The 55,215-nt window shown below is 62.8% G+C and carries 53 protein-coding genes and 2 pseudogenes (1 of these 55 cut by a window edge); 32 read left to right on the top strand and 23 right to left on the bottom strand.

All coding sequences use genetic code 11. The features are described 5' to 3' along the window. Positions 1–125 precede the first annotated feature (125 nt). The 4 genes from AC07VG_RS28460 to AC07VG_RS28445 all read left to right on the top strand — a co-directional run bounded on the left by AC07VG_RS28460 (position 126) and on the right by AC07VG_RS28445 (position 4,517). Positions 126–2,042, top strand: a complete 1,917-nt coding sequence (locus tag AC07VG_RS28460) for a sigma-54-dependent Fis family transcriptional regulator (protein WP_495004142.1) — start codon at positions 126–128, stop codon at positions 2,040–2,042. A gap of 216 nt (positions 2,043–2,258) precedes the next feature. Then, positions 2,259–3,608 carry a UDP-N-acetylmuramate:L-alanyl-gamma-D-glutamyl-meso-diaminopimelate ligase gene (gene mpl, locus AC07VG_RS28455; RefSeq protein WP_495022279.1) on the top strand — a complete coding sequence of 450 codons (1,350 nt, stop codon included), beginning with the start codon at positions 2,259–2,261 and terminating at the stop codon, positions 3,606–3,608. Beyond that, on the top strand, positions 3,605–4,237 hold the full coding sequence (ubiX, locus tag AC07VG_RS28450) for a flavin prenyltransferase UbiX (protein WP_495004144.1): 633 nt from the start codon (positions 3,605–3,607) through the stop codon (positions 4,235–4,237). Before mpl ends, ubiX begins: the two co-directional genes overlap by 4 nt. Beyond that, positions 4,230–4,517 (top strand): YceK/YidQ family lipoprotein, encoded by a 288-nt coding sequence (locus tag AC07VG_RS28445; protein WP_495004145.1) that lies wholly within the window; start codon positions 4,230–4,232, stop codon positions 4,515–4,517. Before ubiX ends, AC07VG_RS28445 begins: the two co-directional genes overlap by 8 nt. A 130-nt stretch (positions 4,518–4,647) precedes the next feature. On the opposite strand, the gene AC07VG_RS28440 is transcribed toward AC07VG_RS28445, so the two are convergent. The 3 genes from AC07VG_RS28440 to AC07VG_RS28430 form a co-directional block, all read right to left on the bottom strand. Beyond that, positions 4,648–5,289 carry an NAD(P)H-binding protein gene (locus tag AC07VG_RS28440; protein ID WP_218225870.1) on the bottom strand — a complete coding sequence of 214 codons (642 nt, stop codon included), beginning with the start codon at positions 5,287–5,289 and terminating at the stop codon, positions 4,648–4,650. 27 nt (positions 5,290–5,316) lie between these two features. Further along, positions 5,317–7,035, bottom strand: coding sequence for a C13 family peptidase (locus AC07VG_RS28435; protein ID WP_495004146.1), 1,719 nt, complete (start codon positions 7,033–7,035; stop codon positions 5,317–5,319). Positions 7,036–7,137: 102 nt separating this feature from the next. Next, positions 7,138–7,593 carry a MaoC family dehydratase gene (locus AC07VG_RS28430; RefSeq protein ID WP_248799365.1) on the bottom strand — a complete coding sequence of 152 codons (456 nt, stop codon included), beginning with the start codon at positions 7,591–7,593 and terminating at the stop codon, positions 7,138–7,140. A gap of 163 nt (positions 7,594–7,756) precedes the next feature. Between AC07VG_RS28430 and AC07VG_RS28425 the strand changes: the two genes are divergently transcribed. The 5 genes from AC07VG_RS28425 to AC07VG_RS28405 all read left to right on the top strand — a co-directional run bounded on the left by AC07VG_RS28425 (position 7,757) and on the right by AC07VG_RS28405 (position 10,163). Continuing rightward, positions 7,757–8,119, top strand: a complete 363-nt coding sequence (locus tag AC07VG_RS28425) for a CidA/LrgA family protein (protein WP_495004147.1) — start codon at positions 7,757–7,759, stop codon at positions 8,117–8,119. After that, complete coding sequence (locus tag AC07VG_RS28420) at positions 8,116–8,832, top strand: LrgB family protein (RefSeq protein ID WP_495004148.1); 717 nt, start codon at positions 8,116–8,118, stop codon at positions 8,830–8,832. The genes AC07VG_RS28425 and AC07VG_RS28420 overlap by 4 nt, the downstream gene beginning before the upstream one ends. A 10-nt stretch (positions 8,833–8,842) precedes the next feature. Then, entirely contained in the window at positions 8,843–9,433 is a 591-nt protein-coding gene (locus tag AC07VG_RS28415; protein ID WP_495004149.1) for an LON peptidase substrate-binding domain-containing protein, read from the top strand. A 182-nt stretch (positions 9,434–9,615) separates the two neighbouring features. Next, positions 9,616–9,828: a transcription antiterminator/RNA stability regulator CspE gene (gene cspE, locus AC07VG_RS28410; protein WP_495004150.1), complete on the top strand. Its 213-nt coding sequence runs from the start codon at positions 9,616–9,618 to the stop codon at positions 9,826–9,828. A 101-nt stretch (positions 9,829–9,929) separates the two neighbouring features. Beyond that, positions 9,930–10,163 carry a cold shock domain-containing protein gene (locus AC07VG_RS28405; protein ID WP_495022278.1) on the top strand — a complete coding sequence of 78 codons (234 nt, stop codon included), beginning with the start codon at positions 9,930–9,932 and terminating at the stop codon, positions 10,161–10,163. Here AC07VG_RS28405 and AC07VG_RS28400 read toward each other — a convergent pair. Together AC07VG_RS28400 and AC07VG_RS28395 are read right to left on the bottom strand one after the other, a co-directional pair. Continuing rightward, positions 10,160–11,476, bottom strand: coding sequence for a bifunctional DedA family/phosphatase PAP2 family protein (locus AC07VG_RS28400; protein ID WP_495004152.1), 1,317 nt, complete (start codon positions 11,474–11,476; stop codon positions 10,160–10,162). The genes AC07VG_RS28405 and AC07VG_RS28400 overlap by 4 nt on opposite strands. A 152-nt stretch (positions 11,477–11,628) precedes the next feature. Beyond that, the gene (locus AC07VG_RS28395) at positions 11,629–12,315 is read right to left on the bottom strand and encodes a DNA-3-methyladenine glycosylase (protein WP_495004153.1); all 687 of its coding nucleotides are present in this window, start codon (positions 12,313–12,315) and stop codon (positions 11,629–11,631) included. Between the two features lie 181 nt (positions 12,316–12,496). Between AC07VG_RS28395 and AC07VG_RS28390 the strand changes: the two genes are divergently transcribed. The 13 genes from AC07VG_RS28390 (at position 12,497) to AC07VG_RS28330 (ending at position 24,940) form a co-directional block, all read left to right on the top strand. Continuing rightward, positions 12,497–13,768 (top strand): glutamate-5-semialdehyde dehydrogenase, encoded by a 1,272-nt coding sequence (locus AC07VG_RS28390; RefSeq protein ID WP_495022277.1) that lies wholly within the window; start codon positions 12,497–12,499, stop codon positions 13,766–13,768. Between the two features lie 16 nt (positions 13,769–13,784). After that, positions 13,785–14,459, top strand: coding sequence for a nicotinate-nucleotide adenylyltransferase (nadD, locus tag AC07VG_RS28385; RefSeq protein ID WP_495004189.1), 675 nt, complete (start codon positions 13,785–13,787; stop codon positions 14,457–14,459). 70 nt (positions 14,460–14,529) lie between these two features. Next, a complete protein-coding gene (gene rsfS, locus AC07VG_RS28380; RefSeq protein ID WP_495004155.1) occupies positions 14,530–15,024 on the top strand; it encodes a ribosome silencing factor in 495 nt (164 codons plus the stop codon). Between the two features lie 9 nt (positions 15,025–15,033). Continuing rightward, positions 15,034–15,501 (top strand): 23S rRNA (pseudouridine(1915)-N(3))-methyltransferase RlmH, encoded by a 468-nt coding sequence (rlmH, locus tag AC07VG_RS28375; protein WP_040071182.1) that lies wholly within the window; start codon positions 15,034–15,036, stop codon positions 15,499–15,501. Between the two features lie 9 nt (positions 15,502–15,510). Further along, complete coding sequence (mrdA, locus tag AC07VG_RS28370; RefSeq protein WP_495004156.1) at positions 15,511–17,397, top strand: penicillin-binding protein 2; 1,887 nt, start codon at positions 15,511–15,513, stop codon at positions 17,395–17,397. Between the two features lie 38 nt (positions 17,398–17,435). Further along, on the top strand, positions 17,436–18,539 hold the full coding sequence (rodA, locus tag AC07VG_RS28365) for a rod shape-determining protein RodA (RefSeq protein WP_248806382.1): 1,104 nt from the start codon (positions 17,436–17,438) through the stop codon (positions 18,537–18,539). 17 nt (positions 18,540–18,556) lie between these two features. After that, positions 18,557–19,567 (top strand): lytic murein transglycosylase B, encoded by a 1,011-nt coding sequence (gene mltB, locus AC07VG_RS28360; protein WP_495004157.1) that lies wholly within the window; start codon positions 18,557–18,559, stop codon positions 19,565–19,567. Then, positions 19,567–20,583, top strand: a complete 1,017-nt coding sequence (locus AC07VG_RS28355; RefSeq protein ID WP_495004158.1) for a septal ring lytic transglycosylase RlpA family protein — start codon at positions 19,567–19,569, stop codon at positions 20,581–20,583. The genes mltB and AC07VG_RS28355 overlap by 1 nt, the downstream gene beginning before the upstream one ends. Positions 20,584–20,764: 181 nt before the next feature. Next, positions 20,765–21,928 (top strand): D-alanyl-D-alanine carboxypeptidase family protein, encoded by a 1,164-nt coding sequence (locus AC07VG_RS28350; RefSeq protein ID WP_218225856.1) that lies wholly within the window; start codon positions 20,765–20,767, stop codon positions 21,926–21,928. A gap of 99 nt (positions 21,929–22,027) precedes the next feature. Beyond that, the gene (locus AC07VG_RS28345; RefSeq protein ID WP_100941582.1) at positions 22,028–22,303 is read left to right on the top strand and encodes a DUF493 domain-containing protein; all 276 of its coding nucleotides are present in this window, start codon (positions 22,028–22,030) and stop codon (positions 22,301–22,303) included. After that, positions 22,303–22,953 carry a lipoyl(octanoyl) transferase LipB gene (lipB, locus tag AC07VG_RS28340; protein ID WP_495004159.1) on the top strand — a complete coding sequence of 217 codons (651 nt, stop codon included), beginning with the start codon at positions 22,303–22,305 and terminating at the stop codon, positions 22,951–22,953. Before AC07VG_RS28345 ends, lipB begins: the two co-directional genes overlap by 1 nt. A 1-nt stretch (position 22,954) precedes the next feature. Next, positions 22,955–23,980 (top strand): lipoyl synthase, encoded by a 1,026-nt coding sequence (gene lipA / locus AC07VG_RS28335; RefSeq protein WP_495004160.1) that lies wholly within the window; start codon positions 22,955–22,957, stop codon positions 23,978–23,980. Positions 23,981–23,983: 3 nt separating this feature from the next. Continuing rightward, on the top strand, positions 23,984–24,940 hold the full coding sequence (locus AC07VG_RS28330) for a S66 peptidase family protein (protein ID WP_495022276.1): 957 nt from the start codon (positions 23,984–23,986) through the stop codon (positions 24,938–24,940). 138 nt (positions 24,941–25,078) lie between these two features. On the opposite strand, the gene AC07VG_RS28325 is transcribed toward AC07VG_RS28330, so the two are convergent. From AC07VG_RS28325 to leuS, 5 genes are all read right to left on the bottom strand, one after another. Further along, a complete protein-coding gene (locus AC07VG_RS28325) occupies positions 25,079–26,389 on the bottom strand; it encodes a lytic murein transglycosylase (RefSeq protein WP_495022275.1) in 1,311 nt (436 codons plus the stop codon). A gap of 79 nt (positions 26,390–26,468) precedes the next feature. Continuing rightward, a complete protein-coding gene (gene arfA, locus AC07VG_RS28320) occupies positions 26,469–26,630 on the bottom strand; it encodes an alternative ribosome rescue factor ArfA (RefSeq protein WP_100941520.1) in 162 nt (53 codons plus the stop codon). A gap of 202 nt (positions 26,631–26,832) precedes the next feature. After that, positions 26,833–27,870 (bottom strand): DNA polymerase III subunit delta, encoded by a 1,038-nt coding sequence (holA, locus tag AC07VG_RS28315; protein WP_495004163.1) that lies wholly within the window; start codon positions 27,868–27,870, stop codon positions 26,833–26,835. Between the two features lie 40 nt (positions 27,871–27,910). Further along, entirely contained in the window at positions 27,911–28,516 is a 606-nt protein-coding gene (locus AC07VG_RS28310; protein ID WP_495004164.1) for an LPS-assembly lipoprotein LptE, read from the bottom strand. Positions 28,517–28,604: 88 nt separating this feature from the next. Then, positions 28,605–31,211, bottom strand: coding sequence for a leucine--tRNA ligase (gene leuS / locus AC07VG_RS28305; RefSeq protein ID WP_495022274.1), 2,607 nt, complete (start codon positions 31,209–31,211; stop codon positions 28,605–28,607). Positions 31,212–31,434: 223 nt separating this feature from the next. Here leuS and AC07VG_RS28300 point away from each other — a divergent pair. Continuing rightward, positions 31,435–31,614: pseudogene (locus AC07VG_RS28300) on the top strand (hypothetical protein); the annotation flags it as partial. Positions 31,615–31,874: 260 nt separating this feature from the next. After that, entirely contained in the window at positions 31,875–32,636 is a 762-nt protein-coding gene (locus tag AC07VG_RS28295) for a YdcF family protein (RefSeq protein WP_495004166.1), read from the top strand. Positions 32,637–32,770: 134 nt separating this feature from the next. Here the strand turns inward: AC07VG_RS28295 and lnt are convergent, their stop codons facing one another. From lnt to miaB, 5 genes are all read right to left on the bottom strand, one after another. Next, positions 32,771–34,294, bottom strand: coding sequence for an apolipoprotein N-acyltransferase (gene lnt, locus AC07VG_RS28290; RefSeq protein ID WP_495004167.1), 1,524 nt, complete (start codon positions 34,292–34,294; stop codon positions 32,771–32,773). An 8-nt stretch (positions 34,295–34,302) separates the two neighbouring features. Then, positions 34,303–35,142 carry a CorC family transporter gene (locus AC07VG_RS28285; RefSeq protein WP_495004168.1) on the bottom strand — a complete coding sequence of 280 codons (840 nt, stop codon included), beginning with the start codon at positions 35,140–35,142 and terminating at the stop codon, positions 34,303–34,305. 34 nt (positions 35,143–35,176) lie between these two features. After that, positions 35,177–35,635 (bottom strand): rRNA maturation RNase YbeY, encoded by a 459-nt coding sequence (gene ybeY, locus AC07VG_RS28280; protein ID WP_495022273.1) that lies wholly within the window; start codon positions 35,633–35,635, stop codon positions 35,177–35,179. After that, a complete protein-coding gene (locus tag AC07VG_RS28275; protein WP_495004169.1) occupies positions 35,628–36,626 on the bottom strand; it encodes a PhoH family protein in 999 nt (332 codons plus the stop codon). Before AC07VG_RS28275 ends, ybeY begins: the two co-directional genes overlap by 8 nt. 73 nt (positions 36,627–36,699) lie before the next feature. Next, positions 36,700–38,028 carry a tRNA (N6-isopentenyl adenosine(37)-C2)-methylthiotransferase MiaB gene (gene miaB / locus AC07VG_RS28270; protein ID WP_495004170.1) on the bottom strand — a complete coding sequence of 443 codons (1,329 nt, stop codon included), beginning with the start codon at positions 38,026–38,028 and terminating at the stop codon, positions 36,700–36,702. Between the two features lie 133 nt (positions 38,029–38,161). Here miaB and AC07VG_RS28265 point away from each other — a divergent pair, with 133 nt between their 5' ends. Further along, entirely contained in the window at positions 38,162–38,488 is a 327-nt protein-coding gene (locus AC07VG_RS28265; RefSeq protein ID WP_103495828.1) for a DUF1820 family protein, read from the top strand. Positions 38,489–38,645: 157 nt separating this feature from the next. Here AC07VG_RS28265 and AC07VG_RS28260 read toward each other — a convergent pair whose 3' ends face one another. The 4 genes from AC07VG_RS28260 to AC07VG_RS28245 all read right to left on the bottom strand — a co-directional run bounded on the left by AC07VG_RS28260 (position 38,646) and on the right by AC07VG_RS28245 (position 42,177). Beyond that, positions 38,646–39,194, bottom strand: coding sequence for a tetratricopeptide repeat protein (locus AC07VG_RS28260; RefSeq protein ID WP_495004171.1), 549 nt, complete (start codon positions 39,192–39,194; stop codon positions 38,646–38,648). Positions 39,195–39,419: 225 nt separating this feature from the next. Then, entirely contained in the window at positions 39,420–40,703 is a 1,284-nt protein-coding gene (gene hemL, locus AC07VG_RS28255; RefSeq protein WP_495022272.1) for a glutamate-1-semialdehyde 2,1-aminomutase, read from the bottom strand. A 17-nt stretch (positions 40,704–40,720) separates the two neighbouring features. Continuing rightward, positions 40,721–41,344 carry a thiamine phosphate synthase gene (gene thiE / locus AC07VG_RS28250; RefSeq protein WP_495022271.1) on the bottom strand — a complete coding sequence of 208 codons (624 nt, stop codon included), beginning with the start codon at positions 41,342–41,344 and terminating at the stop codon, positions 40,721–40,723. Positions 41,345–41,379: 35 nt separating this feature from the next. After that, a complete protein-coding gene (locus AC07VG_RS28245) occupies positions 41,380–42,177 on the bottom strand; it encodes a hydroxymethylpyrimidine/phosphomethylpyrimidine kinase (RefSeq protein ID WP_495004174.1) in 798 nt (265 codons plus the stop codon). Positions 42,178–42,463: 286 nt separating this feature from the next. On the opposite strand from AC07VG_RS28245, the gene AC07VG_RS28240 reads away from it, so the two are divergent. The 4 genes from AC07VG_RS28240 to AC07VG_RS28225 all read left to right on the top strand — a co-directional run bounded on the left by AC07VG_RS28240 (position 42,464) and on the right by AC07VG_RS28225 (position 49,197). Next, entirely contained in the window at positions 42,464–44,848 is a 2,385-nt protein-coding gene (locus AC07VG_RS28240; protein ID WP_495004175.1) for a hybrid sensor histidine kinase/response regulator, read from the top strand. Positions 44,849–44,938: 90 nt separating this feature from the next. Further along, the gene (locus AC07VG_RS28235; RefSeq protein WP_495004176.1) at positions 44,939–46,588 is read left to right on the top strand and encodes an acyl-CoA dehydrogenase family protein; all 1,650 of its coding nucleotides are present in this window, start codon (positions 44,939–44,941) and stop codon (positions 46,586–46,588) included. A gap of 264 nt (positions 46,589–46,852) precedes the next feature. Continuing rightward, on the top strand, positions 46,853–48,325 hold the full coding sequence (gene amn, locus AC07VG_RS28230; RefSeq protein WP_495004177.1) for an AMP nucleosidase: 1,473 nt from the start codon (positions 46,853–46,855) through the stop codon (positions 48,323–48,325). Between the two features lie 305 nt (positions 48,326–48,630). Beyond that, entirely contained in the window at positions 48,631–49,197 is a 567-nt protein-coding gene (locus AC07VG_RS28225; RefSeq protein ID WP_495022282.1) for a pseudouridine synthase, read from the top strand. A 12-nt stretch (positions 49,198–49,209) separates the two neighbouring features. On the opposite strand, the gene AC07VG_RS28220 is transcribed toward AC07VG_RS28225, so the two are convergent. Together AC07VG_RS28220 and AC07VG_RS28215 are read right to left on the bottom strand one after the other, a co-directional pair. Then, a complete protein-coding gene (locus tag AC07VG_RS28220) occupies positions 49,210–49,419 on the bottom strand; it encodes a DUF2788 domain-containing protein (RefSeq protein ID WP_495004178.1) in 210 nt (69 codons plus the stop codon). Positions 49,420–49,679: 260 nt separating this feature from the next. Next, positions 49,680–50,159: an Lrp/AsnC family transcriptional regulator gene (locus AC07VG_RS28215; RefSeq protein ID WP_486084012.1), complete on the bottom strand. Its 480-nt coding sequence runs from the start codon at positions 50,157–50,159 to the stop codon at positions 49,680–49,682. Between the two features lie 456 nt (positions 50,160–50,615). On the opposite strand from AC07VG_RS28215, the gene AC07VG_RS28210 reads away from it, so the two are divergent. After that, positions 50,616–51,809, top strand: coding sequence for a DUF6515 family protein (locus AC07VG_RS28210; protein ID WP_495004179.1), 1,194 nt, complete (start codon positions 50,616–50,618; stop codon positions 51,807–51,809). A 4-nt stretch (positions 51,810–51,813) separates the two neighbouring features. Here AC07VG_RS28210 and AC07VG_RS28205 read toward each other — a convergent pair whose 3' ends face one another. Together AC07VG_RS28205 and pmcY are read right to left on the bottom strand one after the other, a co-directional pair. Next, a complete protein-coding gene (locus AC07VG_RS28205) occupies positions 51,814–52,704 on the bottom strand; it encodes a cation diffusion facilitator family transporter (RefSeq protein ID WP_495004180.1) in 891 nt (296 codons plus the stop codon). Positions 52,705–52,737: 33 nt separating this feature from the next. Further along, a complete protein-coding gene (gene pmcY, locus AC07VG_RS28200) occupies positions 52,738–53,157 on the bottom strand; it encodes a periplasmic Zn2+ metallochaperone PmcY (RefSeq protein ID WP_495004181.1) in 420 nt (139 codons plus the stop codon). A gap of 395 nt (positions 53,158–53,552) precedes the next feature. Between pmcY and AC07VG_RS28195 the strand changes: the two are divergent. Both AC07VG_RS28195 and AC07VG_RS28190 read left to right on the top strand, forming a co-directional pair. Further along, positions 53,553–54,680: pseudogene (locus AC07VG_RS28195) on the top strand (HAMP domain-containing protein); the annotation flags it as partial. Then, a protein-coding gene (locus tag AC07VG_RS28190; RefSeq protein ID WP_495022281.1) for a methyl-accepting chemotaxis protein crosses the window boundary here: on the top strand, positions 54,681–55,215 show its 5' portion. The gene runs 329 nt beyond the window's last position; the window shows 535 of its 864 coding nt (coding positions 1–535); the start codon lies at positions 54,681–54,683; its stop codon lies beyond the right edge, outside the window.

Below are 55,215 nucleotides of genomic sequence, written 5' to 3'. Positions count from 1 at the left end.
CTGTAGGAGCGAGCTTGCTCGCGATGGACGTCAACGATGACGCGGGCGCCCTGACACCCCTCAGTGGCTGGACCATCATCGCGAGCAAGCTCGCTCCTACAGGGGTGGGGGGAGAATAATAAGAAATGCAGAACAACCATCTGAGTCGCCACGCCCAGCAGGTATTGACCGTGACCCAGGGCAAGGCCCACCCGGGCGGCCCCGGCAGTGACCCGTCCATCGCCCGCTCCTGGCTGCGTTGCCTGGAGGACTATCACCTCGACCCGTCGCTGAGCATCGCCCCCACTGTGCTCGAACACGGGCGCCTGCTGGAAAGCCGCGAGCACCTGCGCCAAGTCCTGCAGATCGCCGGCAATGAAATGACCAGCCTGCACCAGCAGCTCTCCGGCGCCGGTCACGCGGTGCTGCTCACCGATGCCCGCGGGGTGATCCTCAATTGCGTCACCGCCCCCGCCGAACGCAAAATCTTCGAGCGCGCCGGCCTCTGGCTTGGCGCCGACTGGAGCGAGGCCTGCGAAGGCACCAACGGTATCGGAACCTGCCTGGTCGAGCGCCAGTCCCTGACCATCCACCAGGACGAACACTTCCGTGGTCGCCACACCGGCCTGACCTGCTCCGCCAGCCCGGTCTTCGATCCTCATGGCGAATTGATGGCGGTGCTCGATGTGTCCTCGGCCCGCCCGGACGTGTCGCGCCAGAGCCAGTTTCACACCATGGCGCTGGTCAACCTCTCGGCGAAGATGATCGAGAGCTGCTATTTCCTCCGGCATTACGACAACCACTGGCTGCTGCGCTTCCACTTGCAGGCCGAGTCGGTGGGGCTGTTCAGCGAGGGCTTGCTCGCATTCGACGGCGAAGGACGGATCAGTGCGGTCAACCAGAGTGCCCTGAACCTGCTGGGGCAGGGGCGTAGCGCTTTGCTCGGCCAGCCGGTGGAGGCATTCTTCGATTGCCCGCTGGATGAACTGCTCGGCCGCGCCAGTGCCCAGGCCAGCGCCAGCTGGCCATTGCGGGCCCGCGACGGCCGCGCCCTGTTCGCGGTGTTGCGCGGCCAGCCGCGTAGCGTGCCCAAGGGGTTGGCCCCGACACCCGCACCGCTGGAGCGAGCGAAGCTGTCCAATATCTGCCTCGGCGATCTGGCCTTGCAGACGGATTTTCGTCGAGCGCTACGGGTCTTCGAACGTGATGTGCCGTTACTGATCAATGGCGAAACCGGTTCGGGCAAGGAGGCGTTCGCCAAGGCGGTGCACCAGTCCAGCCAGCGCGCCGAGAAAGCCTTTGTCGCCCTCAACTGCGCGGCGATTCCCGAGAGCCTGATCGAAAGCGAGCTGTTTGGTTATCGCGGCGGCAGCTTTACCGGTGCGCGCAAGGAAGGCATGCGCGGCAAGCTGCAACAGGCCGATGGCGGCACGCTGTTTCTCGATGAAATCGGCGATATGCCACTGGCCTTGCAGACCCGCTTGCTGCGGGTGCTGGAGGATCGCCAGGTGGTGCCTATCGGCGGCGAGCCGGAGGCAGTCAATGTGCGGATTATCAGCGCCACGCACCGCAATCTGATGGAGCGGGTCGGCGACGGCAGTTTCCGCGAGGATCTGTATTACCGGCTCAATGGGCTGGAGGTCGGTCTGCCGGCTTTGCGAGAGCGCAGCGACAAGTCGCAGTTGCTGGATTTCCTGCTGGCGGAGGAGGCTGGCGAGCAGCCCGTGCTGATCGATGCGGCCGCGCGCCAGGCGCTGTTGGCGTTCGAGTGGCCGGGCAATGTGCGGCAGATGCGTACGGTGTTGCGCACACTGGCGGCGTTGTGCGAGGACGGCCGGATCGGACTTGAGGATCTGCCGGCGCTGATCCGCCAGGCGCGGCCGGGCCTGGTCGCGGTGGCCGTTGATGAACCGTCCGGACATCCCCTCGAAGACGCCGAGCGCCTGGCTCTGCTCAATGCCTTGGAGCAGCAGCGCTGGCATATGACCCACACGGCCGAGCAGCTGGGGGTCAGCCGCAATACCTTGTATCGCAAGCTGCGCAAGCACGGCATCGCCCGCTAGACCATCGATGTCCCCCCTGTAGGAGCGAGCTTGCTCGCGATGGGTGTCAACGATGACGCGGGCATCCTGACACCCTGCGGTGCCTGGACCACCATCGCGAGCAATCGAGCGTCGACCGGCTGCTCCTACAAAGGGGGCGTCCTCGGGTCGGTGAAACACCAGGTGCGATTTCCCACGCCCTGGGCTAACCTGCGACCACGTTTTACGAGGTCGACTATGCACATTCATATTCTGGGTATCTGCGGTACGTTCATGGGTTCGATGGCTGTGCTGGCCAAGGAACTGGGCCATCACGTTACCGGTTCCGATGCCAACGTCTATCCACCGATGAGCACCCAGCTCCAGGCCCAGGGCATCGAGCTGACCCAGGGCTACGATCCGGCGCAACTCGATCCGGCCCCAGACCTGGTGGTGATCGGCAATGCCATGTCCCGTGGCAATCCGGCGGTCGAGTACGTGTTGAACAAGGGCCTGCCCTATGTGTCTGGCCCGCAGTGGCTGGCCGACCATGTGCTGCAGGGCCGCTGGGTCCTGGCCGTGGCCGGTACCCACGGCAAGACCACCACCAGCAGCATGCTCGCCTGGGTGCTGGAACATGCGGGCATGAGCCCGGGTTTTCTGATCGGCGGCGTGCCGCAGAATTTCTCGGTGTCGGCCCGTCTGGGCAGAACACCGTTCTTCGTGATCGAAGCCGATGAGTACGACAGCGCCTTTTTCGACAAGCGCTCGAAGTTCGTCCACTACCGTCCGCGCACCGCGATCCTGAACAACCTGGAATTCGATCATGCGGATATTTTCGCGGATCTGGCGGCGATCGAGCGGCAATTCCACCATCTGGTGCGGACCATTCCCAGCGAGGGGCTGGTGATCCATCCGACCACCGAGCCGGCTTTGCAGCGGGTGATCGAAATGGGTTGCTGGACCCCGGTGCAGACCACTGGCACCGGCGGCCAGTGGCAGGTCAAGTTGCTGAGCGAAGACGGCTCGCGTTTTGAAGTGATGTTCGAAGGCGTGGCCCAAGGCATGGTCGAGTGGGACCTGACTGGCCAGCACAACGTCGCCAATGCCCTGGCCACCCTGGCGGCGGCGCGGCATGTCGGCGTGGTGCCGGCTATGGGCATTGCTGCCCTCAGTGCTTTCAAGAGCGTGAAGCGGCGGATGGAGAAAGTCGCCGAAGTTCACGGCGTGACGATCTACGATGACTTCGCCCACCACCCGACGGCGATTGCCACCACCCTTGATGGCCTGCGCAAGAAAATCGGCGATGCGCCGCTGATCGCCATTATCGAGCCGCGCTCCAACTCCATGAAGCTCGGCGCCCACCGCGACGGTCTGCCGGACAGTGTGGTCCAGGCCGATCAGGTGATCTGGTATGCGCCAGCCAATCTTGGTTGGGACCTGGGCGCCACGGCGGCATTGTGTTCGGTGCCGTCGATCGTCAGCGATTCCCTCGATGGCATCATTGAGCGGGTGAAAAGCCAGGCCAAACCCGGGACCCATGTGGTGATCATGAGCAACGGCGGCTTCGGCGGCCTGCACGGCAAACTGGCCGAGGCGCTGCAATGAACAACGGGCCGGAACGCATCACCCTGGCGATGACCGGCGCTTCCGGCGCGCCCTATGGCCTGCGCCTGCTCGACTGCCTGGTGCGCGAGGACCGCGAGGTGCATTTCCTGATCTCCAAGGCCGCGCAGCTGGTGATGGCCACCGAGACCGACGTGGCGCTGCCGACCAAGCCGCAGATGATGCAGGCTTTCCTCACCGAATACACAGGTGCGGCGGCCGGGCAGATCCGGGTGTATGGCAAGGAGGACTGGATGTCGCCGGTGGCCTCGGGTTCCGGCGCGCCGGCGGCGATGGTGGTGGTGCCTTGTTCCACCGGAACCTTGTCGGCCATTGCCACGGGCGCCTGTAACAACCTGATCGAGCGGGCGGCGGATGTCACCCTCAAGGAGCGCCGCCAGTTGATCCTGGTGCCGCGCGAGGCGCCGTATTCGAGCATTCATCTGGAGCACATGCTCAAGCTGTCGAATATGGGCGTGACCATCCTGCCGGCGTCGCCGGGCTTTTATCACCAGCCGCAGACCATCGATGACCTGGTGGATTTTGTCGTGGCGCGGATTCTCAATCTGTTGAATATCCCCCAGGATATGCTGCCACGTTGGGGTGAACATCATTTGAGCAGCGATGAGTAGGTCACTGCTGTACCTGCTGCTGGTGCTGCAACTGGCTGGTTGTGCGACGGTGCGGACCTTGGACGCCGGCAAGGCCGGGGCGCCCGTGGTGTATTCGGGGACGCGCCTGGATCTGTATGCGTTGCAGGGTGGTTGTTGCGCTTATGACCGCTTTGGGGCGCAGGCGCCGAGCTATCCCGGGGTGGATCTGCCGGCCAGTGCGTTGCTGGATACGCTGCTGTTGCCGCTTTCGGTGTTGACGGTATTGGGCGTGGGGTATCAGGCGACGGGCGGGTTGTAGCTCCGAGTGACAACCTAACCTGTGGGAGCGGTGCTTGCCCGCGAAGCTTTTAGTGGCCTCACCGCCTTCTTCGCGGGCAAGCACCGCTCCCACAGGGTATGCATTCCATTGCTCTTCACGCAGGGTGGTGCTATTTGCCCAGCCGGCGCAATTCATCCGACTCGACAATCCGCACCCCATCCTGCTCTTCCAGCGCCAGGCGCCACAGCGCCCGCGCCAGTTGGCAGGCCTCGATGCCGCGATACTTCCCGGGAATCAGTTTCGATAGCGGTGCCGCCAACTGTTCCGCCAGGCGCGGTTCGATCCGCTCGCCCAGCAGCAACGAAGGCCTGGCGATGGTCAGCTGCGGCCAGTTCTGCGCCCGCAGCGACTGTTCCATCTCGCCCTTGACCCGGCTATAGAACACCTTGGATTTCGGATCGGCATCGATGGCACTGACCACGATCAGATGCCGCGCGCCCATTTCCCGCGCGCGCTTGCCGAAGGCCACGACCATGTCGTGGTCCACGGCGCGGAACGCTTCTTCGGAACCCGCCAGCTTGATGGTGGTGCCCAGGCAGCAGATTGCCAGGTCGACACGGCCGCTCAATTGCGGCAGGAAAATCGCCGGATCGCCCACCGGATTTTCCAGGTGCGGATGTTCGGCCAGTGGTCGTCGTGAGGGGGCCAGTACGCGGGTGACAGTCGGCTCGTTGAGCAGGCGGTCGAGTAGATGTTCACCGGTCAGACCGGTGGCTCCAGCGAGCAGGATATGCTGAGGCGTCAAGTACATAAAATACCTCCCTTGATACAGTTCAGCTTAGTTGCTCTTGGCAGTCTTGCTGTCCAGCGAAGCGCTTTGCAACGCTTTTCGCGCTTGTTGTTTGCGCAGCAACTGCCAATGTGCCAGCACGCCTTTGGGCGCCCAGATCTGCGGTTCAGACGCTTCGAAATTGTCCGCCTGCTCACGCTCGGCGACATGCGCCTTGGCCAGGGTGAAGGCTTGCTGCAGATCGTCGGTCTGGTTCAGCGCCTGGGCGAACAGGGCGTCGCCGAAATAGGTGAAATCCGCCTCCTCGGAGCAACCGAAGGAGACCCGGTCCGCGCGGGACGCGGTCATGATCAGGGTTTTTTCATCCTTGAGCGCCGGGATGAAGCCGCCGGAGTAACAGGCGGAAATCACAATGACCTTGTCGCGATTTTTCAGCGGTGCCAGCGCCGAGGCCAGTTCGTCGGCTGGCAGGTCGGCCAGCTCCAGGCGTGGCTGATCCAGCACAAACTCATGTTCATGGGTGCCGTGGCTGGTCAGGTAGATGAAGATCAGGTCTTCCGGTCCGCTGCGTTCGGCCAGGGTCTGGGCGGCGCGGAGCAGGTTCTCGCGGGTTGCCATCGGCCGATCGCCGAGGTGGTCGCGATGGTTCACCAGGCTGATCTGGCCATAGGCACCGAAGCGGCTGGCGAGCATCTGGTTGACGTAATCGGCCTCGCGCATAAACACGCTTTGCTTGCCGTCGCCGGCCAGCACCAGGCTGTAGAGTTCGATCGCCGGGGTCGAGGCCGGCACGGCGGCCAGGGCTTTTTCCAGCAGTGGGCCCTGGGCCAGCAGGCCGAGTTCCAGCAGATCGGGCAGCAGCTTGCCGTCGGCATCGCGGACTCGCTGGCCGTTGCTCCAAATGCCGCTTTGCACGCTGCCGTCGGCCAGCGCCAGGCTGCCACGACCGTTGTAGGTGTCACTGGCGAACTCGCCGATATAGACGCTGCCATCACCCAGGCTCAAATGGCCCTGGCCGTTGAAGCGCCACTCGCTGAACTCGCCGCGATAGTGGCTGCCGTCGACGCCGATCAGTTGGCCCTTGCCGTTGAGCACGCCGTCCTTGAATTCACCGATCCAGACATCGCCATCGGCGTTTTCGTAGCGGCCCTTGCCATTCAACTGGTTACGCTTGAAGCCGCCGGCATACTGGTCGCCGTCGGCGCTGTTGAAGGTGCCGACCCCTTCCAGTTGACCATTGACGAAGTGGCCGGTGAACAGGTTGCCGTTGGCATCGCTGCGCTGGCCCTCGCCGTTGGGCTTGCCGTGGGCGAATTCACCCTGGTATTGGCTGCCGTCTTCCAGTTCCAGATGGCCGAGGCCTGAGTACTGGTCGTCCTTGAATTCGCCACGGTAGGTCATGCCGGCTTCTTTGAGCGTGCCTTCGCCGTCGCGCCGGCCCTGCTTGAAGCCGCCGGTGTAGTTGCTGTCGTGCACGGTCAAGGTGCCCTGGCCGTGGAACAGGCCCTGTTGGAACTGGCCTTTGTAGACCTCGCCATTGCTGCCATGCCACTCGCCGTCGCCCTGCCACTGACCGTGGTCGAACTGGCCGGCGTACCAACTGCCACTGGGGTAGTCGATGCGGCCCTGGCCTTGCAGCAGCCCATTGACCACTTCGCCGCGATAGCGACCGCCGTCCGGCAGGCGCGCGTCCGGCGGCAATAGCGATTCGCCATCACCGCAGGCGGTGAGCAGCAGGGTCAAAACCAGGGGGACAAGTGGGCGCATAACGGGATCCGGATAATTAGGGGACCGAGTATGCCGTAGCAATATGGCGTGTCCAGTGTCCTGCACGAAACAGAGTGCACTCTGTTTCGTGAGTACGGGCAATCAGACGAAGCAGAGTGACAGGGGTTCAGCGATATAGGCGGGTTTTTCCTGGCCTTCGATTTCCAGCGTGGCGGTGGCCTTGAGCAGCCATTGGCCGGGTTTCTTCTCGGTGACCTCGGTCAGTTCGACCTTGAGGCGCACCCGTGAGTCGACCTTCACCGGCTGGATAAAGCGCACGCTGTCCAGGCCGTAGTTGACGGCCATCTTCAGGCCTTCGGGCATGATGAAGATATCTTCCATCAGTTTCGGGATCAGCGACAGCGACAGGAACCCGTGGGCGATGGTGCTGCCGAACGGCGTTTGCGCGGCCTTGACCGGGTCCACGTGGATGAACTGATAGTCACCGGTGGCTTCGGCGAACAGGTTGATCCGCGCCTGGTCGATGGTCAGCCATTCGGAATAGCCGAGTTCCTTGCCGACATAATCGTTGAGCTGCGCTACAGGTACATAGGGCATTGACACACTCCTTGGTCTATCGAGTTATCGGGCCTCGGGTTGCAGCCCTTGGCATCCACTGTAGATCATCATGGGACATGTGTCCGGTCAAGCCACCATACCTTTGGCGAATGGCGGCGTATGGGCGTGCTTATAATGCTGGCATCTTCAAGGGAGAGTTCGGATGTTGTTACGCGGCCTGACCTGGCTGGTGCTGTTTCAGTTGCTCGGTACAGCCCTCAATCATTTGTGTGTGCCGGTGTTGCCGGGGCCGATTATCGGCTTGTTGCTCTTGCTGGTGTTTCTGATGGTGCGCGGCGAAGTCAGTGCACCGTTGAGCGAGGCGGCGTCCAGTCTGTTGCGTTATCTGCCGCTGTTGCTGGTGCCGCCAGCGGTAGGGGTAATGGTCTATGCCCGGCAGATCGCCGCGGACTTCTGGGCGATTGCCGGTGCGCTGGTATTGTCGGTGCTGATTTCCATGGCGTTCGTCGGGGTGTTGATGAATGCCCTGGTCAAGCGCCATGCCCGGCGTGGAGAGCGGCCATGAACCTCGATTGGCAGGGCGCCTGGGCGGCGCTGATCCATCATCCGCTGTTCGGCATCGGCATTACCCTGGGCGCCTATCAACTGGTGCTGGCGGGCTTCGAAAAGACCCGCTGGGTCTTCCTGCAACCGGTCCTGGCGTCGATGGCGCTGGTGGTCGCTATCCTGTTGCTCTGCGATCTGGAGTACGCCGAGTACCGCAAGAGCACTGAGATTCTCGGTATTCTGTTGGGGCCGGCCACGGTGGCGTTGGCTGTGCCGCTGTATCTGAACCTGCGGCGGATTCGACAGTTGTTCTGGCCGATTTTTACTACGCTGGTGATGGGTGGGGTATTGGCGACTGGCCTGGGCGTGTTGTTTGGCTGGCTGTTCGGGGCCGACCACATGATCCTGATGACCCTGTTGCCCAAGTCGGTGACTTCGCCCATCGCCATGCTGGTGGCCGAGCAGATCGGTGGCGTCGCGGCCCTGGCGGCGGTGTTCGTGTTGATCACCGGGGTGATCGGCGCCATTGTCGGGCCCTGGCTGCTGACGCGACTGGGCGTGCATACGGCGGAAGCTCGAGGCATGGCCCTGGGCATGACCGCCCATGCGGTGGGCACTTCGGTGGCCTTGCAGGAAAGTGAAGAATGCGGCGCCTTCGCGGCGTTGGCAATGAGCCTGATGGGCGTAGCCACGGCAGTGTTGCTGCCGTTGGCGGTAACTTTGGTGGTTTAAGGAAGTCGTTATGAGCCTGGCGTTGTTTCCCCTGAACACCGTACTGTTTCCCGGTTGTATCCTCGACCTGCAGATTTTCGAGGCGCGCTATCTGGACATGATCAGTCGCTGCATGAAACAGGGCAGTGGTTTTGGCGTGGTCTGCATTCTTGAAGGCCAAGAGGTCGGCGATGCGCCGGAAGGCTTTGCCCTGGTCGGCTGTGAAGCCGTGATCCGCGATTTCCAGCAGCAGGACAACGGCTTGCTGGGCATTCGGGTCGAAGGTGCGCGGCGTTTCCGGGTGCTGCGCACGGAGTTGCAGCGCGATCAACTGACGGTCGCCGAGGTCGAGTGGCTGGATGAGATCCCTGAGAGGCCGTTGCAGGACGAGGACGAGGACCTGGTGGCGCTGCTCAAGGCGCTGGCCGAACACCCGATGGTCGCCGCCCTGAACATGGGCACCGAAGCGACCGGGCAGCAGTCTCTGGCCAATCAGTTGGCGTATCTGCTGCCGTTTTCCGAGCTGGACAAGATCGACCTGTTGGAACTGGATGATCCGCAACAGCGTCTGGATGCGATTCAGGTGTTATTGGACGAATTGCAGGGCGAGTTGTTTGCTTGAGTGGGCCCCTGTAATGGCATGGAATAACCGTTATATAGAAATGATCTGAAAACCTGTCAGAAATGACAGTAGCCCGAGCGCTGCAATGGATCCAGGATTGAACGGCGGAAATATGGAAAGCTCGCAGGGCAAAAGTTGTCCACGGACGAGCTTGCGTCATTCAGTAACTGGGAATATTGGAAATGTCAGAGCAAAAAGAAGGCAAGGTCAAGTGGTTCAATGATGCGAAAGGTTTTGGTTTTATTTCGCCAGATGATGGATCGCAAGATGTTTTTGTTCATTTCAAAGCGATACAGGCGACCGGTTTCAAATCCTTAGCTGAAGGGCAGAAAGTAAGTTTCGAAGTTGCTCAAGGACAAAAAGGCCTGCAAGCAGAAAACGTTAAATTGATTTAAGGTTCTGCTGTCAAGACATGGCGTTCCATACCTCCCTTGGGTAACCGAACTTCCTCGGGGCGACGTCTGAGTGTGCCTCTTCCTTTTTGGGAGAACCAGTCATGGATAAGTACGGCGAACAGCGTTACGACTCCGCCCGGGGCGGGATTGGCGTGATCACGGCACATGTGGATGGACGAGAGCTTTTCTTCCACGTGAAGTCCACTACTGACGGTGGGCCGGCGTTGCAGGCCGGCGACACCGTGACCTATGACGTTGTGCAAGGCGAAGACGGCCAGTTCTATGCGGTCAATCTTGAAGTCGTGGAAAGTGATCTGTCCGAAACGGTTTGTTAATAGGCATATCGCCCGATCGCATGCTGCAAATGCCACAGGGCATAAAAACCATAGATCGCCACGGCGGCCGGCAGGATCAGCCACCAGGTCCGGGGTGGCATGGCCGGTAGCGGCATGCAGCGTTGGCAGAGGCTCAGGCTGGCCGCCAGCACGGTAATGGCGAGCAGCGCGCCGGCGAGGATATCGGTGGGCCAGTGCGCGCCCAGGTACACCCGTGACAATGCCACCGTCAGCGCCGGCAGGCAGCCGAGCAATAGCCAGGTCACGCGCATCCGTGGCGGCTGCTCGCGTCCGGCCAGTACCGCCAGCACCAGGAAAAACGCGAACGAGCCCGAACTGTGGCCGCTGGGCATGCTGAAACTGCTGATCGGCTCGGCCAGCACTTCCGGGCGGATCCGTGCGAAGAAATATTTGGCGGCGGTGTTGCCCAGCGCCGTCACCGCCAGGGTGGCACCGAAAAACAGCCCCTGACGCCATTGGCGGGCGAGAAACAGCAGGGCGGTCAGCGCGCCGGCCACAATGAGCTGGATACGGAAGTCGCCGAGACGGGTGGCGATAACCGCCGCCACGTCCAGCGCCTTGTCGCGATGTTCCTGTACCAGCGTCATCAGGCCCTGGTCGAACGCCGTGAGGTGGGGGTAGCCGAGAAACAGGCTGACCAGCAATACCAGGCTCAAGCCTGAAATCAGCAGCGTGGCCTTGGGATGACGCTTCACGCTGCAATGGATGCACAGCCCGATCAGGGCGACGAGCCCGATCGCGACCACGCCGGCCTGTGGCCAGAAGCCCTCGGGCAAGGGCAGGCGGATGGCCGCGCCGGTGGCCCAGCCCGGCAGCAGGTAGACCACCGACCAGCCGGCGCCGGCGATCAGGCTGACACCGATAAACCGCGGCAATGGCATGTCGCACATGCCGGCGATCATTGGCAGCATCGGGCGCAAGGGACCGATAAAGCGTCCGACCAGCAGGCTGGCGATGCCATAGCGCTGGAAATAGCTTTCCGCGCCGCTCATCCACTGCGGGTGACTGCGCAGGCCCGGCAGGCGCCGGATGTTTTGGTGGAAGCGGCGGCCCAGGGTGTAGGAGGCCACGTCACCGAGCAGGCCGCCGATGAAACCCAGCAGCAGGGTTTCGCCCAGGGGCAGGGCGCCGCTGCCGGCTAGCACGGCGATGGCGAACAGCAGGACCGTGCCCGGCACGATACTCCCGACAATGGCCAGGCATTCGAGGCAGGCGACGATGACAAGCGCCAGTCCCAGCCATTGAGGGTTGGCGGTCAGCCAGCCGGTGATGCTATCGAGCCATGGGCCCATGGGTGACTTCCTTTTTCAGACAAAACCAAAACATTGTAGGAACGAGCTTGCTCGCGATGGTCGTTAACGATGCCGCGGGGAATCTGATGCCCCGCGGTGCCCCGTCCACCCTCGCGAGCAAGCGCGCTCCTACAGCGGGGAGGTGGCGTTCTTCAGTCGTGCAACAGGTAATCGCGACCTTCGACCTGCCCACGCCGGAGCGGGTTGCGCGTGCAATACGCCGCATGGCTGGCGTCGACGAAGCGGTACAGCAGGTGTTCGTCACGTCCGCCGGGGATGCCCAGGCGGGTGGTCTGGATGATCGGTGCCACCTGGGTGCCGACATCCTCGACCAGCAACCCCTGCGGGTCGAAGCGCTTGGCGTCCCACATCGGCACCTTGAGCCCCAAGGCCTTGCACAGCAGGGTCTGGCCGGCACACAACTTCTGCGCCGGACGCGCCATGCCATTGGCCGTCGGATTGTTTAGCAGCATCTGCGCCAGGCTGGCCGGGCCGGACAGTTCATCGACCCACGGATAACCGGATTTGATCAGCACCGCGTTACCCGGCCCGTGGGCGCTGAAGTTCAGCGAATCGCCGCCGCGGGCGTAATACATATAGATATGCCCGCCATCCAGAAACAAAGCCTTACGTTTTTCTGTGTAACCGAGGGAGGCATGGCTGCCTTTTTCCTCGAGGTAATAGGCTTCGGTCTCGATGATTCGCGCCGCCAGCCAGAGATCGCCGACCTTGTGACGGATGACTTTGCCCAGCAGTTCGCGGGCGAGCAGTTGCGCATCGCGGTCGAAAAAAGCGTCGGGCAGGGCGCTCGGCAAGGGCGCGGGGGTGGGGCTGGGCATCGTGGGCGCGAGACTGTTGACGGCGGATTGGAGGTGAATCATAACGTTTTATGCCTTAATTGCGCCTGAACACCCGCTATTTACCCTCCATTTCGACCATCCGCCCGGCACCGCTGTCCGTCAGGCGGCGCGACAGCTATAATCGGCCGCTTTCCTCTTTGCCAAGTCCCCCTTAAGAGCCATGACTGAGTCCGTTCTCGACTATATGACCCGTCTGGGTCGCGCTGCCCGCGAAGCTTCCCGCGTGATCGGCCGTGCCAGCACCGCGCAGAAGAACCGCGCCCTGCTGGCCGCCGCCGCCGCGTTGGACGCTGCCCGCGCCGAGCTGAGTGCCGCCAACGACCTCGATCTGGCCGCCGCCCGTGCCAATGGCCTGGAGCCAGCACTGGTCGAACGCCTGACCCTGACCCCTGAGCGTATCGATGGCATGATCGTCGGCCTGCGTCAGGTGGCCAGCCTGCCGGACCCGGTGGGGGCGATCCGCGACATGAGCTACCGGCCATCGGGGATTCAGGTCGGCAAGATGCGCGTACCCCTGGGGGTGATCGGCATCATCTATGAGTCGCGGCCGAACGTGACCATCGATGCCGCCAGCCTGTGCCTCAAGTCGGGTAACGCGACCATCCTGCGCGGCGGCTCCGAGGCCATTCATTCCAACCGTGCCATTGCCGCCTGCATCCAGCGCGGCCTGGACGAAGCCGGCCTGCCGGCGGCCGTGGTGCAGGTGGTGGAAGTCACCGACCGCGCTGCCGTCGGTGCGCTGATCAGCATGCCCGAGTACGTCGACGTGATTGTGCCGCGCGGTGGCAAGGGGTTGATCGAACGGGTCAGCCGCGAGGCGCGGGTGCCGGTGATCAAGCACCTGGACGGCATCTGCCACGTGTATGTCAGCGCTCACGCGGACCTGGAGAAGGCCCGCGACATCGCGTTCAACGCCAAGACCTATCGTTATGGTATCTGCGGTGCCATGGAAACCCTGCTGGTGGATAAGACGGTCGCCGCCGAGTTCCTCCCGGCCATGGCCGAGCGCTTGCGCGCCAAGGGCGTCGAGCTGCGCGGTTGTGAGCGGACCCGCGCGGTGATCGAGGTCATCGCGGCCACTGAAGAAGACTGGAGCACCGAATACCTGGCGCCGATCCTGTCGATTCGCGTGGTCGACGGGCTGGACGCGGCCATCGAACACATCAACCATTATGGTTCGCACCACACTGACGCCATCGTCACTGAAGACCTGGCGCAGTCCCGGGCGTTCATGGCCGAAGTCGACTCCAGTTCGGTGATGCTCAATGCCCCGACCTGCTTCGCCGACGGTTTCGAATACGGATTGGGTGCCGAGATCGGCATTTCTACTGATAAGCTGCACGCCCGCGGCCCGGTAGGGCTGGAAGGCCTGACCTGCGAGAAGTACATCGTGGTCGGCGACGGGCAGTTGCGCGGTCAGGCCGCGGTCTGATCGAGTGAGCAAACGTCTGTCAGCCGTCGTCAGCCCGCGCCAGGTTCCGCCCCGGCGTATCGGCGTGCTCGGCGGAACCTTCGACCCGGTGCACATCGGCCATTTGCGCAGTGCCCTGGAAGTCGCGGAACTGATGGGCCTCGATGAGTTGCGCCTGACCCCCAGTGCCCGGCCACCGCATCGTGATACACCGCAGGTCTCGGCCATCGATCGATTGGCAATGGTCGATTGCGCGGTGGCCGGCGTCAGCCCGCTGGTGGTGGACGACCGCGAGCTGCAACGGGACAAGCCGTCCTACACGATCGACACCCTGGAACTGATGCGCGCCGAGCTGGCCGCCGAGGACCAGTTATTCTTGTTGTTGGGCTGGGACGCATTTTGCGGCCTGCCCACCTGGCACCGCTGGGAGGAGTTGCTCCAGCATTGCCATATCCTGGTGCTGCAACGCCCGGATGCCGACAGCGAACCGCCGGATGCCTTGCGCAACCTGCTGGCCGCGCGGTCGGTCAGCGACCCGAAGGCCCTGCCGGGGCCTGGCGGGCATATTACATTCGTCTGGCAGACCCCCCTCGCGGTGTCGGCCACCCAGATCCGTCAACTGCTGGCCAGCGGTAAGTCGGTACGTTACCTGGTGCCTGACGCGGTCCTGGCCTATATCGATGCGCACGGGCTGTACCGTGCGTCGAACTGAAACGGCGCGCTTGAAAGCACGAATAGTCGTGTATTGAAGCGCCCGAACATATGAGCAAAACGAGTTTTATATGACCAACAACGACGTAAGCAAAGTAAAGCGCAAAGGCACGTTCAAGAGTGCTCCGTTGCCGGAGAAAGTCCTCAGCGGCGAGCCCCTCAAGGGCGAAGAGCTGGTCAAGGTTGCCGTAGCGGCCCTGGAAGACGTCAAGGGCCAGGACATCCTGGTGATCGACGTTCGCGAGAAGCAGAGCATCACTGACTTCATGATCATCGCCACCGGTACCTCCAACCGCCAGATCGGCGCAATGCTGGACAAGGTCCGCGAAGCGGTCAAGGCCCTGGGCATCAAGCCGCTGGGTGAAGAAGGCAAGGGCGACAGCGACTGGGTCCTGTTGGACATGGACGATGTAATTGTCCACATGATGACCGCCAGCGCTCGTCAGTTCTATGACCTGGAACGCTTGTGGCAGGGTGCCGAGCAGAGCCGTTCGGCCAGCGCCGCGCACCACAGCCCGGAAAACACCCATGAGCATTTCATCAAGCTCAACAAAGACCAGGAATAAGGTGGCGTTGTGCGCCTGCGCCTGATTGCTGTTGGTTCACGCATGCCCAAGTGGGTGGAAGAGGGTTGGCACGAGTATGCCAAGCGTCTGCCATCCGAACTGGCGCTGGAACTGGTGGAAATTCCACTCAATACCCGGGGCAAGAACGCCGACGTGACGCGCTTTATCCGTCAGGAAGGCGAAGCGATGCTGGCCAAGGTCGGTCCGAACGAGCGGATCGTCACGCTGGAGGTCCATGGCAAGCCGTGGAGCACCGAGCAGTTGGCGGTCGAACTGGATCGCTGGCGGCTGGATTCGCGCACGGTCAACTTCATGGTCGGCGGTCCCGAGGGGCTGGCGCCGGAGGTCTGTGCGCGGGCCGATCAGCGCTGGTCGCTGTCGCCGCTGACCTTGCCGCACCCGTTGGTGCGGATCCTGATCGGTGAACAGCTGTATCGCGCCTGGACCGTGCTGTCCGGGCATCCTTACCATAAATAAGCCTGCCGAATGACTCAGCCGATTCGCCTCAAGGACCACGAGAAAGACGCCCGTCTGGTGCGTAACCGTGTCGTGGTCGGCGCAATTGTGGTGGTGGCGCTGATCGGCGTGCTGATCGCCCGGCTGTATTTCCTCCAGGTGGTCCAGTACGACTATCACTCGACCAAGTCGGAAAACAACCGCGTCCATGTCCAGTCGATTCCGCCGAGCCGTGGCCTGATCTACGATCGCAACGGCCTGGTGGTGGCGGACAACCGACCCAGTTTCAGCCTCAGCGTGACCCGTGAACGCTCGGGTGACTGGCGTCAGGTGCTGGATGTGCTGGTGGAGGTCCTGCAGCTCACCCCGGAAGATCGCGTCCTCTTCGAGAAGCGCGTGCGCCAGGGGCGGCGGCCGTTCGAGCCGGTGCCGATCCTGTTCGAGTTGACCGAAGAGCAGATCGCTCGGGTGGCCGTGAACCAGTTCCGTCTGCCGGGCGTCGAGGTGGTCGCGCAGTTGGTTCGTCACTATCCCCAGGGTGCGCACTTCGCGCACTCGGTGGGCTACATGGGGCGGATCAACGAGGCCGAGCTCAAGGCTCTGGACCCGGTGAACTACAGCGGCACCCACCATATCGGCAAGACCGGTATCGAGCGTTTCTACGAGGCCGAGTTGCACGGCCAGGTCGGTTACGAGGAAGTCGAGACCAACGCCCGCGGACGTATCCTGCGGGTGCTCAAGCGCACCGACCCGGTGCCGGGCAAGGACATTGTCCTGAGCCTGGACATCAAATTGCAGGAAGCCGCCGAAGAGGCCCTCGGCGGCCGGCGCGGCGCCGTGGTGGCGTTGAACCCGGCCACCGGCGAGGTGTTGGCGATGGTCAGTCAGCCAAGTTTCGACCCGAACCTGTTCGTCGCCGGGATCGGGTTCAAGGCCTACGCCGAGTTGCGCGACTCCATCGACCGGCCGCTGTTCAACCGGGTGCTGCGCGGCCTTTATCCACCGGGCTCGACCATCAAGCCGGCGGTGGCGATTGCCGGGCTCGACAGCGGCGTGGTCAACGCTTCGACGCGGGTCTTCGACCCCGGTTACTACGAGCTGCCCAACTACGATCACAAATACCGTAACTGGAACCGTACCGGCGATGGCTGGGTCGACCTGGACACGGCGATCATGCGTTCCAACGACACCTACTTCTACGACCTGGCGCACAAGCTGGGCATCGACCGACTGTCCACCTATATGAACAAGTTCGGCTTGGGCCAGAAGGTTTCCCTGGACATGTTCGAGGAGTCGCCGGGGCTGATGCCTTCGCGCGAGTGGAAGCGCGCTACCCGGCGCCAGGCCTGGTTCCCGGGCGAAACCCTGATCCTCGGGATCGGCCAGGGCTACATGCAGGCTACCCCCCTGCAACTGGCCCAGGCCACGGCGCTGGTGGCGAACAAAGGGGTGTGGAACCGTCCGCACCTGGCCAAGACCATCGAAGGCCGGAAGCCGCTGGATCAGGACCCGATGCCGGATATCGTGCTGCGTAACCCGGCGGATTGGGACAAGGTCAGCCACGGTATGCAGCAGGTGATGCACGGCGCCCGCGGTACCGCGCGCAAAGCGGCCATCGGGTCGCAGTACCTGATCGCCGGCAAGAGCGGTACCGCTCAGGTCGTGGCGATCAAGCAGGGCGAGAAGTACGACCGTTCGAAAGTCCAGGAGCGCCATCGCGACCACGCCCTGTTCGTCGGCTTTGCGCCGGCCAACAACCCGAAAATTGCCGTGGCGGTGATGGTCGAGAACGGGGAGTCCGGTTCCGGCGTGGCCGCGCCAGTGGTGCGCCAGGTCATGGACGCCTGGTTGCTCGGCCCGGATGGCAAGCTCAAACCCGAATATGCCGACTCAACCCCCTTGCAGGTGATGCCTTGATCGCCAATTTCGACCGCATCCTCTCCAGCGAAGATGTGATGCGCCGCCGGGCCACCTTGTTGCAACGCATGCACATCGATGGCCCCCTGCTGGTCCTGCTGCTGACCTTGGCGGCCGGCAGTCTGTTCGTCCTTTATTCGGCCAGCGGCAAGAGCTGGGACCTGCTGATCAAGCAAGCCACCTCCTTCGGCATCGGCCTGGTCTCGATGTTCGTGATCGCCCAGCTCGAACCGCGCTTCATGGCCCGCTGGGTGCCACTGGCCTACGTGCTGGGGGTGATGCTGCTGGTGGTGGTGGACGTCATGGGGCACAACGCCATGGGCGCCACGCGCTGGATCAACATTCCCGGGGTGATTCGCTTCCAGCCGTCGGAATTCATGAAGATCCTGATGCCGGCGACCATCGCCTGGTACCTGTCCAAGCGCACCCTACCGCCGCAGCTCAAGCACGTGGCCATCAGCCTGATGCTGATCGGCGTACCGTTTATTCTCATCGTCCGCCAGCCCGACCTCGGCACCTCGCTGCTGGTGCTGGCCGGCGGCGCCTTCGTGCTGTTCATGGGTGGCCTGCGCTGGCGCTGGATCATCAGCGTGCTGGCGGCGGCGGTGCCGGTGGCGGTGGGCATGTGGTTCTTCATCATGCACGACTACCAGAAGCAGCGGATCCTGACCTTCCTCGACCCGGAAAGCGATCCGTTGGGCACCGGCTGGAACATTATCCAGTCCAAGGCCGCCATCGGTTCCGGCGGCGTGTTCGGCAAGGGCTGGCTGCTGGGCACCCAGTCGCACCTGGACTTCCTGCCGGAAAGCCACACCGACTTCATTATTGCGGTCATGGGCGAAGAGTTCGGTCTGGTGGGCATCTGCGCCTTGCTGCTGCTCTACCTGCTGCTGATCGGCCGTGGGCTGGTCATCACCGCCCAGGCCCAGACCCTGTTCGGCAAGCTGCTGGCCGGCAGCCTGACCATGACCTTTTTTGTCTATGTTTTCGTCAACATCGGTATGGTCAGCGGGCTGCTGCCGGTGGTGGGGGTGCCGTTGCCATTCATTAGCTACGGCGGAACTTCGCTGGTGACATTGCTGTCAGCGTTTGGGGTGTTGATGTCGATCCATACCCACCGCAAGTGGATCGCACAGGTTTGAGCAAGGTGAACAATTCAATGCAAGTATTGCGCGGTTGGGCGGCTCGGTGTGCGCCCTGGATAGGCCTGGTCGGCTGTCTGGGAGCAGGGACGGGCGCGCTGGCCGGTGATTACGAAGGTTCACCGCAAGTGGCCCAGTTCGTCGCGGAAATGACCCGCGACTATGGCTTTGCCGGTGAGCAACTGATGGAGGTATTCCGTCAGGTCGAGCGCAAGCAGAGCATTCTCGACGCGATTTCCCGCCCGGCGGAACGGGTCAAGCCGTGGAAGGAATACCGTCCGATCTTTATCAGCGATGCGCGGATTGCCCGTGGTGTCGACTTCTGGCGCCAGCATGAGGTGGCCCTGGCCCGTGCCGAGCAGGAATACGGTGTGCCGGCCCAGGTGATTGTCGCGATCATCGGCGTGGAAACCTTTTTTGGCCGTAACACCGGCAATTACCGGGTAATCGACGCCTTGTCGACCCTGGGCTTCGACTACCCGCCGCGGGCCGAATTCTTCCGCAAGGAGTTGCGCGAGTTCCTTCTGCTGGCCCGCGAGGAACAGCTCGATCCGTTGAGTCTCAAGGGTTCCTACGCCGGGGCCATGGGCCTGCCGCAGTTCATGCCGAGCAGTTTCCGCGCCTATGCGGTGGATTTCGACGGCACCGGGCATATCAATATCTGGACCAACGCCGACGACGCCATCGGCAGCGTGGCCAGCTATTTCAAGCGCCACGGCTGGGTCGCCGGCGAGCCGGTGGTCAGTCGCGCGGACGTGCGTGGCGAGCAGGTTGACCAGGGCCTGAGCCCGGGGATCGACCCGGTCAAGACCGTTGGGGAGTTGCGGGCGCTGGGCTGGTCGAGTCATGATGCGCTGCGCGATGATATGCCAGTGACGGCGTTTCGCCTGGAAGGCGACAATGGCCCGGAATATTGGATGGGCCTGAAGAATTTTTATGCGATCACGCGCTATAACCGCAGCGTAATGTACGCCATGGCCGTGCATCAGCTGTCTGACCTGTTGGTCCAAGCACGGGGCGTCAAGTAATGCAGGCTTTGCCGATTCCAAAACCACTGAAGCTGTTGGCTTACACCGCGTTGGCGGTGTTGGTGGTCAGTTGTTCGACCAGCCGCTCGCCGTATCAGTCGTCGTCCGCCTCCAACACCATCCGCGCCAAGCCGGGGCTGGACATCAACCGTGCGCATAAAGATGGCGCGCCGTGGTGGGATGTCGATGTGTCGCGGATCCCGGATGCCACGCCGACCCTGCACACCGGGGCGTACAAGGCCAACCCCTACACGGTGCTGGGCAAGACCTATTTCCCCCTGACCGACTCCAAGCGCTACGTGGCCCAGGGCACGGCGTCCTGGTACGGCACCAAGTTCCATGGCCAGAACACCGCCAATGGCGAGGTCTATGACCTGTATGGCATGAGTGCCGCGCACAAGACCCTGCCGTTGCCCAGCTATGTGCGGGTGACCAACCTGGACAACAATCGCAGCGTGATCCTGCGGGTCAACGACCGTGGGCCGTTCTATTCGGACCGGATCATCGACCTGTCCTACGCTGCGGCGAAGAAGCTCGGTTATGCCGAGATCGGCACGGCGCGGGTCAAGGTCGAGGGCATCGACCCGCAGGAATGGTGGGCCCAGCGTGGTCGTCCGGCGCCGTTGATGCTCAACGAGCCGCAAGTGGCGCAGTCCCAGGCCCCGGCCCTGAGCGCGTCCACCGGGACGATCGAACAATGGACGCCACCACCGCAGCAACACGCCAGCGACGTTGTGCCGGTACAGGCGGACGCAAAAAAAAACGGTTCTGCACCAGCCTCTGGCCAGTATCTCCAGGTGGGCGCGTTCGCCAACCCGGACGCTGCCGAACTGTTGAGATCGAAGCTAAGCTCGATGGTCAACGCACCGGTGTTCGTCAGCTCGTTCGTGCGCAACCAGCAGACCCTGCATCGGGTGCGGATGGGGCCGATCGGCACGCCGGGTGAAGTTCAGCAAGTGCAGAACAGTGTGCGTCTGGCCAATCTCGGTTCGCCAAGTCTGGTGACGTCGGAGTAACACAGGCACAATTGTGGATTGGGCTGCTTTTTAAGGGCCGGGTCCTGGGTTGTTGGTTCGTTTGATAATAAAAGCCTGGAAAGGGTGGTGGAGCGAGCAACCTGACACGTGGCAGTTGGAAAACTGTCTGATTTATTTTTGCCCGCGAGGGCAAGTTTCCATTAGCGACTTCGAGAGACGGATGAACATCACCACCTTTGCCAAACGTTTGTGCCTGCTTGTACCCCTGATCGTTGCGCCTGCCGCCTGGGCCGCCGATGACATGGCCCTTCCAGCCTCGCCGCAACTGGCGGCCAAAGCCTATGTGCTCATGGATGCCGCCAGTGGCAACGTGCTGGTCGAGAACAACGGCGACCAGCGCCTGCCGCCGGCCAGCCTGACCAAGCTGATGACCGCCTACATCGCGACCCTGGAAATCCGCCGCGGGCAGATCGGCGAGAACGATCCGGTGACCGTCAGCGAAAACGCCTGGCGCACCGGCGGTTCGCGGATGTTCATCAAGGTCGGCTCGCAGGTGACCGTCAGCGACCTGCTGCACGGCATCATCATCCAGTCCGGCAACGACGCCAGCGTGGCGCTGTCCGAGCACATCGCCGGCAGCGAAGACGCATTCGCCGACATGATGAACAAGACAGCCGCTGACCTGGGCATGAGCAACAGCCACTTCATGAACCCGACCGGCCTGCCGAACCCGGAGCACTACTCGTCGCCCCACGACATGGCGGTGCTGGCCCGCGCGATCATTCGCGTCGACCCGGTGCACTATGCGATCTACTCGCAGAAAGAGTTCTTCTGGAACGGCATCAAACAGCCTAACCGCAACCTGCTGCTGTGGCGCGACAAGACCGTCGACGGTCTGAAAACCGGCCACACTGAAGAAGCCGGCTACTGCATGGTGTCCTCGGCGGTACGTGACGGCCAGCGCCTGATCGCCGTGGTGTTCGGCACCAACAGCGAGTCGGCGCGTGCTTCTGAAACCCAGAAGCTGCTGACCTACGGTTTCCGCTTCTTCGAAACCCAGACCTTCTACCAGAAGGGCACGGAACTGGCCCAGGCACCGGTCTGGAAAGGCACCACTCATCAAGTCAAGGCCGGTCTGGCCGAAGACCTGACCATGACCATGCCTAAAGGCCAGCTCAAGAAGCTCGCCGCCAGCATGACCATGAACCCGAAACTGGTCGCACCGATCGCCAAGGGCGACGTGATCGGTAAAGTCGAAGTCAAGTTGGACGACAAAGTGGTACACAGCGCCGATCTGATCGCACTGGACGCGGTCGAGGAAGGTGGTATCTTCCGTCGCCTGTGGGACAGCATCCGTATGTTCTTCTACGGCATGTTCAACTGAGGCATTCGACCGCTAACAAAGAGTGTCGATTTACCTACCTCGCGCCTGACCCGGGTGCGAGGTATGTCCGCTGCCTGGGCTTACGAGGCCGTTATTGTCATGACAGACACTGAAGTAAAAGCACCGAAAATCGAATTTCCCGTTACCGACTACCCGGTCAAGGTGATCAGCGACACGGGTGTGGGCAACAAGGACAAGATCGTCGAGATCGTCAAGAAACACGCCACGATCAACGATAACCGGGTGGACGAGCGCCAGAGCACCAACGGCAAGTACACCACGATCCAGCTGCACATCGTGGCCACTGGCCAGGATCAGCTGTACGACATCAACAGCGAGTTGCGGGCCACCGGTTTCGTACACATGGTGCTGTGATGGGCGGTGTGCTGGGCTTTCGCGAGCTCGGCCAGACCCCTTACGAGCCGGTCTGGCATGCCATGCAGCGTTTTACCGATGAGCGCAAGAACACCGACCTGCCGGACGAAATCTGGCTGGTGCAGCATCCGCCGGTATTTACCCAGGGCCAGGCCGGCAAGGCCGAGCACCTGCTGCTGCCGGGGGATATTCCGGTGGTCAAGGTCGATCGCGGCGGTCAGGTGACCTATCATGGCCCCGGCCAACTGGTGGCCTATCTGTTGCTGGACGTTCGCCGCCTGGGTTTTGGCGTGCGCGAACTGGTCAGCCGGATGGAGCGTTGCCTGATTGATTTGCTCGCCGAGTATGGCGTGAGCGCCGAAGCCAAGGCCGATGCGCCCGGCGTGTATGTCGACGGCGCGAAGATCGCTTCGCTGGGCCTGCGGATTCGCAACGGTTGTTCGTTCCATGGCCTGGCGTTGAATGTCGACATGGACCTTGGGCCGTTTCGACGGATTAACCCCTGCGGTTATGCGGGGCTGGCGATGACCCAGCTGCGTGACCACACAGGACCGATTGAATTTGCCGAGGTAAGTGCCCGGCTGCGCGCGCAGCTCGTCAAACACCTCGACTATGCTGAGCAGACGACCCTTATGGGCGGAATCGATTGATATGACTACTGCGCAAGACGCTGTGCAAACCCTGATCCCGGCGCTGGACGTTTCCGAGCGCCCGGCCCGTGCGAAAGTCGAAACCGGCGTCAAGCTGCGTGGCGCCGAGAAAGTCGCACGCATCCCGGTGAAGATCATTCCGACCACCGAACTGCCGAAGAAACCCGACTGGATTCGCGTGCGCATCCCGGTTTCGCCGGAAGTCGACCGTATCAAGCAACTGCTGCGCAAGCACAAGCTGCACAGCGTCTGCGAAGAGGCTTCCTGCCCGAACCTGGGTGAGTGCTTCAGCGGCGGCACCGCGACCTTCATGATCATGGGGGATATCTGCACCCGTCGTTGTCCGTTCTGCGATGTCGGCCACGGCCGACCGAAGCCATTGGACGTCAACGAGCCGCAAAGCCTGGCCATCGCCATCGCCGACCTGCGCCTGAAGTACGTGGTGATCACCTCGGTGGACCGCGACGACCTGCGCGACGGCGGTGCCCAGCACTTCGCCGACTGCATCCGCGAGATTCGCAAGCTGTCACCGAACGTGCAGCTTGAGACCCTGGTCCCCGACTACCGTGGGCGCATGGACATCGCGCTGGAAATCACCGCCGCCGAGCCGCCGGATGTGTTCAACCACAACCTGGAAACCGTGCCGCGCCTGTACAAGGCCGCGCGTCCGGGTTCCGATTACCAGTGGTCGCTGACCCTGCTGCAACGCTTCAAGCAGATGATGCCGCACATTCCGACCAAGTCCGGCTTGATGCTGGGCCTGGGCGAAACCGACGAGGAAGTCATCGAAGTCATGCAGCGCATGCGCGAGCACGATATCGACATGCTGACCTTGGGCCAGTACCTGCAACCGTCCCGCAGCCACTTGCCGGTGCAGCGTTTCGTGCACCCGGACGTCTTCGCCTGGTTCGCCGAGGAAGGTTACAAGATGGGCTTCAAGAACGTGGCTTCCGGGCCGTTGGTGCGTTCGTCCTACCATGCCGACGAGCAGGCCAAGCTGGTCAAGGCTGAACTGATCGGAGCGTAACCCTTGAACCGTCGTCGACCCGTGCAGGCTTCCTATCAGGTCCAGAGCGCGGTGCCGGCGCTGCGTCAGGGCGGGGTGATCGGTTTGATCGCCCCGGCCGGTCCCGCGGCCCTTGATCCGCTCAAGGCGCAGCAGTGGGTGCAGGCCCGCGGCTACGAGCTGCGGATATTTCCGGGTGTTGCGCAACGCGACGGTTACCTGGCCGGCAGTGATGAGGTCCGTCTGCGCGACCTGCACGATGCCTTTGCCGATCCTGAAATCGATGTGATTCTCTGTCTGCGCGGCGGCTATGGCTGCCCGCGTCTGCTGGACGACATCGATTTTGAATTGCTCAAAAAACATCCAAAAGCCTTGGTGGGTTATAGCGACATCACTGCGCTGCACCTGGCGATTGCCCGTTATGCGGGGTTCATGACCTTTCACGGGCCGCTGTTCAATGCGGATCTGCTCGGAGACAAGCTGCCACCGACCGAATCCTCGTTGTTCAACCTGCTGACCGGGCAGGTGCGCGCGGGTAGCGTGTTCGAGCATCCCGGGGCGTTCCTCTTGACCACCGTCATACCGGGCGTGGCCTCAGGGCGCCTGCAAGGCGGCAACCTGTCGTTGATCTGCGCGACGCTGGGCACGCCCTATGAAATCGACACCCAGGGTGTGATCCTGCTGATCGAGGACGTCAACGAGCCGCTGTACCGGGTGGATCGGTTGCTCACGCAGCTGCGCCTGGCGGGCAAGCTGGAAGGCCTGGGCGGCGTGCTGGTGGGGGATTTCGCCGGAGTCGACCCGGATGCGCTGGCGCGTTTGCTCAAACAGGAGCTGGGGTCCTTGGGCATTCCGGTGCTGGCGGGTTGGCGCAGCGGGCATTGCGATCCGAACCTGACCTTGCCGCTGGGTGCACGGGTGCGGTTGGATGCCGATGCCCGGCAAGTGGTGTTGGAGCAGGATGTGGTGCGCGCCGAGTAACCTGGTTTTGTCCACAATCTCACGGCTGATCACATTCCTTGTAGGAGCTGGCTTGCCAGCGATGAGGCCCGGAAGTCTTGCATCGACTATCCGGCCGCCATCGCCAGCAAGCCGGCTCCTACAGGGGGCAGTGCACTTCTAGCGGCTACGCAAACTTTCCAGCAGCTTGTGATTCGGATAGCCATCTGCCGGCCAGCCCAATACTTGCTGGGCCCCACGAATCGCCTTGCGGGTATTCGCCCCGATAATGCCGTCGGGATTGCCGGCGTCATAACCCTTGGCACTGAGCTGGGTCTGCAACTCGATCCGCTCGGAACGGCTCAACGGCAGATCATCCTTCGGCCATTCGCCACGAATCAAACCGGCGCCGTTGAAGCGCTGGGACAACAAGGCCACCGCCAGCCCATAGGACGACGAGTTGTTGTACTTGAGGATGGCGCGGAAGTTGTCCAGCACCAGGAACGCCGGGCCACGATAGCCCGCCGGCAGCAGCAGGGCGGCGGACAGTGGCGCCGCGCCGTTTGGCAAGGCGGTCCCTGCCGGCAAGCTGATACCCATTTGCAGCCATTCACTCACGGTCTTGCGGATCGTACCGTCGGCCTGGGCGTAGTCGAAGGACGCTGGCAACACCACTTCCAGCCCCCACGGTTGTCCGCGCTGCCAGCCGGAGCTTTGCAGGTAGTTGGCGGTCGAGGCCAATGCGTCGGCCGAGTCATTCCAGATATCGCGGCGACCGTCGCCATCGAAGTCCACCGCATAGCTGTTGTAGGTGGTGGGGATGAATTGGGTCTGGCCCATGGCCCCGGCCCAGGAGCCGAGCATCTGCTCAGGCTGGATATCGCCATGCTGGATAATCTGCAGCGCTGCCAGCAACTGCGCCTGGGCGAAACCCGGGCGACGGCCTTCGTAGGCCAGGGTCGCCAGCGAGCGGATTACCGACTTGTCGCCCTGGAACTGGCCGAAATTACTTTCCATGCCCCACACCGCCACGAGCGCTTCTCGGTCGACACCGTAACGTTGTTCGATGCTCGCCAGCAGGGCGCTGTTCTGTGCCAGCAGAGCCTGGCCCTTGCGTACGCGCACGGGAGACAAGGCGCCGTCGAGGTATTCCCAGACCGGGCGGGTGAACTCCGGTTGGCTGCGGTCGGCCTTGATCACGCTCATGTCCGGGGTGACCCCGGCAAAGGCTGCATCGAAGATGGCGGGTGTGATGCCGGCTTTCAGGGCTTCGATACGGAACGCGGCCATCCACTCGTCAAAGCTTTGCGCAGGCTGGATCGTCAGGTCGTCATTGACCTGCGGCAGGACGGGGACCGGGGCTGCGGGAAGGGTTTGCAGTGGCTCGGCGTCGGCAGCGGTCGGCTTTTCCGCGCAGGCAACTAACAGGATAAAGCTGGTGGCGGCGAACAGTCGGCGTAACGGGCGACGAAGGGTAAGGCAAAAGGGCATGCGCGGGTCCGGATAATGCGAATCAGGTGCTGACCTTACCATGCTTGAGGGGGTGCAGTCGTGATGGCGCTTGATGCTTTCAGGCCGCCAGAAAGTAAGAAGCCTCCCAGCTTTTAGACTGGAAGGCTTCGCGGCGGTAGCTGCCTTTGCCCTTCGCCGGTTGTTCCTGACGGCTGCGGAACAGTGGCTGGGCGATGATGGATTTGGCTTTATTGGGGCGATGCCGGGACGGCTTGCTCATGGGCGTGCACTCTGGGGTGTGTTAACGAGTGCGAATCATCCGGCAGATTTTTATCGCTGTCCAGTGGGGGCATTTGGCGATCATGGATCGCCCGGATGGGGTTGGCGATGGTGTGGGAGCCAGCTTGCTGGCGATGGCGTCCGTGAGAGCAACGCAAGGCTTGCCGGCCTCATCGCTGGCAAGCCAGCGCCTACAGAGGGGGTTATTCCGCAGGTAACGCCAGGCGCTGGCCGCACATCAACAGGCTCAGCCGGCTCAGGCTGCTCCACGGCGAACCCGCCGCCTGACCCTTGATCTGCGCGTCGATCCGTTGCGCGTCCAGCAGCAACTGGCTCCAGCGCTGCGCCGAGTGCCGCTGCAGGGCTTTGCTCATCAGCGGCTTGCGCTTGTCCCAGACCGGTGGTCGAGCCTGGCTGAAGGCCTTGTCCAGCGGCACGCCCTGGCTGTATTGCAGCGACAGGTTGGCCAGCAGCCGCAGCTCCCTGGCCAGAGCCCAGAGAATCACCGGCGGCTCGACCCCTTCGCCGCGCAACCCTTCGAGCATCCGCAGGGCATGGGCCGCCTCACCATTGAGCACCGCGTCCACCAGGCCGAAGACATCGAAACGGGCACTGTCGGCCACGGCGGCCTGCACCGTTTCCACGGTGATCTGCCCGCCTTCGGCCATCAGCTTGAGCTTCTCGATTTCCTGGGCGGCCGCCAGCAGGTTGCCTTCGACCCGTGCGGCAATCAGTTCCACGGCGTCCTGTTGGGCGGAAAGACCGGCCTGGGACAGACGTTGGCGAATCCATTGTGGCAGCTGGGCCGCGTCCACCGGCCAGATCTGAATGAACTGGGTATCCCGGCCTTCGACCAGAGCCTTGCCCCACTTGGTCTTCTGCGCACTGCCATCAAGCTTGGGCAGGCTGATCAGCAGCAGGGTGTCTTCGGCCGGACGCGAGCAGTATTCGATCAGTGCCGCGGCGCCCTTGTCCCCGGGCTTGCCCGAAGGCAGACGTAGCTCCAGCAGACGCTTTTCGGCGAACAGTGACATGCTGGCGCCGGCTTGCAGCAGCGTGCCCCAGTCGAAGTTGGCGTCGGCGCTGAACACCTGGCGTTCGTCGAAACCTTGTTGGCGAGCGGTAGCACGAATGGCGTCGGCGGCTTCCTGGCACAGCAGCGGGTCGTCGCCACTGATGACGTAGACCGGCGCAAGACTACCTTGCAGGTGTTTGGCGAGTTGGGCGGGGGCGAGTTTCATAGGCGGGCAAAGGCGGGGCGCCCAGGGCGCCCCGACATGCTTACTGCTTCGGCAGTTGCAGCGGCGATTGCTGCGGCTGCGACGCTTCGTACTTGCGCGCGGCTTCCAGGGCGTCGGCGTCGGCCTTGGCCTTGTTGTCGGCGGTCTGTTGCAGGGCATCCAATTGCTCCGGTGTCAGCAATTGCAGGCGCAGGACCATCTGCTGGATCAGGTCGCGACGCATTTCCTTGCGCAGCTGGATCGCTTCGGTATCGCCGGCGGTGATGTTGTTGCCGTCGTGCACGTAGTACTTCTGTATGTTCAGCTTGCCAGTGAGCAGTTGCAGGTCGTGGTCGCCACGGACTTCATAGTACAGCGCGGTGTTGAGTTCGTACTCGGCGTTACGGCCGGAGCCCGAGTAGGTGGCGTTACGCTGGGTTTCCTGTTCGTCGGTCAGGACCAGCTTGTAAGGCGCGCCGCTGTAGACCTTGACGCCGCTTTGCTCAAGGACCTGGGTCAACTGCTTGACCGTATCACCGTAGGCGTTACGGGCACTGACCGACAATTCCTTGATGGTCAGATGATTGGTGCCGGTGCCGCGCAGCTGGAAGCCGCAGGCGCTCAGCAGCACGGCGAGGCCCATTACCAGCAGATTGCGTTTGATCATCTTGTTGTTCCCCTTGAAACCCTGTGGGTCGACGGTGCGACCGCGGAAGTCCTGCAAGGCGCCCACGAGGGTGGGCGCCCGATCCCATTTAGCTGGCGACGATATTGACCAGTTTACCGGGCACGACGATCACTTTACGAATCGTCAGGCCATCGGTGAAGCGCAGTACGTTTTCGTTGACCCGCGCCGCCGCTTCGATCTCTTCACGGCTGGCGCTGGCCGGCATGTCGATCTGGCCGCGCAGCTTGCCATTGACCTGGATCACCAGTTGCAGGCTGTCCTGGACCAACGCGCTGTCATCCAGCACCGGCCAGCCGGCGTCGATGATGGCGCCTTCGTGACCGAGGCGATGCCACAGTTCGTGGCTGATGTGCGGGGTGATCGGGGCCAGCAGCAGGGCCACGGTTTCCAGACCTTCCTGGATCAGGGCGCGATCCTGTGCGGTGCCTTGGGGGGCTTTTTCCAGCACGTTCATCAGCGTCATCACCTGGGCGATGGCGGTGTTGAATTTGTGGTGCTGGCCGACATCCTGGCTGGCTTGCTTGATCGCCAGGTGGATCGAACGACGAATGACTTTCTGCTCATCGTTCAGGGTCGCCAGCTCCAGCTTGCCCGGCAGGCCTTGGGTCACATGGGCCTGGGCCAGGCGCCAGACGCGCTTGAGGAAGCGGTGCGAGCCTTCGACGCCGGAGTCGGACCATTCCAGGCTCATGTCGGGCGGCGAGGCGAACATCATGAACAGGCGGCAGGTGTCGGCACCGTACTGCTCGATCATCGACTGTGGATCGACGCCGTTGTTCTTCGACTTGGCCATCTTCTCGGTGCCGCCGATTTCCACCGGCAGGCCATCGCTGAGCAGCTTGGCGCCAATGATCTTGGCCTTGCTGTCGCGCTCGAGCTCAACGTCCGCCGGGTTGAACCAGGTGTAGGCGCCGTTGGCTTCGCGGCGGTAGTAGGTCTCGGCGACCACCATGCCCTGGGTCAACAGGTTCTTGAACGGCTCGTTGGAGCTGACCAGGCCTTCGTCGCGCATCAGCTTGTGGAAGAAGCGCGCGTAGAGCAGGTGCAGGATCGCGTGTTCGATACCGCCGATGTACTGGTCCACCGGCAGCCAATGGTTGGCGGCTTTCGGGTCGACCAGGCCACCCTCGTAATGTGGCGAGGCGTAGCGGGCGTAGTACCAGGACGACTCGACAAAGGTGTCCATGGTGTCGGTTTCACGCTTGGCCGGCGCGCCGCATTTCGGGCAGCTGCACTCGTAGAACTCGGGCATGCGCGCCAGTGGCGAACCGGCGCCGTCCGGCACCACGTCTTCCGGCAGCACGACCGGCAGTTGCTCTTCCGGGACCGGTACGTCACCGCAGCTGTCGCAGTGGATGATCGGGATCGGGCAGCCCCAGTAGCGCTGACGGCTGATGCCCCAGTCGCGCAGGCGGAACTGGGTGCGCGAGGTACCGAGGTTTTTCTTGATCAGCGCGACTTCAATGGCGTCGAAGGCGCCGGCGAAGTCGAGGCCGTCGAACTCGCCGGAGTTGATCAGGCTGCCGTGTTCGCCGTAGGCGTCTTGCCACGGTGCCGGGTTGCTATCGCCGGAACTGGTGCGCACCACCGACTTGATCGGCAGGTTGTATTTGTGGGCGAACTCGAAATCGCGTTCGTCGTGGGCCGGTACGGCCATGACCGCGCCGTCGCCGTAGTGCATCAGCACGTAGTTGGCGACCCACACCGGCAGTTGCTCGCCGGTCAGCGGGTGCTCGACGAACAGGCCGGTCGGCAGGCCTTTCTTTTCCTGGGTGGCGACGTCGGCTTCAGCGACGCTGCCGCCCTTGCATTCGGCGATGAAGGCTTGCAACTCGGGGCTGTTGCGCGCGGCCAGGCTGGCCAGCGGGTGCTCGGCGGCCACGGCGACGTAGGTCGCGCCCATCAGGGTGTCCGGACGGGTAGTGAAGACTTTCAGGCTGCCGGCTTCGCCGATGGAGTCGAGGTGGTAGGGGAACTGCACTTCCATGCCACGGGACTTGCCGATCCAGTTGCGCTGCATGGTCTTGACCTGCTCGGGCCAGCCCGGCAGTTCGTCGAGACTTTCCAGCAGCTCATCGGCGTAGGCGGTGATCTTGAAGTAGTACATCGGGATTTCGCGCTTTTCGATCAGCGCCCCGGAACGCCAGCCGCGGCCGTCGATCACTTGCTCGTTGGCCAGTACGGTCTGGTCCACCGGGTCCCAGTTGACGGTGCCGTTCTTGCGGTAGATCACTCCTTTTTCGAACAGGCGGGTGAACAGCCATTGTTCCCAGCGGTAGTAATCCGGCTTGCAGGTGGTCACTTCGCGGGACCAGTCCACCGCCAGGCCCAGGCTGCGCAGCTGGGTCTTCATGTAGGCGATGTTTTCGTAGGTCCACTTGGCCGGTGCGACGTTGTTCTTCATCGCGGCGTTTTCCGCCGGCATGCCGAAAGCGTCCCAACCCATGGGTTGCAGGACGTTCTTGCCTTGCATGCGCTGATAACGCGCGATCACGTCACCGATGGTGTAGTTGCGCACATGCCCCATGTGTAGCTTGCCGCTGGGGTAAGGGAACATCGACAGGCAGTAGTAAGTCTCCTTGCCTGGCTGTTCACTGACTTCAAAGGACTTTTGCGCGTCCCAGAACGATTGGGCGGCGTTTTCGATTTCACGGGGCTGATAGTGTTCGTGCATGGCTACTTGTACTGGAAAGGGTGGCCTAATCCTCTTCAACGCATCCGTAAGGCGGTGCTGGAAGTGGAGTTACAGGAAGCGCCGTAGCATACATGACGCCGCTCTATCGAGGGAAACCCTGATTGCGCCGCCGCAGCCGTTGGTCGCGGCGGTCGGCTGGTTTGCCGCGCACCGCTAAGCTTGGAAGAGGGGGAGTGATTCTTGTCTTCAATGAGGTGAGCGGATGGTGGAGTCGCAGCAATATGTCATGAAACCCGAGTTGTACGAACGTTTGATCGTCCGTCTGGGGCTTGCCCTGGACGCAGCCAATACGGCGGTTCGATTGCGTGATGAGCAGCCTGCCGAGTTGGAGTTGCGTGGCTTGAGCCACGCCGAGTTCGAATTGATCAGGGCCTACCTGAATCTCAGTGGGCGGGATGTGCCTGTGCCGCCTTCCATTGTGGAGCACAAGGTGCCAGCCCGTTCGGCCGAGGTTATCTGGTTGAAAGACAAGGTGCCCAGTGCGGGTTCGGCGAAGTTCAAATCCGTGGGGGTCAAGTAACGTTCTCCCGGCGGCATCTGGTTCTCTGTCGCTAATCTGGCTTCGGTTTGAAGTCATTGTTCCAGAAGGTTGTTGATTGACCCCGATGCACTTAGGCTTCGGGCATCTTCTGGAGATGCCCGATGCCTATTCGTTACATCCTCAAACAATTGCTCATGCCGCCCGGCCTGCTGTTGCTGTTGCTGCTGTTTGCCTGGTGGTTTCGGCGCAGTCGTCCGCGTCTGGCGGGGTTGTGTTTTGCCCTTGGGTTGGGCGGGTTCTGGGTGATGAGCCTGCCGGTGGCGGTGGAGTGGGGCGCGCGGGCGCTGGAGAGCGTACCGCCGCTTGAGCGCAGTGAGTGGGCGGGCCTGGCGCAGCGCGCCGATGCGATTGTGGTGCTGGGCTCGGGGCGGGAGCGCGGCGACCCGGCATGGGGCGACGATCAGCCGACCGGCATCGGCCTGGAGCGCCAGCGCTATGCGGCGCGGCTGGCCAAGGCGTCGGGCTTGCCGGTACTGACCAGTGGTGGTTTGCATTATGGTACGCCGCCGAGTGAGGCGGCGTTGATGGCCGCGTCGATGCTCGGTGATTCCGGGGTGACGGTACGCTGGCAGGAAGGGCGCAGCACCACCACCTGGGAAAATGCCCAGTTCAGCTATGAGTTGTTGGCACCCCAAGGTATCAAGCGGGTAGTGGTGGTGACCCATGCCGCGCATATGTCGCGTGCGCTGTGGAGCTTTGAAAAGGCCGGGTTTACCGTGGTGCCGGCGCCGGTGGGGTTTTACGGACGGGACAATTCGAGCCCGCTGGGAGGCTGGATACCGGAGTTCAAGGCGATCTGGCGTAGCGGGCAGTTGATCAATGAGGCGGTGGGGCGGGTGGGTTACAGGCTGTTCTACCGCTAGACCGCAGTCTTGAAGAAAACACCGAACCTTGTAGGAGCCGGCTTGCCGGCGATGGCGTCCGGATGGGCGCCGCAAGGCTAAAGGGCCTCATCGCCGGCAAGCCGACTCCTACAGGGGGTGTGCGTTGCCTGAATTCAGACCGTTTTGGCCATTCGGCTGGCCAGCAAGGCCCAGCCGAACAACAAGCCGCAGAGGATGATCAGCGGCCACGAACGCCACTGCAGGTAAGGCGTCAGCTCGTGCATCGGCACCACTTCGCCATACAGGATGCCCTGCTCGAACTGCGGAATCCGCGTAGTGATCTGACCGAACGGGTTGATCAGTCCGGTGACGCCGTTATTGGTGGCCCGGATCATCCAGCGTCCGGCCTCCAGTGCGCGCATCTGGGCCATTTGCAGGTGTTGCAAGGGGCCGATCGAGGTGCCGAACCAGGTGTCGTTGCTGATGGTCAGCAGCAGGTCGCTGCGCGCCGACAGGCTGGCGGCGAACTCCGGGTAGACCACTTCGTAGCAGATGAACGGGGCGATCTGATAACCCTTGGCTTGCAGCAGTGGCTGGTCAGCCGGGCCACGGGCGAAGTCGGACATCGGCAGGTTGAAGAAGTCGATCAGTCCACGCAGCAGGTCCTGCAGCGGCACGTATTCACCAAAGGGCACCAGTTTCTGCTTCAGGTAGGTGCCGTCGCCTTCGCCAGTCACGGTGATGCCGTTGTAGTAGCGCTTCTCGTGGTCCACCACTTCGCGGATCGGGACGCCGGTGATCAGCGCCGAATGCCGGTCCGCGGCAAAGCGGCCCATCATCGCCAGGTAACCCTCGGCCGACTCCTTCAGTACCGGCACGGCGGTTTCCGGCCAGATCAGCAGGTCCACGCGCTTGGAGCGAAAGCTCATGTCACGATACAGCGCCAACTGGGCGTCGATCTGCGTAGGGTCCCACTTCATGCTCTGTTCGATATTGCCCTGGACTGCCGCCACCGTCAGCGGTTCGCCGGACGGGCTGGTCCAGGCGTGATGCTTGAGCGCGATACCCGCCACCCAGGGCCCGAGCAACAGCACCGCGCCCAGGACGATAAAGGCTTTGCGCCCGGCCTTGAGCAGGCGACGGGCGTTGTACAGCAGCGCGGCGGTCAGGGCCAGGGTGAAGGAGATCAGCCAGATCCCGCCCAGCGGCGCCAGGCCCGTGAGCGGCCCGTCGAGCTGGCTGTAGCCAGAGTAAAGCCACGGGAAGCCGGTCAGGAACCAGCCGCGAAAGGCTTCCTGGCCCACCCACAAGGCGGCAAATGCCAGGGCGTCGGCCAGCGGTGCTTCGTTACGGCGCATCCAGCGCGCCCAGAGCCAGGCGGGCAGAGCGAAGAACCAGGCAATCGCCGAGATGAACGCCAGCATCAGCAAGCCGGCGAGCAGCACCGACGCACCGCCGTAAGTATGGATGCTCACGTAGATCCAGCTGGTACCGGCGGCGAACAGGCCGAAACCGAAGCACCAGCCGCGCCACAGCGCCTGACGCGGTGTCAGCTCGCGCAGGCCGGCATAGAACGCACCCACCGCCAGCAACGCCAAGGGCCAGATATCGTACGGCGCCAGGGCCAGGGTGGTCAGGGCGCCGGCCACCACGGCCAGCAGATTACCGGGCCAGCCGGGGCGGGTTAAGCGCAGCATGTCAGTCCTTAGCGGCTAATGGGGGTCAGGCGGATCAGGTGGATGCGACGGCTGTCGGCATTCAGGATGCGGAAACGATACGCGCCAATTTCGGTGATTTCATTACGCTTGGGCAGGTGCCCGAACGCGCTCATCACCAGGCCGCCGACGGTGTCGAATTCGTCATCGGAGAACTCGCTGTCGAAGAAGGCGTTGAAGTTCTCGATCGGCGTCAGCGCCTTGATCAGGAAGTCGCCGCTGGGCAGGGGCTTGATGTAGCTGTCTTCCTCGACGTCGTGCTCGTCCTCGATATCGCCGACGATCTGTTCCAGCACGTCCTCGATAGTCACCAGGCCCGCCACGCCGCCGTATTCGTCGATGACGATGGCCATGTGATTATGGTTGGCGCGGAACTCGCGCAACAACACGTTCAGGCGCTTGGACTCGGGGACGAAGGTCGCCGGGCGCAGCAGGTCCTTGATGTTGAAAGCGTCGCCGTTTTCCTGCAGTACCAGTGGCAACAGGTCCTTGGCCAGCAGCACGCCCATGACGTCGTCATGGCTTTCGCCGATCACCGGGTAGCGCGAGTGCGCGGCGTTGATCACCGCCGGGAGAAATTCGCGGGGAGTCTGGGTCGCCTTGATGCTGATCATCTGCGAGCGCGGGACCATGATGTCGCGCACTTGCAGGTCAGCGACCTGGATGGCGCCTTCGACGATGGCCAGCGCTTCGCTGTCCAGCAACTTGTTCTGGTGGGCTTCGCGCAGCAGCTCCAGCAGCTCCTGGCGGTTTTTCGGCTCATGGGCAAAAGCCTGGGTCAGTTTACCCAGCCAGGACTTCTGCCCGTTGCTCGATCGATCTTCGCTCATAGCGATTTACTCGTATCCCTTGGTGGTGGAGTGATCAGTGTTCGTCATCGATATAGGGGTCGGGATGACCCAATTCGGCAAGCAACGTTCGTTCCAGTGCTTCCATTTCCTCGGCTTCCTCGTCGTCTATGTGGTCGTAACCCAATAGATGCAGGCAGCCGTGAATGACCAGATGGGCCCAATGGGCCTCCAATGCCTTGCCCTGTTCGCTGGCTTCGCGCGTGACCACCGGAATGCAGATCACCAGGTCGCCCAGCAGCGGGATATCCAGCAATTCGTCCGGCACGTCGGCGGGGAACGACAGCACGTTGGTCGCGTAGTCCTTGTGTCGCCAGGTATGGTTGAGTTCGCGGCCTTCGGCTTCGTCCACCAGGCGGATGGTCAGCTCGGAATCGGCCGTGCGCTGGCGCAGGGCCAGTTCGCACCAGCGGCGAAATGCGGCGTCGGTCGGTGCGGGGGCGTCAGAGGCCCGTTGCAGATCAAGCTCAAGCATCGCGGCGGGTACCCGGGGTGTCTTCTTCGGCGTTTTCGAAGCGCTCGTAGGCTTCGACAATACGTTGCACCAACGGATGGCGGACCACGTCCTTGGGCATGAAATGGGTGAAGCTGATCCCCGGGACGTCCTTGAGGACCTTGATCACGTGGGCCAGCCCGGATCGCGTGCCCTTGGGCAGGTCGACCTGGGTGATGTCACCGGTGATCACCGCCGTCGAGCCGAAGCCGATGCGGGTCAGGAACATTTTCATCTGTTCGACGGTGGTGTTCTGGCTTTCGTCGAGGATGATGAAGCTGTTGTTCAGGGTCCGGCCGCGCATGTAGGCCAGCGGTGCGACCTCGATGACCTGGCGCTCGATCAGCTTGGCCACGTATTCGAAGCCGAGCATTTCATACAGGGCGTCGTAGAGCGGGCGCAGGTACGGGTCGATCTTCTGGGCCAGGTCGCCGGGGAGGAAACCGAGCTTTTCGCCGGCTTCGACCGCCGGGCGCACCAACAGGATGCGACGCACCTGCTCGCGCTCCAGCGCATCGACGGCGCAGGCCACGGCCAGGTAGGTCTTGCCCGTACCCGCCGGGCCGATCCCGAAGTTGATGTCGTTGCCGAGGATTTCCTTCACGTAGCGCTGCTGATTCAGGCCGCGGGGGCGAATCATGCCTTTCTTGGTGCGCAGCGCCACGCTGGCTTCGGCCACCGGGTTGTTGCGCAGGTCTTCGTCGCTCGATTCCTGCAGGAACAGGTGGACCATGTCCGGCGACAGCTCGGTACCCTTGGTTTCCCGGTACAGGCGGCGCAGCAGGTTTTCCGCGGAGGAGGTGAGCTTGGGTTCGCCGATCAGTTCGAACTGATTACCGCGATTGCGGATCTCGATGGTCAGGCGTTGTTCGATCAAGCGCAAATGCTCGTCGAACTGCCCGCACAGATTGGCGAAGCGGCGAGCCTCGAAAGGCTCGAGGATGAAACGATGAGGTTCGATGGGTGCGTTCAAGGTCGTTTTTAGCCGCCCGACGGCAATTGAGATGAAATCAAGGATAACGCTAGCAGCCCGGGGGTGAAAGCTCTCATTGCAGCATCGAGCCGCGCAGTGAATGCGGTTGCGCCGCGTCGATGCGCACGTCGAGAAACTGCCCGATCAACTGGGGATTGTCGCAGCGGAAGTTGACGATACGGTTATTCTCGGTGCGGCCCTGCAATTCTCCAGGGTCTTTCTTCGAATAATCGGTCACCAGGATGCGCTGGATCGTACCGACCATTTGTCGGCTGATCTCGAATCCTTGCTGGTTCAGGCGATGTTGCAGGGCGTTGAGGCGCTCTTTCTTCACTGCTTCCGAGGTTTCGTCCGGCAAATCCGCCGCTGGGGTGCCGGGGCGCTGGCTGTAGACGAAGGAGTAGGAGAAGTCGAAACCGACGTCTTCGATCAGTTTCATGGTCTGCTGGAAGTCTTTCTCGGTCTCGCCGGGGAAGCCGACGATAAAGTCCGAGCTGATGCAGATGCCCGGCACGGCGGCGCGCAATTTACGCAGCTTGGACTTGTATTCCAGGGCCGTGTGGTTGCGTTTCATCGCCGAAAGGATCCGGTCCGAGCCCGATTGCACGGGCAAGTGCAGGTGCTTGACCAGCTGCGGGACCTCGGCGTGGGCCTGGATCAGGCTGTCGGAGAACTCCAGTGGGTGCGAAGTGGTATAGCGGATCCGCTCGATACCATCGACGGCGGCGACCACGCGGATCAGCTCCGCCAGGTCCGCCAGGCGACCGTCATGGGTGGCGCCGCGATAGCCGTTGACGTTTTGCCCGAGCAGGGTCACTTCGCGCACGCCGTGTTCGGCCAGGTGGAGGATCTCGGCGATCACGTCGTCGAACGGCCGGCTGACTTCCTCGCCTCGGGTATAGGGCACGACACAGAAGGTGCAGTACTTGCTGCAGCCTTCCATCACCGAAACATAGGCGCTCGGGCCATCGATACGCGGTTCGGGCAGATGGTCGAATTTTTCGATTTCCGGGAACGACACGTCCACCTGGGGCAACTTGGTCAGGCGCGCGGCATCGATCATTTCCGGCAGACGGTGCAGGGTCTGCGGGCCGAAGACCACGTCGACATAGGGCGCGCGGTCGCGAATGGCGGCGCCTTCCTGGCTGGCGACGCAGCCGCCGACGGCGATCACCATCTCCGGGTTCGCCAGTTTCAGTTCGCGCCAGCGGCCCAGTTGCGAGTAGACCCGGTCCTGGGCGCGCTCGCGGATCGAGCAGGTGTTGAGCAGGATGACATCGGCGTCTTCGGCGCGGGCGGTGACTTCCAGGGCCTGGTGTTCGCCCAGCAGGTCGACCATGCGCGAGCTGTCATACTCGTTCATCTGGCAGCCGTGGGTTTCGATGTAAAGCTTCTTGGCCATGGTGATTCATCAATGTGGTTCAAAGAACCGCGTATTATAGTGGTCATCGCGCTTGCTTCCTAGCGCTGTGCGTTCGGCGGCTATGCTATAGTTCGCGCCCTCTTTTTATCCCCCGATGTGTTGCCCGCCCACCATGACCAAACGTGAAGCCCCCATCTACAAGGTGATTTTCCTCAACCAGGGCCAGGTGTTCGAAATGTACGCCAAGCAGATCTATCAGAGTGATCTGTGGGGCTTCCTGGAAGTCGAAGAATTTGTCTTTGGCGAGCGCACTCAGCTGGTGGTCGATCCTGGCGAGGAAAAGCTCAAGGCCCAGTTCGAAGGCGTGGTGCGCAGTTTCGTGCCGATGCATTCGATCGTGCGCATCGACGAGGTCGAGCGCCTGGGCACGCCGAAGATCAGCGAAGCACGTGGCATGAGCAATGTGATGCCATTCCCGATGCCGATGCCCGATAAATAAAAGAGCCTGGGAGTTTTGTGGCGCCTTTGAGGGCCTCTTCGCGGGCAAGCACCGCTCCCACAGTACGCGTCCGAGTCCAGACTTGATTGTCGGTCATATCGAAACCGCCGTGGGAGCGGTGCTTGCCCGCGAAGAGGCCGGCCCAGACGCTACAGATTCAGGGAAGAGGTGAAAACGGCGTCCGCCCGTCAGCCGTCTGCAACTCCAGCAGGTATTTGCGGAAGATCTGCCCCAGCACCTGGGTCGCTATCTCCAACTGGTCACGGGGCATCTGCGCCGCGACCTCATCCGCCGTGTCCAGCGCATCCTCGGCGCCGTTGACCGCCGCCATCTTCAGCACGATATAGGCCTGGACGTTATTGGCCGGCACACCCTCACCCTTGTAGAACATGATACCGAGCTGGTACTGCGCCTGGGCGTGACCCTGCAGGGACGCCTGTTCGAAATGACTCAGGGCCTTATTGAGGTCATGTTGCGGGTTTTTGCTGTCGTGATAGAACTCGCCCAACTCGTATTGCGCTTGCGCATCGCCGCCCTTTGCCGCTTCTTCACAGGCGGCCAGGGCCTCGGCGAGGTCCTGTGGCTGGGAGTTGAGGGTGCAACGGCCCATCGCCGGGATCAACAACGAGTTACCGCCTGCCTGTGCCAGCAGCGGCTGAAGGAGCAACAGGCAGCCCAAGGCAAGGGCGCGGCCGGTGCGGTTCATGGGAATCGACGTACCTCTGAAGGGCGGGCGGACCCGGCCAGGGGATGACTATGGCGCGCATTATGAAATAAGCGGGGGCCACCTTACAAAGTCTTTACTCGTTTTTCTGCTGCGCGGGCGCTATATGCGCTTGTTTTGCAAGTATCTGCACAGAGGACGGTAGGAAACAGGGGAAGTTTAGGCGGGAAAACCGACGTCGGCTGAAACCGACGTCGGGGACATCGGTTACTTCAGTGCGGCAAAAGCCTTTTCAGCGGCATCCAGAGTCAGTTTCAGCTCGGTCTCGCCATGGGCGATGGAGGTGAAGCCGGCTTCGAAGGCACTCGGTGCCAGGTACACGCCGCCGTCGAGCATCAGGTGGAAGAAGCGCTTGAAGCGCTCGGCGTCGCTGGCCATCACGTCGTCGAAGGTGACGATGTCGTCGGCGCCGCTGAAGTACAGGCCGAACATGCCGCCGGCCTGGGTGGTCACGAACGGGATGCCGGCCGCGTCGGCGCGTTCTTGCAGGCCCTGGAGCAGGCGGCTGGTGTAGTCGCTCAGCTCGGCATGGAAGCCCGGGCGGCTGATCAGGCGCAGGGTGGTCAGGCCGGCGGCCATGGCCAGCGGGTTACCGGACAAGGTCCCGGCCTGGTAGACCGGGCCCAGCGGGGCGATGCAGGACATGATTTCGCGCTTGCCGCCGAAGCAGCCCACCGGCATGCCGCCGCCGATGATCTTGCCGAAGGTGCTCAGGTCCGGTGTGACGCCGTAGTGGGCCTGGGCGCCGCCGAGGGCGACACGGAAACCGGTCATCACTTCGTCGAAGATCAGCACCACACCGTGCTGGTCGCACAGGGTCCGCAGGCCTGCGAGGAAACCGGGTGCCGGCGGCACGCAGTTCATATTGCCGGCCACTGGCTCGACGATGATGCAGGCCACTTGCTGGCCGACTTCGCCAAGCCTCTTCTCGACCGCGTCGAGGTCGTTGAACGGCAGGGTCAGGGTGTGTTTGGCGAAGTCCGCGGGGACCCCGGCCGAGCTCGGTACACCCTGGGTCAGGGCGCCGGAGCCGGCCTTGACCAGGAGGCTGTCGGAGTGGCCGTGGTAGCAACCTTCGAACTTGATGATGTCGTCACGGCCGGTGAAGCCACGGGCCAGGCGGATGGCGCTCATGGTCGCTTCGGTGCCTGAGCTGACCATGCGGACCATGTCCATTGACGGCACGATCGAGCAGACCAGGTCGGCCATCTCGGTTTCCATGGCGGTCGGCGCACCGTAGGACAAGCCGTGTTCCAGTTGCTTGCGCACGGCGTCGAGCACGTCCGGGTGGCTGTGACCGAGGATCATCGGGCCCCAGGAGCCGACGTAGTCGACATAACGCTTGTCGTCTTCATCGGTGACATAGGCGCCCTCGGCGTGCTTGAAGAACAGCGGCGTGCCGCCGACGCTCTTGAACGCGCGAACTGGTGAGTTGACGCCACCGGGGATGTGCTTCTGGGCACTGGCAAACAGGGTTTCGGAACGAGACATGGGCAGGCTCTCAGGAGTCATGAAGTGAAGAGGGCGTTGAAGGCTTGGGCGCGGTGGGTCACTTCCCGGGTGCTGTCGGCACCGAACAGGCCATGGATCACGGCCAGCAGGTCGGCACCGTGGGCCACCAGCGGGGCGGCGTTGTCCAGAGTGATGCCGCCGATCACCGCGATCGGTAGTTGCAGCCGCGGGCGGGCGCGCTCCAGCAGGGCCACGTCAGCGGCAGGTGCGCCCGGCTTGGTGGTGGAATTGAAGAAACGCCCGAAGGCGACATAGCTGGCGCCTTCCCGGGCCGCCTGCTCGGCGAGTTCAAGCTGGGCATGGCAGGTAGAGCCGATAATGGCCCGGCTGCCGAGCAGCGCACGGGCCGGCGTCAGCGGGCCGTCGGTCTGCCCCAGATGCACGCCGACCCCCAGCCGCGCCGCCAGTTCGGCGTCGTCGTTGATGATCAGGCGGGTCTTGTAGCGTTCGCAGAGCAGCCGCAGGGCCTCGGCCTCTCGCAGGCGACGGGCCTCGTCGGTGCTTTTGTCGCGGTACTGCAGCAAGGTCACGCCGCCATCCAGAGCTGCCTCGACATAAGACAGGAACTTGCCGGCCAGCAACTGGCTATCGGTGATGGCATACAGGCCGCGTAGTTTCATCGGGTCAGCCTCGGGGTGTTGGGAAGCGCTGAAAGTTACGAGCAGAAATCCAGCGGCAGGCGTCGGGGCACGAACTGGCCTTTGCCCAGTTGCTCGGCATCGCGCAGGGTCCGCCAGGTGTAGTTCAGCGCGGTCTGCACGGCGCTGACCAGGCCTTCGCCCAGGGCCAGGCGCCCGGCGAGGGTGCTCGCCAGGGTACAGCCGGAGCCATGATAGCTGCCGGGCAGGCGCTGGCATTTGAAGGTCTGGCGGCTGCCGTCGCGGCTGTACAGGCGGTTGTGGATTTCGTCTTCGTCGCCATGTCCGCCGGTGATCAACAGGTGTTGGCAGAACGGCAGGAGTTTTTCCGCGCATTCGTCGGCGCTGCCGTCGGGCAATTCCGCGAGGATGCGCGCTTCAGGGAGGTTGGGGGTGGCAATGGTCGCCAGTGGCAGCAGGCGTTCGCGCATGGCATAGCCGACTTCATCCTTGCCCAGGCGTCCGCCGCCGCCGGCGCGCAGCACCGGGTCGCAGACCAGCGGCAGGTGCGGGTGCGCCAGGAGCAGTTCGACCACGGTGTCGACCATTTCCAGGGAGCCGAGCATGCCCAGCTTGACGGCCGCCACGGTCGAATCGTTGAGCACGGCATTGGCCTGGGCCAACACCCACTCACGGTCGAGCACGCGGAAGTCGCTGACGTTGACCGTGTCTTGCACGGTCAGCGCGGTGACCGCGGGAGCGGCATGGCAACCCTGGGCGAGCAGGGCTTCGATATCTGCCTGGAGACCGGCACCGCCACTGGGATCGTGGCCGGAGAGACAGAGGACAACGGGACGCGAGCTATAGGTATTCATGGTGCGCGAGCTTACCACCAAACGCTTTTTTCGGGATCGTCCGCCCGGCGTTGAATTTACACCCTGAAGGTTTTTTCAGCGCGGCCGATAACCCTTCGTCAGACAGCCAAATTGTCTGCTGGGACGCCCGTTCTAGAGCCTTTGGATAAAATGTTTCAATGGTGTGTTTTAGCCATCAGTGGCTATGCTAGAGTGGATCCAAACGAATAACAGGCCATGAAGTTTCACGTCGTCTCAAAGGGAAGGGGGGCTCCTGACGCGACTTGATTGGCCATGCTGGGGCTGTATGCGCTATTTGCTGCTGATTTTGTTGAGCTGGCTGCCGCTGTTGGCGAGTGCAGTCGAGTTTGATGAGTCCACTCAGAGTCTGCCTCTGGGCCGGGTCATGCAGGTGTTCGAAGACGCGAGCGGCCAGGCCGATATCGCGCAGATTGCCTCGCCCGCCATGGCCGCACAGTTTCATTCGCACAACAAGGCCTCGCTCAATGCCGGCTACACGCTGTCGGCGTACTGGCTCAAGGTCGACCTGAGCTACGTCCCCAAGGATCCCGGCGCCCGGCGCATCTGGTTGCTGGAGCTGGCCTATCCGCCGATGAAACACATCGAACTCTATGTGCCGAACGCCAATGGCGGCTACCGCCTGGCCCAACGCAGCGGTAATGAATTGCCGTTCGTCAGCCGGCCGATCAAGCAGAACAACTATCTGTTCGAGCTGGACTTTGCCCCCGGGGAAAGCAAGACCGTCTACCTGCGGCTGCAAACCGAAGGCTCGATGCAGGCGCCACTGACCCTCTGGTCGATGCAGGCCTACCTCGAAGACGAACCGGTGCGCCTGTATGTCCTCGGGCTGATCTATGGTGTGCTGTTGGGGATGCTGGTCTACAACCTGTTCATCTACCTCAGCGTGCGCGACACCAGCTACCTCTATTACATCTTCTATATCGCCTCGTTCGGCTTCTATCAGCTATCGGTCAATGGTGCCGCGGCGCAGTATTTCTGGCCGAACAGCCCCTGGTGGGCCAACGCCTCGACGCCATTCTTTATCGGTCTGGCGGGTTTCTTCGGTTGCCAGTTCACCCGCAGCTTCCTGCACACGGCCGCCCACAGTCGCTGGCTGGACCGGCTGTTGCTGCTATTGATGACCTACAGCGCGGTGGTCACGGCGCTGTCGTTGCTGACCGGCTATGCCCTGGCTCTGCGCCTGGCGACCCTCCTGGCCCTGGCGTTCACCGTGACCATTTTCGTCGCCGGGATCAGTGCCTGGTATTGCGGATTGCGGGTGGCGCGCTACTTCATCATTGCCTGGTCGGCCTTCCTGCTCGGCGGCCTGGTCAATACCCTGATGGTGCTGGGCTACCTGCCGAACGTGTTCCTGACCATGTACGCCAGCCAGATCGGCTCGGCCCTGGAGGTCGGGTTGTTGTCCCTGGCCCTGGCCGACCGGATCAATACCATGCGCGAGCAGCAGGCGCAGACCTTGCTCGAGTCCGGGCAGAAGCTGGAAGGGCTGAACCGCGAATTGGCCAACAGCAACCGTCTCAAGGACGAATTCCTCGCCACCGTCACCCATGAGTTGCGCACCCCGATGAATGGTGTGATCGGCTCCCTGGAGCTGATGCAAACCCTGGAACTGGACTCGGAACTGGCGCAATACCAGCAGACGGCGGCCGCTTCCGCCCGGGACATGATGCGCATGGTCAATGGCATTCTCACCCTGACCGAGTTGCAGGCCGGCCGGCTCAAGCTCAGTGCCCAATCGTTCGGCCTGCGCCGTTTGCTCGATGGCCTGCAGGAGCAGTTCGCCGGTCGCGTCCAGGGCAAGGGCCTGCATTTCGCCATTGAAGTGGACGACGATGTGCCGGACAGCCTCCATGGCGACGCGCAGAAGATCATGCAGTGCCTGGAATGCCTGGTGGACAACGCCATCAAGTTCACCCGTGAAGGCGGGTTGGTGCTGCGGGTACATGGCCGGCAGGTCGCGGAGCAGCAATGGGCGCTGTCGTTCGCGGTGATCGACAGCGGTATCGGTTTCAGCGACCTGGATGAAGCCACGCTCTATCAGCGTTTCTTCCAGCTCGATGGTTCGATGACCCGTGAGTACGGCGGCCTGGGGATTGGCCTGGCGATCTGTCGGCAGTTGATCGACTTGCTCGGCGGCCACCTCACCCATCAGTCGGAGCCGGGCATGGGCAGCCGCTTCCAGCTTGAGGTGGAGGTCGAGGCGTTGATTCCGCGGGCGGTACGCCCCTCGCTGTCGTCGGCCGCGCGTTACTCCTATGACTGCAGCCTGTTGCTGGTGGATGACAACAACGTCAGCCAACTGGTGGTGCGCGGCATGTTGCTCAAGCTGGGCTATCGGGTGTTCACCGCGGCCGACGCCCGGGCCGCGCTCGATGTGCTGCACGGGCAGGCCGTGGATGCGCTGCTGCTCGATTATCCGGCGCAACCGGCGGACCAGCTGCTGCTCTGCCGGCAGTTGCGGGCACTGCCTGGCGGCACCGAGCTGCCGATCCTGGCTCTGGTCAGCTCGACCGACGCCACGGAGCGCGAGCGTTGCCTGGCGGCTGGCGTTACGGACACCTTGTACAAGCCGGTCCGTTTCGAGGAGTTGAAGAGTCTGCTGGCCCGTTGCCTGCTGACTTCGGTAGAGGGGGAAAGCGCCGGTACTTAGGCGCTTATGTCACTTTTTTCGCGGTGGCACGCGTGATTCACTGGGTTCCCTGGCCTTTCTCTGCGAAGCCACTTCTCAAAGGAGCCCGATATGAACCTCCATCAATACGCCGAAACCCATGAGGTCACCAACCAGCCACCGTCGCTGGACGGGACCAACCTCTATCATATCGACCGGCCGCTGCAAGAGTGGGCGCGGCGTTTCGGTGCCGCTTGGGCCGAGTCGCGGATCGAGGCCTATGGCGCGCTGGCCGGCGGGCCGCTGATGGAGGCGGGGTTTCTCGCCAATCAGAACAAACCGGTGTTTGTCAGCCATGACCGCTATGGTCATCGCCAGGACCTGGTGGAGTTCCACCCGGCCTATCACCAACTGATGCGCACGGCCGTCGAGCATGGCCTGCCGTCGTTGCCCTGGACCGACCCGCAGGAGGGCGCCCATGTCGCCCGCGCCGCCATGACCTACCTGCACAGCCAGGCCGAAGCTGGCACCGGTTGCCCGCTGACCATGACCTTCGCCTGCGTGCCGGCCTTGCGCCTGCAGTCGGATATCGCCGAACAATGGCTGCCGAGCATCCTCAGTAGCCAATACGATCCGCGCAATATCGGCATCGCCCATAAAACCGGGGCGACCATCGGTATGGCCATGACCGAGAAGCAGGGCGGTACCGACGTGCGCGCCAACACCACCCGGGCCTATCCCGTCGGCGCTGGCGGCCCGGGGCAGCCTTACGAACTGGTGGGACACAAATGGTTCTGCTCGGCGCCGATGTGCGACGCTTTCCTGACCCTGGCCCAGACCGACAAGGGCCTGACCTGTTTCCTGCTGCCGCGCCACCGCCCGGATGACAGCCGCAACCAGTTCTATATCCAGCGTTTGAAAAACAAGCTGGGCAACTGCTCCAACGCATCGAGCGAAGTCGAATTCCGTGGCGCCCTGGCCTGGATGATCGGCGAGGAAGGGCGCGGCGTGCCGACCATTATCGAAATGGTAGCGATGACCCGTTTCGACTGCATGGTCGGTTCCAGTGCCTTGATGCGTCAGGCGCTGACCCAGGCCAGCCATCATTGTGCCCATCGATTGGTCGGTGGCCGCGTGCTCAGCGAACAGCCGTTGATGCAGAACGTGCTCGCCGACCTGGCGCTGGAGAGCGAGGCGGCATTGGCCTTGAGCCTGCGCATGGGCCGGGCGCTGGATCGCCTGGGGGATGAACATGAGGCGAAGTTCGCCCGGCTGGTGACGGCCGTGGGCAAATACTGGATCTGCAAGCGCGCTCCGGCGATGATCAACGAGGCCGCCGAGTGCATGGGCGGCGCGGGGTATGTGGAGGACAGCATCCTGCCGCGGTTGTACCGCGAGGCACCGGTCAACTCGACGTGGGAAGGGTCGGGGAACGTACAGTGCCTGGATGTGCTGCGTTCGCTGTCCAAGGAGCCAGGCGTCCTCGAAGTGCTGTTCAGCGAATTGGGCGATGGCCATGGCGACAAGCGCCTGGCCCGGCATATCGAGCACTTGAAGCTGGCGTTTACCGACACCCACGATATCCAGTACCGCGCCCGGCAATTGACCGAAGACATCGCCCTGGCGTTGCAGGCCAAGTTGTTGCTGGAGGCGGGCAATGCCGAGGTCAGCGATGGCTTTATCGCCAGTCGGCTGGCAGCCGGGGGGCGGGTCTACGGCACCTTGCCCCGTGGGGTGAATGTCGAGGCCATTGTTGCCCGCTCGACGCCGCAGGGATTCTGACACGACAGATACCGTTTGGGTTGACGTTGATCTGTAGGTGCCAGCTTGCTGGCGATAGCGCTGGTGAGTGTGACATCGCAATCGCCAGCAAGCTGGCTCCTACAGGTACGGTGTTTCAGCGCAAAATACCGTCAAGCCCAGGCCCCGAAAGTACGGTGTCTGCCTGAGGCTCCGCGTGCAGGCATATGCGGCGGTCTGATAAGCCACTGTTCCCGTCCGACGCTGTTGCAGGCAAGATGAGGGTCTGCAACATCAGAAGACAGGATGCTCTCCGTGACCGAAGCTTTTATTGTCGTGCAATCCCCCGAACAAGCCGTGGACCGTCTGGCCGAACTCCACGAGCGTGCCACCAGCGCCCTGAGCCAGGCGCTCAAGCGTTACCTCAAGGATCGCGTCGAACCTGACGCCGAGCAGCGAGCCCTGTTCCGCTACCCTGAACTGCGCCTGACCTACACCTATCAGGGTGAAGTCCCCGCCACCACCCGGGCCTACGCCAAGGTCCAGTTGCCGGGCACCTACAGTGTTACCGTCACGCACCCGGCGGCGTTTCGCAAATACCTGCTGGAACAACTGGTGCCGCTGATGCGCGACTTCACCGTGACGGTGGAAGTGGGTGTCAGCGAACAGAACATTCCTTACCCCTACGTGGTCGAGCAGGGCGATGAACTGGCCGGCTCCGGCGTCACCGCCTCGGCCCTGGCGCGGGTGTTCCCCAGCACCGATTTGTCGGCCGCCACCGATGACATCGCCGATGGCCTGCACGACTGGGAAAACACCTCGCCCTTGCCCCTGGCCCTGTTCGACGCCGCCCGGGTGGATTTTTCCCTGCGCCGCCTGGTGCATTACACCGGCAGTGACTGGCGCCATGTGCAGCCGTGGATCCTGCTGACCAACTACCACCGCTATGTCGACCAGTTCATCCTTCATGGCCTGCAACAGCTGCGTGACGACCCGCGTTTCGTGCGCATGGTGTTGCCGGGCAACGTGATCATCGACCAGAGCATGGCATACGACGAGGCCCAGGCCGTGGCTGCGGCTGTGGTCTGGCACCGCTACCAGATGCCGGCTTACCACTTGCAGGCCGCCGATGGCCATGGCGTGACCCTGGTGAATATCGGCGTCGGCCCGTCCAACGCGAAGAACATCACCGACCACCTGGCGGTGCTGCGCCCGCATTGCTGGCTGATGATCGGCCACTGCGGCGGCCTGCGCCAATCCCAGACCATCGGCGACTATGTGCTGGCCCACGCTTATATGCGCCGCGACGGGATTCTCGACCGGGTGGTGCCGCCGAATATCCCGATCCCGGCCCTGGCCGAAGTGCAGATGGCCTTGCAGCAGGCGGCGGCCAACGTCACCGGCGAACGTGGCGACGATTTGAAGAAGCGCCTGCGCACCGGCACCGTGTTGACCTACGACGACCGCAACTGGGAACTGCGCTGGGCCCAGGAACGGCCGTTGATCAACCTGTCCCGCGCCGTGGCCGTGGACATGGAAAGCGGCACCATCGCCGCCCAGGGGTATCGCCTGCGGGTACCTTACGGCACCTTGCTTTGTGTCTCGGACAAGCCGTTGCACAGCGAAATCAAGCTGCCGGGTTCGGCGAACGCCTTCTATGAGCGGGCGGTCAGCCAGCACTTGAAGATCGGCATCGCGGCGGTGGACCTGCTGCGCACCGAGCTGCATTCGCTGCATTCGCGCAAGCTGCGCAGCTTTGACGAGCCGCCGTTTCGTTAAGCACGCTGATTTTCAGCGGTCTTGAGGGCCTCTTCGCGGGCAAGCTCCGCTCCCACAGGTTTTGTGTCGGACACAAGGCCTGTGGTCGACACAAACCCCACTGTGGGAGCGGAGCTTGCCCGCGGAGCTTTTGGCGGCCTTGAGAATGTAGCAGCCAATGAGTCTGTGGACGCACTTCTGGAAATAATGGCCGGCACGCCCTAGCATGGCGGCTCCTGATTCTCAGATGTCCTCTTGCCATGTCTCGTCAACCCCGTCCCGTCGTGCGCCGTGCGGCCGCGAAAACACCTGTCGCGCCGCGTCGGGTGGCCAAGGCCGCGCCGGCCGAACCCAAGCTGATCCTGTTCAACAAACCCTTCGATGTGCTGACACAGTTCAGCGATGGCGAAGGGCGCGCGACCCTCAAGGATTTTATCGACGTGGCCGGCGTCTACCCCGCCGGCCGGCTGGACCGCGACAGCGAAGGCCTGCTGTTGCTGACCAACGATGGCCAACTCCAGGCGCGCATCGCCGATCCCAAGCACAAACTGGCGAAAACCTATTGGGTGCAGGTCGAGGGTGTGCCGAGCGCCGAGCAGATCGAACAGTTGCAAAAAGGCGTGGAATTGAACGACGGCATGACCTTGCCCGCCCAGGCGCGACAGATCGACGACCCCGGGCTGTGGCCGCGCAACCCGCCGGTGCGGTTTCGCCAGAGTATTCCCACCTGCTGGCTGGAATTGATCATTCGTGAGGGGCGTAACCGCCAGGTCCGGCGCATGACCGCCGCAGTAGGCTTGCCGACCTTGCGCCTGGTGCGCGTGCGCATCGGCGACTGGACCCTGGACGGCCTGGATCAAGGTCAGTGGCGAGAAGTGCCGGCGCGCTTGTAGCGGGGCACTGCGTTACAGCGACCCGGACTCGATCAGCCCGATCACCACGCTTTTGATCACGAACGCGACGATGCCCAGTCCCAGGACGAAGAACAGGATAAAGGTGCCGAAGCGACCGGCCTTGGATTTTTTCGCCAGGTCCCAGACGATAAAGCCCATGAAAATAATCAGGATGCTGACCAGACCGGTCATCATCCACTCTTCGAAAACGGCGGGATCCATCGAAACCTCTCCAGCGCGAGCGGGGTGGAAAATCGATCAATTATACGCCACTCGCACAAGCGCATCTGATCTCGGGCAATAAAGCGCTCTATCTATCGACCGGGGACCTGTAGGAGCCGAGCTTGCTCGCGATCGGCTGCGCAGCAGTCGTAAAGCTTGTGCATGCGCTGCATCTGGCACACCGAGTCAGCCGGATTGCGGCCGCTACGCGCCCGATCGCGAGCAAGCTCGGCTCCTACAGGTGAGCGCGAGCGCAGCGATCAGTTGCGCAAATGGGTCAGCGGCAACTCCGTGCTGTTGAGCACCTGGTTCAGCACAAAGCTGGAGCGCACGCTGGTCACCCCTTCGATACGTGTCAGGTGCCCCAGCAGCAGTTTCTGGTAGTGGTCCATGTCCGGCACCACCACTTTCAACTGATAGTCGGCGTCCATCCCCGTCACCAGGCTGCACTCCAGCACCTGCGGCAGGGTGCGGATGGCCGCTTCGAAGTTTTCGAAGCGCTCCGGGGTATGCCGGTCCATGCCGATCAGCACATAGGCGGTCAGGCTCAGGCCGAGCATCTTGCGGTCGAGCAAGGCCACCTGACGGGCGATATAACCGTCGTCCTCCAATTGCTTGACCCGCCGCGAACAGGGCGACGGCGACAAGCCGATGCGCTCGGCCAGTTCCTGGTTGGAGATGCGGGCATCGCGCTGCAATTCCGCCAGAATGCTCAGGTCGTATCGGTCGAGTTTGCTCATCAGTTAGGCCTTTCTAATAACTATTGCGGTAAATTATCTATCTTAAGTTAAAAATTGCGCAAGACATGTTTATTTAAGCAATATTCGCAATCCTGTGCCGCCGCCCCGAGCCTATGCTTATCACCAGAATCACTGCCCGGACCAGTGTCCTGTCTCGCAAGCTCGTTCACATTCGAGACAGACACTCCAGTCCACTGCGGCCCGCCGAATCAGGCCAGCCGCGGCCGACAATCCCACAGGGTTGCGCCGGCCACCGGGCTACACGCTGTCCAGAAGACGGTGTGAAGTGAGCCGGCGTCAAAAGCGCCGAGCACGGACGAAGTTCTCAAGGGGAGGCCGACGGGTCTCCCTTTTTTAATGGGCGAAAAATAAGTTACGCGACTGGTACAGTGTCACAGAACCGGAGTCCGCTTTCCCAGTCTTATGGTTAAGCCCTGAACCGCAGTGAGGAATGGAATGAAATCGCGCATCTGGCGTCTGGCAGGTGTTGGCTTGCTCTGTATGAGTGTTGGTGCGCAAGCGCTGGCAGAAAACCAGGGTGATGAAAATCAGAAACATGAGGGTGAACATCGCCCTGAAGGTCGTCCGGGAGGCAATGAGGGACGCCCGCAAAACAATCAACCGCGTCCCCCAGCCCCGGCCCCACGGCCACCAGCCCCTGAAGTTCGCCCCCCGGCGCCCGCTCCGCGGCCACCAGCCCCCGAAGTCCGTCCTCCGGCGCCCGCTCCGCGGCCACCAGCCCCTGAAGTCCGTCCCCAGGCGCCGCAACCCCGTCCGGCTGCTCCTGCGCCCGCCCCCCAGGTTCGCCCGGAAAACAATCAGCGTTTCGAGCGGCACGACCAGAACGCGGGCGGCCAATGGCAAGGCCGCCCGCCGCAGAACGAGCCCAATCAGGCGCCGCGCCCGGCACCGCAGAACAACCTGCCGATCCAGCCGCACCCCGATAGCGTGCGCCAGACCCAGGAACCGTTGCGTGGCAACTATTCCGATATTCCCCGGCGCAACGGCAACAACCCGAGCTGGCAAGGCGGCAACAATAACAATCGTCCCGGTGGCAACTTCGAGCACCACGACGATCGTCGCTGGCCGGGGCGTCCCGATGGCCACGGCAACGGTTGGGGCTCTGGCCCGCAATATCGCCCTGGTTATGTGATCGACCGTTTCCCCGATCGCAACTGGCGGGTGCCGTACCGTGGCCGGGACTATTTCTTCTCCGGTGGCTACTGGTATCGTCCGCAGGGCGAACGCTACGTCGTCGTCGACCCGCCCCGTGGCATTCGCACCAGCTACCTGCCCGACTATGCGCGGGAAGTCTGGATCGGCGGTTCGCTGTTTTTCCTCGCGGCAGGCGCCTATTACCTCTACCAGGAAGATACCCAGGACTACGTGGTGGTCGATCCACCGGCGGCCGCGCCGCAGGTGGCACCGGAGCCGGAAGGCAACGGCTACGATGTGGTGGCGTATCCGGTCAACGGCCAGAGTCCGCAGCAGGTCCAGCAGGACGGCGAGGATTGCTATCGCTGGGCGGTGCAGCAAAGCGGCTTTGACCCGGCCAACGTGACCTATGCGCCGGCACCGGCGGTGGTCCAGGCCTACCGCCAGGCTCAGGGCAATTGCCTGAGCAGCCGCGGTTACCAGGTCAACTACTAAGCGGTTATTGACGCGGCGTGACCACTTCCCGTGGGTCGGCGTGCACCAGCACCTCGGCCTGCGGGTAGGCGGCATGGATGGCATCGGCGGCCTGGTCACTCAGGCCGTGAGCCACCGACAAGGTCAACTCTCCCGGCAGCTCCAGGTGTAACTGCACAAACCAGCGGTTACCGGAGATCCGTGTGCGCAGGTCGTGGGCACCCAGCACCCCGGGTACACCGCAGGCCAGCTCCAGCATGTGCTGGCTGATGTCCGGCGACAATTCCTCATCCATCAGCACCGCGAAGCTTTCGCGGCCGATCTGGATCGCGCTCCACAGGATGTAGACCGAGATCCCCAGGCCGAACCAGGCGTCCACCTGCGGCCAGCCGAAGCTGGCGAGCACCAGCGCGAGCAGGATGCTGCCGTTGAGCAGCAGGTCCGAGCGGTAGTGCAGGGAGTCGGCGCGCACGGCGGTGGAACCTGTCGCGCGGACCACCTTGTGCTGCAACAGCAGCAACCCGCCGGTCAGGATCAGCGACAGTAGGATCACCCCGATACCGATCCACGGCGCACCGATCGGCTCCGGGTTTTTCAGCCGCTCGAACGCCTGGATCGCGATCAGTACCGCACTCACCGAAATGAACAGTGCCTGGGCCATGCCCGACAGGGATTCGGCCTTGCCGTGCCCGTAACGGTGATCGTTATCGGCCGGACGCAGCGCGTAGTGCACCGCCAGCAGATTGAGAAACGAGGTGACGCCGTCGAGCAGCGAATCGGTCAGCCCGGCGAGCATGCTCACCGAACCGCTCAGCCACCAGGCGATGGCCTTGGTCACGATCAGGGTGCAGGCCACCGCCATCGACGCCCGGGTAGCCAGACGTAACAGGCGGGCGTGTTCTGTGCTGCTGGTCATGAGCGTGGCGATCCTCTTTCAGTGGCCATGGACTCAGGCCGCAGGGCGCAGGTTGTACATCGCCAGCTGTTGCAGATTGCCTTTTTGCTGGATCAGGCGCGGGTCGTTCAGCGGCAGGGTCTGGTGCAGTTCGGTCTTGAGAATCGCCTGCAACTTGAGGTTGTCGACCTGGCCATCGGCGGTGATGGCCTCCTGGAGTTTTTCCGGGGCGATTTGCGCGGTCTTGCCCTGGGGCAGGTAGATGGCGCCGGTGGCGAAGTCGACGCCAAACGCGATCAGGCCTGGGATGACAAAGAACAGGATGCCGACGGCATCGAGGCCGGCAATCAGTGGGTCGATCCGCCCCTCGATCTGGCCACGGCGGTCCGGGTAGAAAATCGAGCCACAAGCGCTCAGTTGGGTCAGCAGGGTGGCAGCCAGAACGGTGCCGATAACACGGGAAGCAATACGCATGGGTATCTCCTGAAGGAAACGTGAAGCCACTGATGGCCGCGTCTGGATCAGTTGTTAAGACCACGATTAAGACCGGGCAGTTCGCCGTTATACCCGGCTCTCTGTCTGGGAGCCACCCTGAAGTCGTTGCCGATTGATGAAGTCTTGCCGGCTTTGTACCCGGCGCCGGGTCAGGCGCTGAGCAAGGCGTTCAGCCAGGCTTTGCCGCGCCGCCGCTGAATGTCGCAAATCTTCAATCATTCGTGCAAAGCCTCCAACTGCTTCGGGGCCTCTGGCCACTAGGATGGACACGTCCCACCTGATCTCCGCAAGGCGCCCTGGCGCTGGATGCCGGCGAGTCGTCCGAGGAAGACTGAGCGACGTTCGTTCCCAGCCACGCAGTCGAGGAACCGCTTATGTTCAAACCTGTATTGGCGCTGATGAATCGGGCGCGCTACCTGCAAAAATTCTGCCTGATCTTTCTGCTGTTCATGGCGCCGTTCGGTTGGCTGGCCTTCGACAAGCTCGCGATGCTGGCGGCCGAGCTGCAGGGCGCGCAGCGCGAGTTACAGGGGTTGCGGGCTTTCGAAGCGGCTTTGCCGGCCTATAAGGCGGCCCTCGACCTGGCCGCTTTGCATGTGCTGAGCCATGCCCGCAACAAGCCCGACAGTGTTGCCGCCATAGAGTCCGGGCGACGCCACCTGGAACAGGCCGGGCAAACCTTTGACGACTGGCTGGGCCATACCCCTTTTGCCGTAAGACGTTTCATGGTCGGTGATCCCTCGGCCAACCTGGGCGTGCCGCAAGCCAACCAGGTGCTCAGCGGCCTTTACGCAGACGAAACCCGCGCCGCCCTGGCGCAGTTGGCGACCTTGAAGGAAATCGGCGCCGATTCGCGCTTGAGCATGGACGGCGACCCACGGCTGTACCGGGCGACCGACCTGCTGATCAGCGAGATCCTGCCGCTTTACGCCACGCTGGCGCAAACCCGGGGTTACGCGGCTTATATCAGCGCGTATGGTTTTCTGGAGTCTGCTTCACGGGCCACGGTGGTGAGCCAGCCCGGGCTGTTGGAACCTTATGTCGAGGCGGGTGGCGCGGCCGACAATCCGAGCGCGCGCCGGTTGATGGCCGAAGCGGCGCGGGAGGCGCGGGCGCTGTACACGAGCAGCATTGTCGAGCCCTATTCCCAGAGCGGCGCCTACGACGAAGCCTCCATCGAGCACTGGCAAGAGCGCTTCGACCACTACCAACCCAGCGTCGAAAAGCTCGATGCGGCCTTCACGACGGTGGTCGAGGACAGTGCGGCGCTGTTGCGTGAGAGGGTCTCGAGCCGCCAGGAGCGTCTGGCCAGTTGCGCGGTGCTGCTCAGCGCTATCGTGCTGGTGATCCTTTATTTGTTTTGCGGCTTCTTCCTGTCGGTACGCGAAGCGCTTGGCGGTATCCGCGAGGCCATGCGCCGCTTGGCCGCCGGTGACCTGGTCCAGGTGCTGCGGGTTCAGGCACGGGACGAGGTGGGCGATCTCGCCGAGGATTTCAATCGGATGCGCGTCAGCGTCGCCGAATTGATCGTACAGGTCAGCGGGTTCTCGTCCACCACCCAGGGCAAGGCCGAGGACCTGAGCCAAAGCGCGGGTGCCAGCCAGCGCAGCGCCGACCGGCAAGGCGCGGAGCTGGCGCTGATCGGCACCTCGATGAGCGAGTTGGTGAGCAGCGTGCAGGAGGTCAGTCGTGCCTCCCAGACAACCGCGCAGCGCGCCAGCCGGGTCGGCGATACCTGTCGCGAGGGCAGCCGCCATGCCGGTTCCGCCGCGGCCGGGATCCACCAGTTGTTCGCTGAAATGGACCAATCGTTGTTGGCTATCCAGGCCGTGGACGAGCAGAGCCGGGCGATCGCCCAAGCCGTCGGGCAGATCCGCAGCGTCTCCGAGCAAACCAACTTGCTGGCGCTCAACGCCGCCATCGAAGCTGCCCGAGCTGGCGAGCAGGGCCGCGGCTTTGCGGTGGTCGCCGATGAAGTCCGCCATCTGGCGATACGCTCCCAGGCGCTGACCGGGGATATCCAGCACACCATCGAAA

The sequence above is a fragment of the Pseudomonas sp. GW821-FHT03C07 genome (assembly GCF_059420925.1).
The sequence above is the reverse complement of the archived record's forward strand: the minus strand, read 5'-3'. Positions and strand labels throughout refer to the sequence as shown.

What these genes read in the sequence shown, in the direction of transcription:
- ybeY (WP_495022273.1), bottom strand. Translation starts at nt 35,635, where the DNA reads ATGCTTGAGCTTGATCTGCAACGGGCCTCTGACGCCCCCGCACCGACC.
- AC07VG_RS28205 (WP_495004180.1), bottom strand. Translation starts at nt 52,704, where the DNA reads ATGACCAGCAGCACAGAACACGCCCGCCTGTTACGTCTGGCTACCCGG.
- mpl (WP_495022279.1), top strand. Translation starts at nt 2,259, where the DNA reads ATGCACATTCATATTCTGGGTATCTGCGGTACGTTCATGGGTTCGATG.
- AC07VG_RS28415 (WP_495004149.1), top strand. Translation starts at nt 8,843, where the DNA reads ATGAGCCTGGCGTTGTTTCCCCTGAACACCGTACTGTTTCCCGGTTGT.
- rsfS (WP_495004155.1), top strand. Translation starts at nt 14,530, where the DNA reads ATGACCAACAACGACGTAAGCAAAGTAAAGCGCAAAGGCACGTTCAAG.
- AC07VG_RS28265 (WP_103495828.1), top strand. Translation starts at nt 38,162, where the DNA reads ATGACCAAACGTGAAGCCCCCATCTACAAGGTGATTTTCCTCAACCAG.
- mltB (WP_495004157.1), top strand. Translation starts at nt 18,557, where the DNA reads ATGCAAGTATTGCGCGGTTGGGCGGCTCGGTGTGCGCCCTGGATAGGC.
- AC07VG_RS28405 (WP_495022278.1), top strand. Translation starts at nt 9,930, where the DNA reads ATGGATAAGTACGGCGAACAGCGTTACGACTCCGCCCGGGGCGGGATT.
- AC07VG_RS28435 (WP_495004146.1), bottom strand. Translation starts at nt 7,035, where the DNA reads ATGCGCCCACTTGTCCCCCTGGTTTTGACCCTGCTGCTCACCGCCTGC.
- AC07VG_RS28235 (WP_495004176.1), top strand. Translation starts at nt 44,939, where the DNA reads ATGAACCTCCATCAATACGCCGAAACCCATGAGGTCACCAACCAGCCA.
- AC07VG_RS28210 (WP_495004179.1), top strand. Translation starts at nt 50,616, where the DNA reads ATGAAATCGCGCATCTGGCGTCTGGCAGGTGTTGGCTTGCTCTGTATG.
- hemL (WP_495022272.1), bottom strand. Translation starts at nt 40,703, where the DNA reads ATGTCTCGTTCCGAAACCCTGTTTGCCAGTGCCCAGAAGCACATCCCC.
- AC07VG_RS28440 (WP_218225870.1), bottom strand. Translation starts at nt 5,289, where the DNA reads ATGTACTTGACGCCTCAGCATATCCTGCTCGCTGGAGCCACCGGTCTG.
- AC07VG_RS28400 (WP_495004152.1), bottom strand. Translation starts at nt 11,476, where the DNA reads ATGGGCCCATGGCTCGATAGCATCACCGGCTGGCTGACCGCCAACCCT.
- amn (WP_495004177.1), top strand. Translation starts at nt 46,853, where the DNA reads ATGCTCTCCGTGACCGAAGCTTTTATTGTCGTGCAATCCCCCGAACAA.
- AC07VG_RS28285 (WP_495004168.1), bottom strand. Translation starts at nt 35,142, where the DNA reads ATGAGCGAAGATCGATCGAGCAACGGGCAGAAGTCCTGGCTGGGTAAA.
- AC07VG_RS28295 (WP_495004166.1), top strand. Translation starts at nt 31,875, where the DNA reads ATGCCTATTCGTTACATCCTCAAACAATTGCTCATGCCGCCCGGCCTG.
- AC07VG_RS28395 (WP_495004153.1), bottom strand. Translation starts at nt 12,315, where the DNA reads ATGCCCAGCCCCACCCCCGCGCCCTTGCCGAGCGCCCTGCCCGACGCT.
- AC07VG_RS28240 (WP_495004175.1), top strand. Translation starts at nt 42,464, where the DNA reads ATGCGCTATTTGCTGCTGATTTTGTTGAGCTGGCTGCCGCTGTTGGCG.
- rodA (WP_248806382.1), top strand. Translation starts at nt 17,436, where the DNA reads ATGCGCCGCCGGGCCACCTTGTTGCAACGCATGCACATCGATGGCCCC.
- holA (WP_495004163.1), bottom strand. Translation starts at nt 27,870, where the DNA reads ATGAAACTCGCCCCCGCCCAACTCGCCAAACACCTGCAAGGTAGTCTT.
- pmcY (WP_495004181.1), bottom strand. Translation starts at nt 53,157, where the DNA reads ATGCGTATTGCTTCCCGTGTTATCGGCACCGTTCTGGCTGCCACCCTG.
- AC07VG_RS28260 (WP_495004171.1), bottom strand. Translation starts at nt 39,194, where the DNA reads ATGAACCGCACCGGCCGCGCCCTTGCCTTGGGCTGCCTGTTGCTCCTT.
- AC07VG_RS28420 (WP_495004148.1), top strand. Translation starts at nt 8,116, where the DNA reads ATGAACCTCGATTGGCAGGGCGCCTGGGCGGCGCTGATCCATCATCCG.
- AC07VG_RS28350 (WP_218225856.1), top strand. Translation starts at nt 20,765, where the DNA reads ATGAACATCACCACCTTTGCCAAACGTTTGTGCCTGCTTGTACCCCTG.
- AC07VG_RS28355 (WP_495004158.1), top strand. Translation starts at nt 19,567, where the DNA reads ATGCAGGCTTTGCCGATTCCAAAACCACTGAAGCTGTTGGCTTACACC.
- AC07VG_RS28425 (WP_495004147.1), top strand. Translation starts at nt 7,757, where the DNA reads ATGTTGTTACGCGGCCTGACCTGGCTGGTGCTGTTTCAGTTGCTCGGT.
- lipB (WP_495004159.1), top strand. Translation starts at nt 22,303, where the DNA reads ATGGGCGGTGTGCTGGGCTTTCGCGAGCTCGGCCAGACCCCTTACGAG.
- AC07VG_RS28390 (WP_495022277.1), top strand. Translation starts at nt 12,497, where the DNA reads ATGACTGAGTCCGTTCTCGACTATATGACCCGTCTGGGTCGCGCTGCC.
- mrdA (WP_495004156.1), top strand. Translation starts at nt 15,511, where the DNA reads ATGACTCAGCCGATTCGCCTCAAGGACCACGAGAAAGACGCCCGTCTG.
- AC07VG_RS28215 (WP_486084012.1), bottom strand. Translation starts at nt 50,159, where the DNA reads ATGAGCAAACTCGACCGATACGACCTGAGCATTCTGGCGGAATTGCAG.
- miaB (WP_495004170.1), bottom strand. Translation starts at nt 38,028, where the DNA reads ATGGCCAAGAAGCTTTACATCGAAACCCACGGCTGCCAGATGAACGAG.
- thiE (WP_495022271.1), bottom strand. Translation starts at nt 41,344, where the DNA reads ATGAAACTACGCGGCCTGTATGCCATCACCGATAGCCAGTTGCTGGCC.
- AC07VG_RS28345 (WP_100941582.1), top strand. Translation starts at nt 22,028, where the DNA reads ATGACAGACACTGAAGTAAAAGCACCGAAAATCGAATTTCCCGTTACC.
- AC07VG_RS28325 (WP_495022275.1), bottom strand. Translation starts at nt 26,389, where the DNA reads ATGCCCTTTTGCCTTACCCTTCGTCGCCCGTTACGCCGACTGTTCGCC.
- cspE (WP_495004150.1), top strand. Translation starts at nt 9,616, where the DNA reads ATGTCAGAGCAAAAAGAAGGCAAGGTCAAGTGGTTCAATGATGCGAAA.
- ubiX (WP_495004144.1), top strand. Translation starts at nt 3,605, where the DNA reads ATGAACAACGGGCCGGAACGCATCACCCTGGCGATGACCGGCGCTTCC.
- AC07VG_RS28430 (WP_248799365.1), bottom strand. Translation starts at nt 7,593, where the DNA reads ATGCCCTATGTACCTGTAGCGCAGCTCAACGATTATGTCGGCAAGGAA.
- AC07VG_RS28245 (WP_495004174.1), bottom strand. Translation starts at nt 42,177, where the DNA reads ATGAATACCTATAGCTCGCGTCCCGTTGTCCTCTGTCTCTCCGGCCAC.
- arfA (WP_100941520.1), bottom strand. Translation starts at nt 26,630, where the DNA reads ATGAGCAAGCCGTCCCGGCATCGCCCCAATAAAGCCAAATCCATCATC.
- lnt (WP_495004167.1), bottom strand. Translation starts at nt 34,294, where the DNA reads ATGCTGCGCTTAACCCGCCCCGGCTGGCCCGGTAATCTGCTGGCCGTG.
- AC07VG_RS28460 (WP_495004142.1), top strand. Translation starts at nt 126, where the DNA reads ATGCAGAACAACCATCTGAGTCGCCACGCCCAGCAGGTATTGACCGTG.
- lipA (WP_495004160.1), top strand. Translation starts at nt 22,955, where the DNA reads ATGACTACTGCGCAAGACGCTGTGCAAACCCTGATCCCGGCGCTGGAC.
- AC07VG_RS28310 (WP_495004164.1), bottom strand. Translation starts at nt 28,516, where the DNA reads ATGATCAAACGCAATCTGCTGGTAATGGGCCTCGCCGTGCTGCTGAGC.
- AC07VG_RS28445 (WP_495004145.1), top strand. Translation starts at nt 4,230, where the DNA reads ATGAGTAGGTCACTGCTGTACCTGCTGCTGGTGCTGCAACTGGCTGGT.
- leuS (WP_495022274.1), bottom strand. Translation starts at nt 31,211, where the DNA reads ATGCACGAACACTATCAGCCCCGTGAAATCGAAAACGCCGCCCAATCG.
- AC07VG_RS28220 (WP_495004178.1), bottom strand. Translation starts at nt 49,419, where the DNA reads ATGGATCCCGCCGTTTTCGAAGAGTGGATGATGACCGGTCTGGTCAGC.